At 68.7% G+C, this 56,998-nt stretch carries 53 protein-coding genes and 1 riboswitch (1 of these 54 cut by a window edge); of the genes, 28 read left to right on the forward strand and 25 right to left on the reverse strand.

Going from position 1 to position 56,998, the window contains the following annotated elements:
• Positions 1-145: 145 nt before the first annotated feature.
• On the forward strand, positions 146-655 hold the full coding sequence (locus U5771_RS18405; protein WP_322025292.1) for a DUF1269 domain-containing protein: 510 nt from the start codon (positions 146-148) through the stop codon (positions 653-655).
• 133 nt (positions 656-788) lie between these two features.
• Here U5771_RS18405 and U5771_RS18410 read toward each other — a convergent pair whose 3' ends face one another.
• Positions 789-1,415 (reverse strand): lytic transglycosylase domain-containing protein, encoded by a 627-nt coding sequence (locus tag U5771_RS18410; RefSeq protein WP_322025389.1) that lies wholly within the window; start codon positions 1,413-1,415, stop codon positions 789-791.
• Between the two features lie 113 nt (positions 1,416-1,528).
• Entirely contained in the window at positions 1,529-1,915 is a 387-nt protein-coding gene (locus U5771_RS18415; RefSeq protein ID WP_322025293.1) for a hypothetical protein, read from the reverse strand.
• 32 nt (positions 1,916-1,947) lie between these two features.
• Between U5771_RS18415 and U5771_RS18420 the strand changes: the two genes are divergently transcribed.
• On the forward strand, positions 1,948-2,727 hold the full coding sequence (locus U5771_RS18420; RefSeq protein ID WP_322025294.1) for a response regulator transcription factor: 780 nt from the start codon (positions 1,948-1,950) through the stop codon (positions 2,725-2,727).
• 14 nt (positions 2,728-2,741) lie between these two features.
• On the opposite strand, the gene U5771_RS18425 is transcribed toward U5771_RS18420, so the two are convergent.
• A complete protein-coding gene (locus tag U5771_RS18425) occupies positions 2,742-3,980 on the reverse strand; it encodes a histidine kinase (protein ID WP_322025295.1) in 1,239 nt (412 codons plus the stop codon).
• A 626-nt stretch (positions 3,981-4,606) separates the two neighbouring features.
• Between U5771_RS18425 and U5771_RS18430 the strand changes: the two genes are divergently transcribed.
• From U5771_RS18430 to U5771_RS18490, 13 genes are all read left to right on the forward strand, one after another.
• On the forward strand, positions 4,607-5,164 hold the full coding sequence (locus U5771_RS18430) for an SCO family protein (RefSeq protein ID WP_415859416.1): 558 nt from the start codon (positions 4,607-4,609) through the stop codon (positions 5,162-5,164).
• A gap of 29 nt (positions 5,165-5,193) precedes the next feature.
• Positions 5,194-5,877, forward strand: a complete 684-nt coding sequence (locus U5771_RS18435) for a response regulator transcription factor (RefSeq protein ID WP_322025296.1) — start codon at positions 5,194-5,196, stop codon at positions 5,875-5,877.
• 216 nt (positions 5,878-6,093) lie between these two features.
• The gene (gene gspG, locus U5771_RS18440) at positions 6,094-6,510 is read left to right on the forward strand and encodes a type II secretion system major pseudopilin GspG (protein ID WP_322025391.1); all 417 of its coding nucleotides are present in this window, start codon (positions 6,094-6,096) and stop codon (positions 6,508-6,510) included.
• Positions 6,511-6,567: 57 nt separating this feature from the next.
• Positions 6,568-7,770 carry a type II secretion system F family protein gene (locus U5771_RS18445; RefSeq protein WP_322025297.1) on the forward strand — a complete coding sequence of 401 codons (1,203 nt, stop codon included), beginning with the start codon at positions 6,568-6,570 and terminating at the stop codon, positions 7,768-7,770.
• A gap of 18 nt (positions 7,771-7,788) precedes the next feature.
• Complete coding sequence (locus U5771_RS18450; RefSeq protein WP_322025298.1) at positions 7,789-9,507, forward strand: GspE/PulE family protein; 1,719 nt, start codon at positions 7,789-7,791, stop codon at positions 9,505-9,507.
• Positions 9,488-10,354: a hypothetical protein gene (locus U5771_RS18455; RefSeq protein ID WP_322025299.1), complete on the forward strand. Its 867-nt coding sequence runs from the start codon at positions 9,488-9,490 to the stop codon at positions 10,352-10,354. The genes U5771_RS18450 and U5771_RS18455 overlap by 20 nt, the downstream gene beginning before the upstream one ends.
• The gene (locus tag U5771_RS18460; RefSeq protein WP_322025300.1) at positions 10,351-10,881 is read left to right on the forward strand and encodes a hypothetical protein; all 531 of its coding nucleotides are present in this window, start codon (positions 10,351-10,353) and stop codon (positions 10,879-10,881) included. Before U5771_RS18455 ends, U5771_RS18460 begins: the two co-directional genes overlap by 4 nt.
• Positions 10,878-11,444, forward strand: coding sequence for a hypothetical protein (locus U5771_RS18465; RefSeq protein WP_322025301.1), 567 nt, complete (start codon positions 10,878-10,880; stop codon positions 11,442-11,444). Before U5771_RS18460 ends, U5771_RS18465 begins: the two co-directional genes overlap by 4 nt.
• A complete protein-coding gene (locus tag U5771_RS18470) occupies positions 11,441-12,040 on the forward strand; it encodes a hypothetical protein (RefSeq protein WP_322025302.1) in 600 nt (199 codons plus the stop codon). The genes U5771_RS18465 and U5771_RS18470 overlap by 4 nt, the downstream gene beginning before the upstream one ends.
• Positions 12,041-14,362 carry a type IV pilus secretin PilQ gene (locus tag U5771_RS18475; protein ID WP_322025303.1) on the forward strand — a complete coding sequence of 774 codons (2,322 nt, stop codon included), beginning with the start codon at positions 12,041-12,043 and terminating at the stop codon, positions 14,360-14,362.
• Positions 14,363-14,365: 3 nt separating this feature from the next.
• Positions 14,366-14,899: a type II secretion system protein gene (locus U5771_RS18480; RefSeq protein ID WP_322025304.1), complete on the forward strand. Its 534-nt coding sequence runs from the start codon at positions 14,366-14,368 to the stop codon at positions 14,897-14,899.
• Between the two features lie 9 nt (positions 14,900-14,908).
• Positions 14,909-15,298, forward strand: a complete 390-nt coding sequence (locus U5771_RS18485; RefSeq protein WP_322025305.1) for a type II secretion system protein — start codon at positions 14,909-14,911, stop codon at positions 15,296-15,298.
• A 5-nt stretch (positions 15,299-15,303) separates the two neighbouring features.
• Entirely contained in the window at positions 15,304-15,930 is a 627-nt protein-coding gene (locus tag U5771_RS18490; RefSeq protein WP_322025392.1) for a type II secretion system protein, read from the forward strand.
• Between the two features lie 172 nt (positions 15,931-16,102).
• Here U5771_RS18490 and U5771_RS18495 read toward each other — a convergent pair whose 3' ends face one another.
• From U5771_RS18495 to U5771_RS18505, 3 genes are all read right to left on the reverse strand, one after another.
• On the reverse strand, positions 16,103-18,061 hold the full coding sequence (locus U5771_RS18495) for a PhoX family protein (protein WP_322025306.1): 1,959 nt from the start codon (positions 18,059-18,061) through the stop codon (positions 16,103-16,105).
• Positions 18,062-18,252: 191 nt separating this feature from the next.
• On the reverse strand, positions 18,253-19,446 hold the full coding sequence (locus U5771_RS18500; RefSeq protein ID WP_322025307.1) for an ammonium transporter: 1,194 nt from the start codon (positions 19,444-19,446) through the stop codon (positions 18,253-18,255).
• A gap of 253 nt (positions 19,447-19,699) precedes the next feature.
• Positions 19,700-20,035, reverse strand: a complete 336-nt coding sequence (locus U5771_RS18505; protein ID WP_322025308.1) for a hypothetical protein — start codon at positions 20,033-20,035, stop codon at positions 19,700-19,702.
• A gap of 193 nt (positions 20,036-20,228) precedes the next feature.
• Between U5771_RS18505 and U5771_RS18510 the strand changes: the two genes are divergently transcribed.
• The 4 genes from U5771_RS18510 to U5771_RS18525 all read left to right on the forward strand — a co-directional run bounded on the left by U5771_RS18510 (position 20,229) and on the right by U5771_RS18525 (position 22,750).
• Positions 20,229-20,657, forward strand: a complete 429-nt coding sequence (locus U5771_RS18510) for a hypothetical protein (protein WP_322025309.1) — start codon at positions 20,229-20,231, stop codon at positions 20,655-20,657.
• Positions 20,658-20,756: 99 nt separating this feature from the next.
• Positions 20,757-21,212 (forward strand): Rrf2 family transcriptional regulator, encoded by a 456-nt coding sequence (locus U5771_RS18515; protein ID WP_059603397.1) that lies wholly within the window; start codon positions 20,757-20,759, stop codon positions 21,210-21,212.
• A gap of 137 nt (positions 21,213-21,349) precedes the next feature.
• A complete protein-coding gene (locus U5771_RS18520; RefSeq protein ID WP_322025310.1) occupies positions 21,350-21,991 on the forward strand; it encodes an NAD(P)-dependent oxidoreductase in 642 nt (213 codons plus the stop codon).
• 288 nt (positions 21,992-22,279) lie between these two features.
• Complete coding sequence (locus U5771_RS18525) at positions 22,280-22,750, forward strand: Lrp/AsnC family transcriptional regulator (RefSeq protein ID WP_006754321.1); 471 nt, start codon at positions 22,280-22,282, stop codon at positions 22,748-22,750.
• A gap of 93 nt (positions 22,751-22,843) precedes the next feature.
• Here the strand turns inward: U5771_RS18525 and U5771_RS18530 are convergent, their stop codons facing one another.
• From U5771_RS18530 to U5771_RS18540, 3 genes are read right to left on the reverse strand one after another with little or no spacing between them, the layout of a single operon-like run.
• Positions 22,844-23,617, reverse strand: coding sequence for an ABC transporter ATP-binding protein (locus U5771_RS18530; RefSeq protein ID WP_322025311.1), 774 nt, complete (start codon positions 23,615-23,617; stop codon positions 22,844-22,846).
• A 4-nt stretch (positions 23,618-23,621) separates the two neighbouring features.
• Entirely contained in the window at positions 23,622-25,298 is a 1,677-nt protein-coding gene (locus U5771_RS18535; protein WP_322025312.1) for an iron ABC transporter permease, read from the reverse strand.
• Positions 25,288-26,331 (reverse strand): Fe(3+) ABC transporter substrate-binding protein, encoded by a 1,044-nt coding sequence (locus tag U5771_RS18540; RefSeq protein WP_322025313.1) that lies wholly within the window; start codon positions 26,329-26,331, stop codon positions 25,288-25,290. The genes U5771_RS18535 and U5771_RS18540 overlap by 11 nt, the downstream gene beginning before the upstream one ends.
• Positions 26,332-26,598: 267 nt before the next feature.
• Between U5771_RS18540 and U5771_RS18545 the strand changes: the two genes are divergently transcribed.
• Complete coding sequence (locus tag U5771_RS18545; protein WP_006476417.1) at positions 26,599-26,760, forward strand: hypothetical protein; 162 nt, start codon at positions 26,599-26,601, stop codon at positions 26,758-26,760.
• 170 nt (positions 26,761-26,930) lie between these two features.
• Here the strand turns inward: U5771_RS18545 and U5771_RS18550 are convergent, their stop codons facing one another.
• Both U5771_RS18550 and U5771_RS18555 read right to left on the reverse strand, forming a co-directional pair.
• Entirely contained in the window at positions 26,931-28,298 is a 1,368-nt protein-coding gene (locus tag U5771_RS18550; RefSeq protein WP_322025314.1) for an amino acid permease, read from the reverse strand.
• Positions 28,299-28,592: 294 nt separating this feature from the next.
• Complete coding sequence (locus U5771_RS18555) at positions 28,593-30,884, reverse strand: FUSC family protein (protein WP_322025315.1); 2,292 nt, start codon at positions 30,882-30,884, stop codon at positions 28,593-28,595.
• A gap of 181 nt (positions 30,885-31,065) precedes the next feature.
• Here U5771_RS18555 and recC point away from each other — a divergent pair, with 181 nt between their 5' ends.
• Genes recC through arfB form a run of 4 tightly spaced genes read left to right on the forward strand, consistent with a single transcriptional unit; the run spans position 31,066 to position 40,815 of the window.
• The gene (recC, locus tag U5771_RS18560) at positions 31,066-34,404 is read left to right on the forward strand and encodes an exodeoxyribonuclease V subunit gamma (RefSeq protein ID WP_322025316.1); all 3,339 of its coding nucleotides are present in this window, start codon (positions 31,066-31,068) and stop codon (positions 34,402-34,404) included.
• Positions 34,401-38,105 (forward strand): exodeoxyribonuclease V subunit beta, encoded by a 3,705-nt coding sequence (gene recB / locus U5771_RS18565; protein ID WP_322025317.1) that lies wholly within the window; start codon positions 34,401-34,403, stop codon positions 38,103-38,105. Before recC ends, recB begins: the two co-directional genes overlap by 4 nt.
• Positions 38,102-40,414, forward strand: coding sequence for an AAA family ATPase (locus U5771_RS18570; RefSeq protein WP_322025318.1), 2,313 nt, complete (start codon positions 38,102-38,104; stop codon positions 40,412-40,414). Before recB ends, U5771_RS18570 begins: the two co-directional genes overlap by 4 nt.
• Positions 40,411-40,815, forward strand: a complete 405-nt coding sequence (arfB, locus tag U5771_RS18575; protein ID WP_322025319.1) for an alternative ribosome rescue aminoacyl-tRNA hydrolase ArfB — start codon at positions 40,411-40,413, stop codon at positions 40,813-40,815. The genes U5771_RS18570 and arfB overlap by 4 nt, the downstream gene beginning before the upstream one ends.
• Positions 40,816-40,866: 51 nt before the next feature.
• Here arfB and U5771_RS18580 read toward each other — a convergent pair whose 3' ends face one another.
• The 5 genes from U5771_RS18580 to thiC all read right to left on the reverse strand — a co-directional run bounded on the left by U5771_RS18580 (position 40,867) and on the right by thiC (position 46,596).
• Positions 40,867-42,147, reverse strand: coding sequence for an EAL domain-containing protein (locus U5771_RS18580; RefSeq protein WP_322025320.1), 1,281 nt, complete (start codon positions 42,145-42,147; stop codon positions 40,867-40,869).
• Between the two features lie 468 nt (positions 42,148-42,615).
• Positions 42,616-43,542 (reverse strand): DMT family transporter, encoded by a 927-nt coding sequence (locus tag U5771_RS18585; protein WP_322025321.1) that lies wholly within the window; start codon positions 43,540-43,542, stop codon positions 42,616-42,618.
• A gap of 181 nt (positions 43,543-43,723) precedes the next feature.
• The gene (locus tag U5771_RS18590) at positions 43,724-43,978 is read right to left on the reverse strand and encodes a hypothetical protein (protein WP_322025322.1); all 255 of its coding nucleotides are present in this window, start codon (positions 43,976-43,978) and stop codon (positions 43,724-43,726) included.
• Positions 43,979-44,196: 218 nt separating this feature from the next.
• Positions 44,197-44,412, reverse strand: a complete 216-nt coding sequence (locus U5771_RS18595) for a glycine zipper 2TM domain-containing protein (protein WP_322025323.1) — start codon at positions 44,410-44,412, stop codon at positions 44,197-44,199.
• Between the two features lie 252 nt (positions 44,413-44,664).
• On the reverse strand, positions 44,665-46,596 hold the full coding sequence (gene thiC, locus U5771_RS18600) for a phosphomethylpyrimidine synthase ThiC (protein ID WP_322025324.1): 1,932 nt from the start codon (positions 46,594-46,596) through the stop codon (positions 44,665-44,667).
• 124 nt (positions 46,597-46,720) lie between these two features.
• Positions 46,721-46,837: riboswitch (TPP riboswitch) on the reverse strand.
• 281 nt (positions 46,838-47,118) lie between these two features.
• On the opposite strand from thiC, the gene U5771_RS18605 reads away from it, so the two are divergent.
• From U5771_RS18605 to U5771_RS18615, 3 genes are all read left to right on the forward strand, one after another.
• Entirely contained in the window at positions 47,119-47,397 is a 279-nt protein-coding gene (locus U5771_RS18605; protein ID WP_322025325.1) for a pentapeptide MXKDX repeat protein, read from the forward strand.
• Positions 47,398-47,510: 113 nt separating this feature from the next.
• Entirely contained in the window at positions 47,511-48,143 is a 633-nt protein-coding gene (locus tag U5771_RS18610; protein ID WP_322025326.1) for a cytochrome b/b6 domain-containing protein, read from the forward strand.
• 29 nt (positions 48,144-48,172) lie between these two features.
• Positions 48,173-48,961, forward strand: a complete 789-nt coding sequence (locus tag U5771_RS18615) for a molybdopterin-dependent oxidoreductase (protein ID WP_322025327.1) — start codon at positions 48,173-48,175, stop codon at positions 48,959-48,961.
• 43 nt (positions 48,962-49,004) lie between these two features.
• Here the strand turns inward: U5771_RS18615 and U5771_RS18620 are convergent, their stop codons facing one another.
• The 3 genes from U5771_RS18620 to U5771_RS18630 form a co-directional block, all read right to left on the reverse strand.
• The gene (locus U5771_RS18620) at positions 49,005-49,286 is read right to left on the reverse strand and encodes a helix-turn-helix domain-containing protein (protein WP_322025328.1); all 282 of its coding nucleotides are present in this window, start codon (positions 49,284-49,286) and stop codon (positions 49,005-49,007) included.
• Positions 49,283-49,636: a type II toxin-antitoxin system RelE/ParE family toxin gene (locus U5771_RS18625; protein ID WP_322025393.1), complete on the reverse strand. Its 354-nt coding sequence runs from the start codon at positions 49,634-49,636 to the stop codon at positions 49,283-49,285. Before U5771_RS18625 ends, U5771_RS18620 begins: the two co-directional genes overlap by 4 nt.
• Before the next feature lie 110 nt (positions 49,637-49,746).
• Positions 49,747-50,034 carry a hypothetical protein gene (locus tag U5771_RS18630; RefSeq protein ID WP_322025329.1) on the reverse strand — a complete coding sequence of 96 codons (288 nt, stop codon included), beginning with the start codon at positions 50,032-50,034 and terminating at the stop codon, positions 49,747-49,749.
• A gap of 97 nt (positions 50,035-50,131) precedes the next feature.
• Here U5771_RS18630 and U5771_RS18635 point away from each other — a divergent pair, with 97 nt between their 5' ends.
• Positions 50,132-51,313 (forward strand): EamA family transporter, encoded by a 1,182-nt coding sequence (locus U5771_RS18635; RefSeq protein ID WP_322025330.1) that lies wholly within the window; start codon positions 50,132-50,134, stop codon positions 51,311-51,313.
• Between the two features lie 21 nt (positions 51,314-51,334).
• Here the strand turns inward: U5771_RS18635 and U5771_RS18640 are convergent, their stop codons facing one another.
• The 6 genes from U5771_RS18640 to U5771_RS18665 form a co-directional block, all read right to left on the reverse strand.
• Positions 51,335-52,534: an MFS transporter gene (locus tag U5771_RS18640; protein ID WP_322025331.1), complete on the reverse strand. Its 1,200-nt coding sequence runs from the start codon at positions 52,532-52,534 to the stop codon at positions 51,335-51,337.
• A gap of 248 nt (positions 52,535-52,782) precedes the next feature.
• Positions 52,783-53,607 (reverse strand): phosphodiesterase, encoded by an 825-nt coding sequence (locus U5771_RS18645; RefSeq protein WP_322025332.1) that lies wholly within the window; start codon positions 53,605-53,607, stop codon positions 52,783-52,785.
• A gap of 62 nt (positions 53,608-53,669) precedes the next feature.
• On the reverse strand, positions 53,670-54,701 hold the full coding sequence (locus U5771_RS18650; protein WP_322025333.1) for an ABC transporter ATP-binding protein: 1,032 nt from the start codon (positions 54,699-54,701) through the stop codon (positions 53,670-53,672).
• 35 nt (positions 54,702-54,736) lie between these two features.
• On the reverse strand, positions 54,737-55,633 hold the full coding sequence (locus U5771_RS18655; RefSeq protein ID WP_322025334.1) for an ABC transporter permease: 897 nt from the start codon (positions 55,631-55,633) through the stop codon (positions 54,737-54,739).
• 10 nt (positions 55,634-55,643) lie between these two features.
• Positions 55,644-56,468, reverse strand: coding sequence for an ABC transporter permease (locus U5771_RS18660; protein WP_322025335.1), 825 nt, complete (start codon positions 56,466-56,468; stop codon positions 55,644-55,646).
• A 16-nt stretch (positions 56,469-56,484) separates the two neighbouring features.
• Positions 56,485-56,998, reverse strand: the final stretch of a protein-coding gene (locus U5771_RS18665) for an ABC transporter substrate-binding protein (RefSeq protein ID WP_124487543.1). The gene runs 515 nt beyond the window's last position; the window shows 514 of its 1,029 coding nt (coding positions 516-1,029); its start codon lies off the right edge, out of view — the gene reads right to left on this strand; the stop codon is at positions 56,485-56,487.

The following is a 56,998-nucleotide window of genomic DNA, read 5'->3' on the forward strand; positions in this document are numbered from 1 at the left end:
GCAACTCTGAAGCCCGCGCGGCGTTTCCTACCGTGTTCTACCCATGCGCTTCGGCGGGCATTACTACTATAAGCCGGGCGCGTGCGGGACCAGAATGTCCGAAGGAGCATCGCCGCATTCCGGATGTGACGTAGGAGGAACTGCCATGAGACGCGTCTACTTTCTGTTGCCGACCGCGCAATGCGCGCAGTCGATCATCGGTGAACTGCTGTCGCTGCGCATCGAGTGGCGACATATCCATTGCCTCGCGAATCACGATGTCATGCGCGACGGCTTGCCGGAAGCCACGCTGGTGCAACGCAGCGACCTGCTGCCGTCGCTCGCGCGCGGCACCGCGGTCGGCTTCGGGACCGGGATGCTGCTGGGGCTGCTCGTCCTGGCGTTCCCGCCCGCGGGTTTGCAGATCGGCGGCGGCGTCGTCGTGGCGATCACGCTGTTCGGCGCGGCCTTCGGTGCATGGGTGGCGACGATGATCGGCGTCGACGTGCCGAGCACGCGCCTGAAGCGTTTCGAGGACGGCATCGAGCATGGCGAACTGCTGATGATGATCGACGTGCCGACCGACCGCGTTCACGAGATCGAAGACGCGATCAAGCGTCACCATACGGATGCCCATCTCCAGGGAGAAGATCCGACCATCCCGGCATTTCCGTGAGCCGCCGGCGGGCCGAAAGCCGCCGGATACGCGTTGCCGGACGTCATCGCTTCATGACGCCGGGCGACGCAGCGTGCGCGCGATGCCGGCGGCGTCGGCGCGTGCAGGCCGCCGCGTGTCGTCGTGTGTCGTCTCAACCCGAGGCGCGAAGCCGCTTGTAGCGCGCGAGCACACGCGGCACGTATTCGCGCGTCTGCGGCAGCGACGGGATGCGATAGCCGGCCCGGATCACCGCGTTCTCTCCCGCATTGTAGGCAGCAAGCGTGAGCTCGACGTTCTCCTTGAACAGGTCGAGCAGGAAGCGCAGATACCGTGCGCCGGTCAGCACGTTGTCACGCGGATCGAACATGTCGCCGCCCGAGAAGCGCCGCGCCGTTTCCGGCATCAACTGCATGAGCCCGAGCGCGCCTTTGCCCGATACCGCCTTCGGGTTGTATCCCGATTCGACGTCGATGACCGCGCGAAGGAGTTCGGGCGGAACATTGAACGCGTGACTCGCCTCGGCAATCACGTCGGCGAACGACGACGGCGCGACAGCCGGTCTCGGCGCGGCATGCTTCGTCGCGGGTTGGGCCGGCCCGGCGGCCGCGACGATCACTTTCAGATTGGCGGTGCCGGGCTCGTTGGTCAGGACGATGACGCCATTGCTCGCCACCGTGCCGAATATCTGCGCGTGGGCGGCGCACGACCATGCCGAGCCGATTCCCACGCATGCGGCAACGATGACTTTTGCAAATCCGGATGAAGGGTGGCGGTGCATCTTTCTGGCCTCCTGCATTTGCATTGTCGTGGCCGGGCCGTCGCATCGACAATGGGGCACCCTCCTACACTTCGACGCCTGAAACGGCGCCCGCCGGCAACGCTGCAAGTCTGTTACACAAGTATTCGGCAGTAACGGTCGGTAATCGGTCGAAGTTGACGATCCTTACGCCGGGCAGTTGTTTTCTGCTCAAGGCGATCGTTGCGGTAGAAGAAGTGTTTTCGCGCGTTGCAAAAGCGATCGGAATCTCCGCCATCCGTAGTCGCACGGATGCCGCGCACGACCTCCAGACGATTCAACCCTGAAACACATCTCGCTGCCGCGCGACGTTTCCGCAGCGGGATGCGTGGCGCGGGTGCCGAGCGCGGTGCGGTGGCGCGATTCTTGCCTTGACGACGAGCGTGGCCAATCACTCGCGGGATAGCGGCCACGAGACCGGACAAGGGGAAGCATTGGCGAATGCGTCCGGCGCCGTGCAACGACACGTCGATGTCCAGCACGGTACAAGCGCGGGATTACCTGGGGGAAAGTCGTGAATGCCAAATATCGTGTGATCGTTGCAGAGGATCACGATCTGCTGAGAAACGGGCTCCGGTCGATGCTTTGTGCACAGGGCGATTACGAGGTCGTCGGCGAAGCGCGGGACGGCAAGGAGGCGTGCCATCAGGCAATGACGCTCGCGCCGGATCTGATCCTGATGGATCTGTCGATGCGCGGGATGAACGGCATCGATGCGAGCGCAACGATCAAGCGCAGGACGCCAACCATCCGGATCGTCGTGCTGACGGTGCACCAAAGCGAAGAATACGTGCGCGAGGCACTGCGCGCGGGCGTCGACGGCTACGTGCTCAAGGACGTTTCGTTTGACGAATTGCTGCTCGCGATGCGCATGGTCATGCAGGGAAAGAAGCACCTGAGTGCCGACGTGTACGGCTACATGGTCGACTCGTTCGTGAGCGGCCGCGAAATGCCCGCGCCGAAGAAGGCCTGGGACATCCTGACCGCGCGCGAACGCAGCGTGCTGAAGCTGATCGCGGAAGGTCGCACCAACCGGCAGGTCGGTCAGTACCTGAACCTGAGCCCGAAGACGATCGAGAAGTATCGGGCGAGCATGATGCACAAGCTCCATCTCGCGAATCTGACGGAACTGGTGCTCGTCGCGATGAACATGGGTCTGTTGACCACGCTCGCGGCGAAATGCGCGGAGCCGAACGCGGACGACGTGCCGACGCACCCGATCGTCGACGGCGGGCTGGCGGCGGACGTCGTCGCGCGGCTCGACGACTATCCGGCGGGCAGCGCGAAGCGCTGAACGGCGGCTGCACGTCAAAGCGGCCAGGTTGCCGAGACGCACGTACCTGTCGTGGCGGACGAGCGGATCGCAAACGTGCCGCCGTGCGACTCGATGCGGTGCTGCATGCCGATCAGCCCGAGCCCTGCCGCGCGCGCGTCGTCCGTCGCAAGCGGGTGACGCTCGTAGCCGACGCCGTTGTCGTCGATCGTCAGCAGCAGACCGCCCGCATCGTGTCGCAGGCCGAGCACGATCCCGGTGGCCTGCGCATGCTTGACGATGTTGTGGAGCGCCTCCTGAGCGACCCGGAACATGTCCGCCTTCAGATGATCGGGTATGTCGTCGTCGTCGACGTCGCAATTGAACTCGACCGACAGCTGGTGCGCGTCGCGCTCGATGCGCCGGCACAGCGAGGCGAGTGCGGCGGGCAGTCCGAGCTTGTCGAGCATCGGCGGCCTCAGTTCGCCGCAGATCTGGCGGACTTCGCCGATCGTCTCGCGAATCCGCAACACGGCCTCGTCGAGCAGATTCGTCGCGTCGGCGATATCGCCGCGGCGAATGCGCATGAGCGCGTCCTCATTCATCAGCTTGATGAGCGTCAGCGCCTGGCCGAGCCCGTCGTGCAGTTCCGCGGCAAGCCGATGTCGTTCCTTCTGCTGACCGATCAGCAGATACGTGTCGCGGGCATGCATGCCTGCATCGTTTGCCGCCGTGCCGCGCCGTTCGGGTTCGGGAGCCGGCGGTTCTTCGAACAACGTCAGCGACAGACGTGTGCCGGGAAGTGCCTGCTGATGTACGACGAATTGCACGGGATGGCCGCTGCGCCCGCTGAGCAGCGCGGCAAACGAATGTTGCTGAAGGGCGATGCTCTTCGACAGTTCGTCCGCCAGCTCGGCGTGAACTTCGTCGGGCGCCAGGTCGAACAGGTGCCGGCGGACGAGTTCGGCGGTGGTGTACCCGAACAGCGCCGCGGCGCTGCGATTGGCCGATACGAAGGTTCCGTCGTCGGCGAGAATGGCAAGCGCCGCGCCACGTGCATCGGTGACGATACCGGTGCGGCGATCGTCCGGACGCACCGCGCTGCGCAGCTTGCGCATCGCATCGATCAGATCGAGCAGCCTGATCCGCGGTCCTTCGGGCTGGCGTTCAATCATGGTAGCTCCCGACGCACGATTTTCAGGAAAACGTAAGGTTTGGATCATTCTAGGACGTGACCTTGCCCGGCTGCAACATGGGGATTGCGCGTGTCCGGCATAGGGAGATACCTGCCACATGCAGCGGGGCATTCCCGCCAAGCGGGCATGTCCTACCGGCCTTTGGGGGGCGTCATCCCATGACGCTCGCGATCAAATTCATGACACTGCATTGACAGGGCACGGAATCGTCCGCTGCCTGGGCTCGTGTCACGGAGGCCGGTATGAACAGGATCGCCAGATCGACGATGGGCGCATTCGTGGTCGCGGGCGTCGCATTTGTCGCGACGCCTGCATGGTGTGCGCCCGATGGCAGCATGCTCGAGAACGCCGGCGGTGCAGCCGCCGAAAACGCCGCCGCGAACCCGAGCGTCACGGAGAACGCCGCGCCGGATGGCACCGGGAGCGTGATGGGAAACGACATGCAACACGGTGTCGGCAATCCCGTCAAGAACGCTGCCGACGACGCTGACGGGCATGCCGCCGATAGCGCCGCGATGCACGCCGCCGAGCCCGCGATGCAGCCCGCCGTGGAGCAGGCGATGGAGCCTGCCGCCGAGCCCGCGATGCAGCCCGCCGCGGAGCAGGCGGCGGAGCCCGCTGCCGAGCCCGCGACGGAGCCCGCCGCGCAGCCCGCCACGGGAAGCCCCGCAGCGCCCGTGCCGGCCGCACCTGCCGGCAAGCCGGCGGACAAGGCCGAATCACAGATGACCGAGGGCGCGACCGGCGCCGCCGGCATGCACATGCACATGCACCACGCCGTCATGCCGGGCACCGTGCACACGATGGTCCGGTACGTGGTGCCGCCGGTCCAGCTCGTGCGCGACGACGGTCAGGCCGTCTCGCTGGCCAAGGAACTCGACGACGGCCGGCCGGTGATCCTGACGTTCATCTATACCAGTTGCACGACCATCTGCCCGATGATCAGCCAGACGCTCGAGCAGCTGCAGGGCGAACTCGGCGCCGACCGCGACAAGGTGCACATCATGTCGATCTCGATCGATCCGGAGGCGGACACGCCCGAGCGGCTCAGGACCTATGCGGCACGCTTCGGCGCCGGCCCCGAATGGCAGCACTACACCGGCACGGTCGATGCGAGCGTCGCGGCGCAGCACGCCTTCAACGTGTTTCGCGGCGACAAGATGAACCACACGCCGGTGACGTTCGTGCGGGCCGCGCCGGGCCAGCCGTGGTTGCGTATCGACGGCTTCGCGACGCCGACCGAGCTGCTCGCCGCCTATCGCGACGTCGTTGCGTCCAACTAGGTGCCACGTCTCTGAAAGGAGCGTCGAAATTGGACACCAAGCACCGTGTGCTGATCGTCGAGGACCAGCATCTGTTGCGAGTCGGCCTGAGTCACCTGGTTTCCGAGTTGGCCGACTACTGCATCGTCGGCGCTGCGAGCGGCGGGTTCGAGGCCTGCCGTCTCGCCGAGAAGACGCGGCCCGACCTGATCCTGATGGATCTGTCCATGCCGGGCGGCAGCGGCTTCGACGCGATCGCGACGATCAAGCGCGACGTGCCGCAGACGCGGATCATCGTCCTCACGGTTCATCGCAGCGAAGACAACGTCAGGGAAGCGTTTGCCGCCGGCGCGGACGGGTACGTGGTCAAGGATTCGCCGTTCGCCGACCTGGTGCGCGAGATGCGCTTCGTGATGCAGGGCAAGTGCGTGGTCAGCCTCGATGCGTATCGGGCCCGCGCCAACCTGCACGGGCTCCACGGGTTGCACGACGCGAACGCGCACAAGGCGCGCTTGTGGAGCGCGCTGACGAATCGCGAGCGCACGGTGTTGCGGCTGGTCGTCGAGGGGCACACGAGCCGGCAGGTCGGCGAGTGCCTGCAGGTCAGTCCGAAAACGGTGGACAAGCACCGTGCCAATCTCATGCGCAAGCTCGGCGTCGCGAATCTGACCGGCCTCGTTCACTTCGCGATCGACGTCGGCGTGCTCACGCTGAACGACGACGACTGTGTGTGAACACCCTCCATTGGGGCATGGCCCAACAGGGGGGGATTTACCCATGGGGATGGACGGCACTCCCTACTTCTTCCCCCTACCGACGTGAACAAGAATGCAATCAACGGCATCGGCAGTGCCGACGCCGCGGGTCGATACAGGGAGGGCGCCGTGAGCCACGAATCGTTCTCGATCCCGGCCGGTGGGCCGGGCCAGCGGCAGCGTGACGAACGGCATGTGTGCCGGGCGTGCGCGAGTCGCGGCTTCACGCTGCTCGAACTGCTGGTCGTGATGGTCATCATCGGGTTGCTGGCAGGGCTCGTGGCACCACGGTATTTCGATCAGGTCGGCAAGTCCAACGTGAAGATCGCGCGTGCGCAGATCGTGTCGCTCGGCCAGGCGCTGGATCAATACCGGCTCGACGTCGGTGTCTATCCGACCACCGAGGAGGGGCTGGATGCGCTCGTGAACAAGCCGCAAAGCGCATCGCGGTGGAGTGGTCCCTATCTGCAGAAAGCCGTTCCGGTGGATCCGTGGGATCGGCCCTATCAGTATCGTTCACCGGGCGAGCACGGCGACTACGACCTGTTTTCGCTCGGCAAGGACGGACGCGGCAGCGGTACGGGCGAGAACGTGACGATCTCGTCGTGGTAGGGGCGCGCGGCCGCGCGCCGCCGCGCGTTTGGTGAGCAGTCCGCAAGGAGAGTCGACGTGAAATTCGTGCTGCGTGTATTCGATACGAGTGGCTCGGTGCAGACGCTTCGCATCGACAGCGATTCGCCGGCGAGCGCGGCATCGCTCGCGCGCGCACGGGGCCTTCGCGTCGTATCGGTCAGCTCGGACGCCGGGCGGCAGCGGCGCGGCGCGAAACGACTCGGGATGCCGGGCGCGCGGTTCGACGTCGACATGTTCGCGCGCGAGCTGGCGGCGCTGCTCGATGCGGGTGTCGGCCTCGTCGATGCCTTGCGCACGCTCGGCGGCAGCGCGCGGCGCGAAGCGTCCGCACAGGTGTGTCACGACCTGCTGCGGCACCTCGAGGAAGGGCAGTCGCTGTCTGCGGCGCTCGAACTCGCGAGCCCGATCTTTCCGCCGGTGCTGGTGGCGTGCGTGAAGGCGAGCGAGCAGACCGGCGGCCTGGCCGACAGCCTGACGCGCTATTCGCTCAACAGCGCGACGCTGCGCGAGTTGCGCGCGCGGGTCGTGTCGGCGGCGATCTACCCGACGGTGCTGCTGTTCGTCGGCGCGGCCGTCGTGCTGTTCCTGCTCGGCTTCGTGGTGCCGCGCTTCGCGACGCTGCTCGAACACAGCGGGCGCGAACTGCCGCTGATGTCGCGGCTGCTGATGGCGTGGGGCGGCATGGTGCATGCGCACGGCGCCGAGCTGGCCGGGTGCCTCGCGGTGCTGGCGGTGGCCACCGGTGTCGCGCTGCGGCGTCCGGCGCTGCGGATCTGGCTCGCCGATCGTCTGCTGGCGCTGCCCGGCATCGGGCAACACTTCCGCGTGTTTCGCCAGTCGCAGTTCTATCGCACGACCGCGATGCTGGTCGACGGCGGAATTCCCGCCATCCGCGCGTTCGACCTCGCGCGCGGCCTGGTCGGCCGCGCGGACCAGGCCGCGCTCGCGGGCGCGCTGCAGCAGGTCCGCAACGGCGCGAAGATGTCCGATGCGTTCCAGCAGGCCGGGCTTGCGAACGCGATCGGCTACCGCCTGTTGACGGTGGCCGAGAAGACCGGCGGGCTCGGGTCCGTCCTCGACCGGATCGCCGCGTTTCAGGAAGCACAGGTGTCGCGCACGATCGACCTGATTTCGCGATTGATCGAGCCCGCGATGATGATCGTGATCGGTGTCGTGATCGGCGGAATCGTCGTGTTGATGTACATGCCGATCTTCGAGATCGCGTCGAGCATTCAGTAGACCGTCCTGGAGACGCGCGTGGACACCGTCACCTCCTCCCCCGACCTCCATCCCGACCCGGATGCCGACCTGCGTGACCTCCTGCGTACGCTCGGCGAGCGGCACGGTTCCGGCATTCGCGCACTCGAGGCGTTGACGGCGCAGACGGCGCTGGGCGCGGACGAGATGCGCGAGCGGCTCGCCGCGCAGTTCCGGATGAAGCCGATCGGCATACGCGAGCTGAATCGCCTGGAGCCGGATTTCGAGCTGGTGCCGTTCGTCGAGGCGTCGTCGCGCCTCTGCGTGTGCCTGCGCGATCCCGAGCGCGGCACGGTGCTGTTCGCGATCGCCGATCCGCTCGATGCCCGCACGCGCGGCTGGGTCGAGCACCGGATGCGTGCGCACCCGGCGCTGCCGTACGGCTGGGCGCTCGCGAGCGCGGGCGACCTGGGCGCCTATCTCGCCGTGCGCGAGAAGGACATCCGCGCGATGGATTCGCTCGCGTTCGACGATCCGATCCAGAGTGCGCCCGATCCGGCGTCGCTCGCATTGACGCTGCAGGGCATCAGCAGCGACGACAGCCCGGTGGTGCGCCTGCTCAATTCGACGATCTACGACGCGCTCAAGATGCTGGCGAGCGACATCCACCTCGAATGCCGGGCGAACGGATTGATGATCAAGTGCCGGGTCGACGGCGTGCTGACGGTGGTGGGGCGCGTGGAGGGCCGCGACGTCGCGGATCAGGTGCTGTCGCGCGTGAAGGTGATTTCCGAGCTCGATATCGCGGAGCGCCGCATTCCGCAGGACGGGCGCTTCAAGGCGATGTACGCCGGACGCGAGATCGACTTTCGCGTATCGATCATGCCGAACCAGTTCGGCGAGGACGCGGTGTTGCGGATTCTCGACCGCTACCAGCTGTCCCAGGCGTCGGGCGGCCTGACGCTCGAGGCGCTGGGGTTCCAGCCCGCCGACACGCGCTTCATGCGGTCGGTCGCATCGATGCCGTACGGCATGCTGCTCGTCACGGGCCCGACCGGCAGCGGCAAGACCACGACGCTTTACGCAATCCTCACTGAAATCAACAACGGGCTCGAGAAGATCGTGACGATCGAGGATCCGGTCGAATACCAGCTGGGCGAGATCCTGCAGATTCCGGTCAACGAGGCGAAGGGCCTGACGTTCGCGCGCGGATTGCGGTCGATCCTGCGGCACGACCCGGACAAGATCATGGTCGGCGAAATCCGCGATCCCGAAACCGCGCAGATCGCCGTGCAGGCCGCGCTGACCGGCCATCAGGTGTTCACCACCGTGCACGCGAACAACGTGTTCGACGTGATCGGCCGCTTCACGAACATGGAGGTCGATCCGTACAGCTTCGTGTCGGCGCTCAACGGCGTGATCGCGCAGCGGCTGTTGCGCCAGTGCTGTCCGGACTGCCTGGACGAGGACACGGTCGACGCGGATGCGCTCGCCCGCTCGGGCATCGACCCGAATACGGCCGGCAGCTACCTGTTTCGCCGCGGTACCGGGTGTGCGATGTGCCGCGGCAGCGGCTATCGCGGACGGCGTGCGATCGCGGAGGCGCTGCGCATGAACGACGAACTGCGGCAACTGCTATCGGAGCGCGCGCCGCTCGGGCACATCAAGGCGGCGGCGCTGCGCTACGGCATGACGACGTTGCGGGCGTCGGCGATCGAGCTGGTGAGGCGCGGCGAAACGACGCTCGAGGAGATCAATCGTGTCACCATGGTCGAATAATCGGCTGGCGATCGGCGTCGGAACGCGCGAGATCGTCGTCGGCATCCGCCCGCCCGCACTGTGGCGGCCGGGCCGGCGTGGATTCGTCGCCGATCCGCTCAGCGTCGTCATTCCCGACGAATGCTTCGGCATCGAGACGGGCGTGCTCGATGCGCTGCGTGCCGCGCTTGCCGCGACGCCCGGGATCGACGGCGGCGCGAAGCGGCCGCAAGCGCGCGGCGCGAGCATCGTGCTCGACGATTTCTGGTGTTGTCACGCGATCTTGCGCGGCGACTTCCGCGCGCTGCACGCACGCGAACTCGAGGAAATCGCACTCGCGCATTTCTCGGACACGTATGGGGTCGCCACCGAGTCGCTGGTCACGCGCTTCCACGTGCGGCATGGCGGTCGCGCGCTTTTTGCAAGCGCGTTGCCGCGCACGCTGTACGACGGGATTCACGAGACGGGCGCATCCGGCGATGTCCGCATCCGCTGCCTTCGCGCGGGGCTTCCGGAGACGCTGAATCGCGTCGCGGCGAAGATCGACGGCGATGCGATGCTGCTCGTCGTCGGCGAGGCGTTGATGCAGGCGGTCATGATCGAGCGTGGCGAGTGGGCCGCGTACGATGCGCAGCGCCTCTTTCCGGGCGAGTCCGGCGATGCGTCGCGGCTCGCCGAGCTCGCCGAGCAACTGTTCGAGCGCTCGGCGACGCGCGCGGGCCTGAAGCGCGATGACTGCAACGTCTATCTGTCCGGCGTCGACACCGACACAGCGCCGTTCGAGGCACGCTTTGCCGCGGCCGTCCTGCCGGAGCGCGCGGCGCTCGACGGCTCGCCGGCGCGCCGGTTGCTGGAGTACGCGTCATGATCCGCACGCTCGACATCGATTTTTGCCGGCGCCGCGCCCGCATCGGCACGAGCGGGGCGGTCCTGCTCGGCATCGCCGTGCTGGTGTGGGGCGTGTGCGCCGTCCGGCTCTGGCATGCGTATGCGGAAAACGATCGCGTCAGGGAGCGTCTGGCGGTCGTCCAGCATCGCATGCTCGCGCAGCAACACGTCGCGAAGCCGCCGCCGACCGCGGCTGCCCGGCTGGCGGAAAAGCAGAGCCAGGCCGTGCTGCGCGAATTGACCGTGCCATGGCAGACGCTGTTCTCGATCGTCGAGGACTATCCGGGCCATGACGTCGCACTGATCGGCATCGACCAGAACCCCGCACAGGGCCAGATTCGCATCACGGCCGAAGCGAAGGACCCGGACGCGATGATCGCGTACCTGAAGTACTTGCAGACGAGCGTCGTGCTGCGCGAGGCGACGCTCAACGGTCATCTCGTCGAGGACAACGTGGCGGGCAAGCCGGTGCGTTTCCAGATCACGGCCGTCTGGAGGACATCATGAAAGCCGATGGTTTGGCGGACCGCCTGCTCACGCTTCGCTTCGCGTGGCGACGCGCATTCGGTCTGCCGGGGCTCGCCGGGATACTGATGCTCGGCGCCGCCGGCATCACGTACGCGGCGCTCGCCGGCGTGGAGTCCGACACGCGCGCGATGCAGGCGCCGGCCGGCGCGGTGCGGGCCGCACGCGGCCATCGTCCGGCCGACGCACACGGCGCGGCGGTGGACGCGACGACGCTCGACACGTTGCCGACGCTCTTTCCGCGTTTTTCGCAAAGCGCGGACGACATCGCGTCGATCTTCGAGCAGGCCCGCGACAGCCATCTGACACTCGGGTCCGCCGAATATCAGGTGACGACCGAGTCGGGTGCGCGCTTCGCGCGCTATCAGGTGTTGTTGCCCGTGAAGGATCAGTACGGCGCGATCCGGCATTTTCTCGCATCGGTGCTGAATAACGTGCCGAACGCGGCGCTGCAGGAAATCCACGTCGAGCGTCCGGCGGTGGGCAGCAGCATTCTCGATGCGCGGGTGCGTTTCGAACTCGTCTATCGGAGCGCCCAGCCATGATCTCCGCCGCCTTGAAGCCCGCTTCGCGCCATCGACTCGCACTCGCGCTGGGTTGCCTCGTCGTCGCCGGCGCCGGATATCGCGTGATGGTGGCGGCGATGCAGCAGCCGGCACCGGCTGCTGCAAGCGTCGTCGCCCATCGCGACGGCGCGCGTGTGGCGCCCGCGCCGGCGCGCGCGCGTGTCGCACCGGCCTCGCATGCCGCGGCGCCCGTGCCCGCGTCGCATGAAGCGGCGGCGACCCCACGGGAAAAGCTCGCCGCATTGCGTGCGCCCGTGTCCGTCGAAGCCGCACACGATCCGTTCACGGCGTCGTCGTGGCTGCCGCCGCCTCCCGTCGTGCCGCCACCGCCCGAAACGCGTCCGGCGCCGCCGACCGCGCCGCCGGTGCCGTTCGTCTATCTCGGCCAGCAGGATGCCAAGTCGGCGAAGCCGCACGTGTTTCTCGGCAACGGAGATCAGTTGCTGATCGTTTCGCCGGGCGATGTGATCGATAGCCAGTATCGGGTCGAGTCGGTGTCCGAGTCGAACGTGGTGCTCACCTATCTGCCGCTGAACCAGATCCAGACGGTGCTCATTCCAGTGGAAGGAAAGTAAATGGAAACCATACTTACACGGGATGCGCGCCGCAATGGGGATGGCGGCCGGTCGACACGCCTTTGCTCCGTCACCCCGGCCGATGCGCGACCGGCACCGGCGACCCGGTGCGCGACGAAACGCGCGCTGGCGATCGCCGTGGCGCTGCTCGCATGCGGCGGCTGCGCGCATGTGCCGAACCTTCACGACGATCCGACCAACGCGCAGGTGAAGATCGACGCATTGCACGAGCGCAACGACGCGGTCGACCAGTTGCTCGACAACGCCGACACGTTTCGCCAGCAGAATGCGTTCGACGACGCGGCGCGCTCCGTCTACATGGCGAAGCAGCTCGATCCGACCAGCGAGCGCGCGCGCCGGATCGGCACGATGATCGACCAGGACCGCAAGCATCTCGCGATCCTGCAGGAAGCGGACCGCATGATGAAGCGCGGGTCGTATGCGCAGGCGGCCGAACGCGTGCATCGCGTGCTGGTCGAGGATCCGGCCAATACGATGGCGATGCGGATGCAGGCGGAACTCGACGAAAAGCGCCGCCAGCAACACGCGGAGCGCGACGACAAGCTCGCGGCGTCGTCGATCATGCGCACGCCGGTGTCGCTGCAGTTCCGCGACGCGAACGTGCGGATGGTGTTCGAGGCCTTGTCGCGGACGTCCGGGCTGAACGTCATCTTCGATCGCGACGTGCGCGCCGACCTGAAGACGACGATCTTCGTGCAGAACGCGTCGCTGCAGGACACGGTCGACATGATCCTGTTGCAGAACCAGCTCGACAAGAAGCAGATGAACGCGAACACGCTGTTCATCTACCCGGCGACACCGGCCAAGGAGCTCGAATACCAGGAGCTCAAGGTGCGCACCTTCCAGTTGTCGAACGTCGACGCGAAGCAGATCCAGTCGCTGCTGAAGAGCCTGTTGAAGGTGAAGGAGGCCGTGATCGACGAGCGCGCGAACACGGTGACGATCCGCGGCACGCCGGACATGATCAAGGTCGCCGAGGAGATGATTGCGGCCCAGGACTTGCCGGAGCCGGAGGTGATGCTCGAGGTCGAGGTGCTGGAGGTATCGCATGACCGGATGTCGCAGCTGGGCATCAACTGGCCCAACTCGTTTACGGTCTCGACGCCGAACTCGGCCGATACCTGGGGCGTGCTGCATCATCTGCCGGTCAATGCGCTGAACGTCAGCGGCCTGTCGGCCACCGCGGACTTCAAGCTGACCGACACCGACGCGAATCTGCTCGCGAGCCCGCGCATTCGCGCGCGCAACAAGGAGAAGGCGCGCATCATGATCGGCGACAAGGTGCCGGTGATTTCGAGTTCGAGCACGCCGAGCACCAGCGGCCCGTCGTTTACGCAGATGATCCAGTACCTCGACGTGGGCATCAAGCTCGAGGTCGAGCCGCAGGTCTATCGCGACGGCGACGTCGGCATCAAGCTGAATCTTGAAGTCAGCAACATCACCAACACGATCTCGAGCGGCAACTCGCAGGGGCTGAGCTCGCTCGCGTATCAGATCGGCACGCGCAGCGCGTCGACCAGCCTGCGGCTTCGGGACGGCGAAACGCAGATCATGGGCGGCCTGATTTCGGACGAGGACCGCCGCAATGCGAACAAGGTCCCGGGTCTCGGCCAGTTGCCGGTGCTCGGCCGCCTGTTCTCGGATCACGGCGGCGATCACAAGAAGACCGAGATCGTGCTGCAGATCACGCCGCATGTCGTCCGGCCGCAGGTTGCGGCGGACGCGGACACGCAGGAAGTGTGGTCGGGCACCGACGTCAACGTGCACGCCGACCAGCTGCGGCTCGATCCGGTTGCTCTGAACGCGGAGGGGCCAGCGGCGCCCGCGGCCGCGGAGGCGCCCGCGGCGCCGGAGGCGAAGGCCGTTCCGGGCAGTGTGGGCGGCGGGACGTCGGGCGGTGCGGCGTCGCCGCCATTGGAGGCCGCGGCGAACCGCGCACAGCCGTCGCCGGCCAGCGGCGCGTTCGGACGGATGCCGGCCGCACCGCGCACGACGCCGCCGCCCGAACCGTACGGCGGGCGGTTCTCGAGGCCGCAGCCGGCATTGCCCGCGCCGGCCGCCGGGTCCGCGGCGGCGGAGCAGCCGGCTGGCGGCGCCGGGCAGGCGGCCGCGCCGGCGGGCAATGAAGTGGCGCCCGCGCCGGGCACCACCGTGACGCCGGTTGCGTCGCCGGCGCCGGCCGAGCAGGCTGCCGCGACGGCCAATGCGCCGGCCGCCGCGCCGGCGGCGCCAGCCCCGACGCTGCAGATGCCGGCGGGCGACATTCCGAGCGAAAACCCGCTTCGCCCGGTCGGGAAGTGAGCCGTGGCGGCCCGCAACGCAGCGACGCGCGCCGGCCGCATCGGCCGGCGCGGCTTCACGTTGATCGAGATGGTCATCACGCTCGCACTCGTGTCGATCCTCGCGCTGGCGATCATGCCGTTCTCCGAACTGATCGTGCAGCGTCAGAAGGAGCAGGAGTTGAGCGCCGCGTTGCGTGAGATTCGCATGGCGCTCGATGCGTACAAGGACGCGAGCGATGCGGGGCAGATCGAAAAGGAGGCGGAAGCGTCTGGCTATCCGCCGTCGCTGGCCGTGCTCGTGACGGGCGTGAAGAACGTCCGCGATCCGAAGGGCAGCATGGTGATGTTCCTGCGCCGGGTGCCACGCGATCCGTTCTTCACCGGCGATCCCGATACGCCGGCCGAGGACACCTGGGATGCGCGCGCGTACGGCACGCCGCCGGACCCGGCGGCCGACGCGGCGCCTGCCGGCATGGAGCCGGGCAAGGACGTGTTCGACGTGACCTCGAAATCCGCTCGCGTCGGCATCAACGGCATTCCGTACAAACAATGGTGACGGTTCATCATGAAACCCGCTCGCATGCGCAGGATCCGCGGCTTTACGCTGATCGAAATCGTGGTCGTGATGGCCATCATCGGACTGCTTCTGACGTTGGCCGTGCCGCGCTACATGCACAGCATCGAGCGCGGGAAGGAACAGGTGCGGCGCCAGAACCTCGCGGTGATGCGCAATGCGATCGACCAGTATTACGGTGACAACGGGCAATACCCCGAGACGCTCGACGAACTGGTCGCGAAGCACTATTTGCGTGCGGTTCCGGTCGATCCGGTGAACGGCGACGACAAATGGGCGACGATCGCATCGCCGGACGAGACCAAGCAGGGTGTCTACGACGTGGGGCCCGCGAGCAGTGCGCAAGGCGTGCCGCCGGTCGCGGGCGGAGCGGCGAAATGAGCCAAATGAGCCGGACCGGCCGGGCCGCGCGCGGGATCGCACGCACACGGGCGAGGCATTCCCGCCCGCGCGGCGGGCGGCAGCGCGGGCTCGTGCTGCTCGCGCTGCTGATCGCGCTGATGCTGATGTCGATCGCGCTGGCCGGCGCGCTGGATGTCTGGTCGCTGCAGCGGCGCCGCGAACAGGAGCGGCAACTGCTGTTCGTCGGCGATCAGTACCGCAGGGCCATTGTCGCGTACTACCGTGTCGGGCGCGCGTACCCGCAAACGGTCGACGACCTGCTGGACGATACGCGCTTTGCAACACCCATGCACCATCTGCGCCGCGCGTATCCGGATCCGGTCAGCGGAAAGAACGACTGGTCGTTTCTGTGGCGGGCCGACCGCTTCTACGGCGTATCCAGCAGCTCGGACGGCGCGACGATCAAACGCGCCGGATTCCCGCAGCGATACATGGACTTCGAGGGCGTCGAAACCTATCGGCAATGGAAGTTTCTTTACCTCGCACCGGGGCTGGCCGCGCCGGCTGACGAAGCGTCGCCGGCGGCGCCGGCGCGGCCGGCCAGTGCGCCGAGCCTGTCCGGGTTTCCGGGCGGCTCGCTGCCCGGAAAGGCGCCGGGCGGCCTGCATTGACGCGTGGCCGGCAACGCGCGACGCAAACCCCGCGCAAAAAAAGCGCGACGCCCGCAACGGGCATCGCGCGTAAAAACGGCGTGGAGCGCCGACGAATGAAACGTGAAGAAGAAAGGGACGCCCGGTCAGGGGCAGGGCGTCGCGCCGGCGGCGCTCGCCCCCGCGCGTCCGGTCAGGCCTTCGCGAGCTTGATGCTGGTCGGCTCGGCCGTCAGGTAGCCGACGCTGGCACCGAAGCGGTCCTTGTAGTTCGCGCGCACGAGCGGATCGAGCGTGGTCTTGACCTTGTCGTGCAGCGGCGACTCCCAGTCGCCCACGTGCTGGAAGTTGCTCATGATGTAGGTCCAGCCGTTGATCTCGTCGACCGCGTGCAGGCCGGTCGATTCAGCGCCGGCCGGGCACGACAGCACGCGTACCAGCGACTTCGTGTCGACGTTGTACGCCCACAGGAAGTTGTTCACGTGCATGCCCGAGTCTTCGCCGATGAAGAGCGTGCGCAACTTCTCGGAGAACTTCAGGTTGTCGGGGTTCGCGATCTTGTCCGGGTTCGCGAGGTTGCCGAGCGCATCGGCCGCGGCGAGGTCCTCGCCGACGAGCGCGGCCGGCGCGCCCATGTCGACCGGCACCCACTCGCTGTCGATCGCGCCGCCCGACGTGTCGCGCTGGCCGGCCTTCAGGTTCAGCGCGTAGACGGCGCCCGCGGCGATCTTCTTGTCCACCGCGACGTCGCGCGACACCGCATTGCCCTGGACCATCGACGTCTCGATCCGCGACATCGCCGTGTAGACGATCTTGTCCTTCGCGTTGACCGTCGTGCCTTCGAGCTTCGTGAACGCCATGCTGCCGCCGAGCAGCGCCGCGTAGCGGTGCGTCTCGAGGAACGCGGCCGCCTTTTCCATCCCGGGCTTCACGCGCATCCAGTTGAACTTGCCGCCGAAGTGGATCTTCGTGTAGCTCGCGTCGCTCGGGTCGGTCGTCGTCAGGTCCATGATGTCCGACGCCTTCAGCGTGTTCGCGAGCGTCTCGATCTCGCTGCTCGTCGCGTGGCCGATCCTGATCCACGTGAGCGTCGCGCTGCCCGCGCCGGCGGACGACGTCTGCGTCCACTTCGCGACGTACAGCGTGCCGGCCGACAGATCGGCCGCCTTGTCGGCGACGAACATGAACAGGCCGCCGTTGGTGGCGTCGTCACCCATCATCACGGTGCGCTGGTCCGGCATCACCTGGATCAGCTCGTGCGAGATGCGGCCGAGGCAGTAGTGCTTCTTCACCGTGCCGGTGCCGTCCGGGTTCACCGTGATCTCGGGCAGGTGGCCGTAGTGGTAGGGGTTCGCCTTCGTCTCGTCGCCGAACGTGTTCCTGCTGAATGCCTTGAACTGCGCGTCGGTCGCGGCCTTCGTCGCGTCCGGCTCGTATTCCTCGCTCGACAGGTGCGTGCCCCACGGCGACAGGCTCGCGCCGCAGGTGATCCACAGGCCGTGCGCCTTCGACGTGTCGACGTTGTGATACTTGACGACCTTCAGCGCGCCGTTGGACGGATCCTGGTCGAGCGTGATCACCGCGATCGGCGACGGCAGCTGGCCGTACTGCGACGCGCTCGCCTGGTCGCGCGTCGTGTATTCGAACTGCACGACCGCGAAGACCGTGTTGCCCTTCACGCCGGCGACGCTGGCGTTCTTCAGCGTCAGCAGCGAGCTGCCGTCCGGGCAGTCCGAATAGAACTGGCGCTCCTTGCCCGCCACCGAGCGGTCGATGATCGGCTGGTTGTTGATGTCGTAGTAGCCGCCCGCGAGCGTCGTGCCGCCCTTGCCGTCCGGCACCATGTCGCCCGTCACGAAGAACGGCCGGTACGCGAGCTTGAAGTTGCGCGACGAGCCGTCCGAGAACGACACCGACAGCGTCGAGCCGACCGTCGTCGTGGCCATCGCGGCCGCGTTGTCGAGCGTGGGCGCGGCCATCGCCGAGAACGCCGCCGACGTGTACGCGGCGGCGGCTGGCGTCGTCGCCGGATTGTCGTCGCCGCCGCAGCCCGTCAGCAGGGCCGGCAGCGCGAGGCCGGAGAGGGGCAGCATGGGCGCGCCGGCGAGGATCTTCAGGGCCTGACGACGGGAAGCATTGGGCAACGCGGGCATGTGGAGTCCAGTTTCAGGTATTGGAAGAATGGCGTTTCGCGAAGCAGGCGATCAGCAAGCAATGCGAAGGCAAGTTGAAAACTGGACCGAAGTGTAGGGATGCTCGATGAAAGTTTTTTGAATTGAAAACGTAATGATGTGTCGGGCGTCCGTCAGGCGGGCTGCCGGACGCCGGTCGCAAGCGTTTGCGCTCAGTCGCGCTCGGGCGTCGCCGAGATGCGGTGGATCGACAGGTCGGCACCGTCGAATTCGGCTTCGCGATCGAGGCGCAGGCCGACGGTCGCCTTCAGCGCGCCGTACACGAGCGTGCCGCCGGCGGTGGCGAGCGCGATGCCGCCGAGCGTGCCGATCAGCTGCGACACGAACGACACGCCGCCGAGGCCGCCGAGCGCGGGTTGCCCGAACACGCCGGCCGCGAGGCCGCCGAGCGCGCCGCACATCCCGTGCAGCGGCCACACGCCGAGCACGTCGTCGATGCGCCACTTGTTCTGCACGCAGGTGAACATCGCGACGAACAATGCGCCGGCCGCCGCGCCGGTGACGAGCGCACCGATCGGGTGCATCACGTCGGAACCCGCACAGACCGCGACGAGACCCGCGAGCGGGCCGTTGTACGTGAAGCCCGGATCGTTGCGGCCGGCCATCCACGCGGCGAGCGTGCCGCCGACCATCGCCATCAGCGAGTTCACGGCGACGAGGCCGCTGATCTTGTCGAGCGTCTGCGCGCTCATCACGTTGAAGCCGAACCAGCCGACCGCGAGCACCCACGCGCCGAGCGCGAGGAACGGAATGTTCGACGGCGGATGCGCGGCGATCCGGCCGTCCTTCGCATAGCGGCCGTGGCGTGCGCCGAGCAGCAGCACGGCCGGCAGCGCGACCCAGCCGCCGAACGCGTGCACGACGACCGAGCCCGCGAAATCGTGGAACGGCGCGCCGAACGCATGCGTGAGCCAGGCTTGCACGCCGAAGCGCTCGTTCCACGCGATCCCTTCGAAGAACGGATAGATGAAGCCGACGATGATCAGCGTCGCGACGAGTTGCGGATTGAATTTCGCGCGTTCGGCGATGCCGCCGGACACGATCGCCGGGATGGCCGCCGCGAACGTCAGCAGGAAGAAGAAGCGTACGAGCGCGTAGCCGCTGTGCTGCGACAGCGTGCCGATGTCGTCGAAGAACTCGACGCCGTACGCGATCGTGTAGCCGATGAAGAAGTACGCGAGCGTCGACACCGAGAAGTCGACCAGGATCTTCACGAGCGCGTTGACCTGGTTCTTCCTGCGGACCGTGCCGAGTTCGAGAAATGCGAAGCCCGCGTGCATCGCGAGCACCATGACGGCGCCGATCAACAGGAACAGTGTGTCGACGCCGGATTTCAGACCATCCATGCCGTGGCTTCCTTGCGCAAAAATCGGGCAAGGAACGCAAGTATCGAGCCAACTTGGTGAACGGCTGCGTGCAATTGGTGCGGAAGGCCGGGCGGCGCGGCATTCCGGTGACGCATGCACGGTGGCGGGGCAGGCCGCATGCGGTTCGGCGGCCGCGACGGGCGCACGGGCGTGGTGCGACGTGTGCGCAACTGGTGCGCGTGACGCGCGGCGCGGTGCGTCGTGGTGCGCCGCGATGCACCGGACTGGCGCGTCAGCGGCGCGCGAACAGCGCGCGTGGCCGCCGTAGCCGCGCCGCGCATACGGACCAGTAGGCGGCGACGGTCGAGAGCCCGAGCGCGGCGAACGCGAGCGCCGCGACGCCCGCGTGCGACTGGCCGTCGCCGTCGGGGCCGAGGATGCCTTGCGCGACGATCAGCGCGGCCGTCCAGAAGCCGATCACCGCTTGCACGAGCAGGCGTGCGCACGCCACGCGGCGCGGGCGCCCGGCAGCACGCAGGCGCGTCGCGGACGGGGAGCGAAGGCACAGGAACAGGGTGGCGGCGAGCACGGCGGCCAGCGCGATGAACCAGTCGATGAGGAAAGCCATGAAGAAGCGGGAAGCGGACCGAGCAGATTGAAGCCTGCCTACTTTAGTGCCGGCGCGCCCTCGATTGAATCAGACGAATCCGAAATTGAAAGGCATTTTTAATCGGGAGTCGTCATTGGCCTGGTTCCACAGGCGGTATCATCGACATCGGTCCAACCATTCAGGCCGCGCGGTGCACGGCCGGAGATTGCTGATGAAGATGAAGACTTGGCGGGCGCGACGCGTGCCCGGGTCCGTGCTGGCGGCCACGGCCGTCGGTGCGGTGCTGTTGCTCGCAGGCTGCGAGAAGTCCGGTACGCCGGTCACGCAACCCGATACGGCCGCGAGCGCGGCCGCCGATGCCGCGAACAACGCGGCCAAGGCGCTCGACCAGGTGGCGAGCTCCGTCAACCAGCAGATCAATGCCGCGAAGGCCGGCATCGCGAGCGCGGCATCGGCCGTGCCGCCGCTGTCCGCGAGCGGCCTCGCGTCCGCCGCGCAGGCGCAGATCGATGCGGCCGCTTCGGCGGTCGTCGCGCACGCGGCCTCCGAAGCCGGCGCGAAGATCGCGGAGGCTGGCAAGAAGCTCCAGCAGTGGAGCCAGCAGAACGCGTCGGGTGCGAAGCCGGCCAGCGGTGAGTAGCCGGCCCGCCGGCCCTTGCACAATCCGCAAAATGTAATTATAGTGGTTACACATTGTCGCCGGCTGCAGTTCGGGCCGGCGTCGTCGAGTGAGTGAGGAATGAATACCAGCAGCCGGTTCGCGTTTGCCGTTCACGTGCTCGCCTTGCTGTCGATGCAGGAGGGCGCGCCGTTGTCGTCCGACATCATCGCGGGCAGCGTGAACACGAATCCGGCGCTGATTCGCCGTCTGCTGTCGATGCTGGCGGCCGCGGGGCTGACCACGTCGCAGCTCGGCGCGGGCGGCGGGGCGCTGCTGGCGCGCGAGCCGGGCGAGATCACGCTGCTCGACGTGTATCGCGCGGTCGACGATGCGCAGCTGTTCGCGCTGCACCGCGAGGCGCCGAATCCCGCGTGTCTCGTCGGGCGGCACATCCAGGGTGTGCTGATCGACTATATCGGCGACGCGCAGCGCGCGATGGAAGCATCGCTTGCCACGCGCACGCTCGCCGATGTCACGGCCGACGTGCTCGAATCGGAGCAGCGCAGCCGGCCGGCGGGCAGTGCCGGCGGGTGAGCGCAGGCAACGGATGAGGCAGGGCAGGAGGCCGGGCGGCGCGCACACGCGGCGACCGGCACGACGGAGTGTTGCTCCGTTTTTTTTCGGTCCAATATGTAATCGTTATAGTTACCTTTTATTTCTGGAGAATCGACATGACGCAACGTTCGTTGAACATCGCACTGTTTGGCGCCACCGGGATGATCGGCTCGCGCATTGCGGCGGAAGCCGTGCGCCGCGGCCATCGCGTGACCGCGCTGTCGCGCCATCCGGGCGCGGCCGCCGACGGTATCACCGCGAAGGCGGCCGACCTGTTCGATGCGGCCAGCATCGCGGCCGCGCTGCCGGGGCATGACGTCGTCGCGAGTGCGTACAGCCCGAAACAGGACGATCCCGCGAAGATCGTCGCCGCGGCGAAGGCGCTGGTGGAAAGCACGCGCCAGGCGGGCCTGAAGCGGCTCGTGGTGGTGGGCGGCGCCGGTTCGCTCGAAGTCGCGCCGGGCAAGCAGCTGGTCGACACCGAAGGTTTCCCGGACGCGTACAAGGCGGTCGCGCTCGCGCACCGCGACGCGCTCGACTATCTGGAGACGGTCGGCGATCTCGACTGGACGTTCTTCGCGCCGGCCGCCCTGATCGCGCCGGGCGAGCGCACGGGCACGTTCCGCACGGGCGTCGGCAAGCTGATCGTGGACGCACAGGGCAACAGCAAGATCTCGGCGGAAGACTACGCGGTCGCGTTCGTCGATGCGCTCGAGCAAGACAGCTTCGTGCGCGAGATCGCGACCGTCGCGTATTGAGCGGCACCGCGGCGAGGCGGCGCGCCAGTGCCGTATTCGCCGTGAGCGGCCCGCGGCAGGCAGCGCAGTCGCAGTGACTTCAGGCGATTCCACCTCGACGGGTGGCGTCGCCTGTTTCGTCTGGTGTGCCGATGATCGATGGGCGGGTGTGCACGGGATCGTGCGCGTTGCGGCGCCTTTCCTGCCTGATTGGTATTTATCCCGGTCGACGCCGCGCAGCGGTTTCCATATTGTTCCCCGTCATGCAGGATGCATAGAAAAAATTTCTATCTACGAGGGAATGGGTAAATGGATGCCATCGATCGCAAGCTGCTGGAGCTGTTGCAGGCAGATGCCACATTGCCGATCGCGGAACTCGCGCAGCGCGTGAACCTGTCGCAGACGCCCTGCTGGAAGCGCGTCCAGCGGCTCAAGGAAACCGGCGCGATCCGCGCGCAGGTCGCGCTGTGCGATCCGCGCAAGCTCGGTGTCGGCACGACCGTGTTCGTCGCGATCCGCACGAACCAGCACACCGAGGAGTGGGCGCAGCGCTTCACGCAGGCCGTGCGCGACATGCCGGAAGTCGTCGAGGTGTACCGGATGAGCGGCGAGACCGACTATCTGCTGCGGGTCGTGGTGGCTGGCATCGACGATTACGATCGCGTGTACAAGCAACTGATCCGCGCGGTGCCGCTGTTCGACGTGAGCTCGTCGTTCGCGATGGAGCAGATCAAGTATTCGACCGCGCTGCCGGTGCGCGACCTGTCCGAGCCGGCGTAGCGCGCGGGACGGCGATGCATCGCGGCGGTGCGCGTGCGTGTTGCGTGTTGTGTGTACCCGCCGACGATGCGCGCCGTTGTCGTTATGGTCCGCTCAGCGACCGCGCGCGAGCGCGCGTGCGCGTTCGTCCGCCAGTGCGTCGCGGCGCACGAACTCCGCGACGAACGGGCTGGCCGGATGATGGTGCAGCGCGTACGGCGTGTCCCATTGCGCGAGCCGGCCATCCTTCATCACGCCGATCCGGTCGGCGATCGCGAACGCTTCCGCCTGATTGTGCGTGACGAGGATCGCGGTGTGACCCGTGCGCTTCAGGATATCGCGCAGCTCGAACGCGAGCCGCTCGCGCGTATCGACGTCGAGATTCGAGAACGGCTCGTCGAGCAGCAGCAGCTCCGGCGACGGCGCGAGCGCGCGGGCGAGGGCGACACGCTGCTGCTGGCCACCCGACAATTCGTGCGGATACGCGCTGCCCGAAGCGGCGAGGCCGACGAGTTCGAGCATGTCCGCGACGCGGGTGTGCCGTTCGGCCTTCGGCATCCGCCGCAGGCCGAACGCGACGTTGTCGGCCGCGCTCAGGTGCGGGAACAGCGCGTAGTCCTGGAACATCATGCCGATGCGCCGCCGCTCGGGCGGCACGTCGAGCGACGGCGCCGCGACGGGCGTGCCGTCCAGCACGATGCGCCCCATGCGCACGGGCTCGAAGCCCGCGATCGCGCGCAGCACGGTGGTCTTGCCGCAGCCCGAGGCGCCGAGCAGGCAGCCGATGTCGCCGCGCGGCAGCGCGAGGCTCAGGCCGTCGACCACCGTGCGGCGGCCGTGCGGCGTGTCGTAGGCGACGCAGAGGTCGTCGAGTTCGAGCAGGTTCACGGTGTCAGGCTCCGATCTTGTGACGGGTGCGCGCGAGCAGGATCACGGGCACGAGCCCGGCCAGCACGATCGCGAGCGCGGCGACCGCGCCTTCCTCATAGGTGCCGCGCGCGGCTTCCGCATACAGCCAGGTCGCGAGCGTGTCGAAATTCAGCGGGCGCAGCAGCAGCGTCGCCGGCAACTCCTTCATCGCGTCGACGAAGACGAGCAGGGCGCTCGTCGTGAGCGCGGGCCGCAGCAGCGGCAGGTGCACGCGGCGCAGCGTGCCGCCGGCCGTCTCGCCGAGCGAGCGTGCGGCCTGTTCGAGCGACGGCGGAATGCGCGCGAGGCCGGCTTCGATGCTGCCGGCCGAAATCGCGAGAAAGCGCACGGTGTACGCGATCACGAGCGCGGCGGCCGACCCCATCAGCAGCAGCCCGTCGCGGCCGAGCGCCGCACCCAGCAGCCGGTCGGCCGTCGCGAACGGGATCAACAGGCCGATCGCGAGCACGGTGCCCGGCACCGCGTAGCCGAGGCTCGCGATGCGCGCGCACACGCGGGCGGGGCCCGCGCGCGCGCTGTCGCGCTGCGCACGTGCCGCCCACGCGACGACCAGCCCGCATGCGAGCGTCGCGACGGTAGCGGCGGCGGCGATCGTCAGCGTGTTCGCGAGCCCGGTCAGCAACTGCGCGGAGACGCCGCCGACGAGATGCAGCCGCTTGCCGGTCTCGACCGCGAGGTAGGCGGCCGGCGCGCCGAAACCGAGCAGCACCGGCAGCCAGCCGAACGCGGCGGCGCTCCACGCGGCCGCGCCCGTCAGCTTGCGCGGTGCGACCGGACGCATGCGCCGGCCGTGCGCGTAGCGCTGGCGGCGGCGCCCGTAGCGTTCGAGCACGATCATGCCGACGACGATCGCGAGCATGGCGAGCGCGATCTGCGCGGCGCCGGCGAGATCGGAACGTGTGATCCACGTGGTGTAGACCGATACGGTCAGCGTCTGCACGCCGAGGAATTCCGACGCGCCGATGTCGTTCAGCGTTTCGAGCAGCGCGAGGCTCACGCCGACCGCGATCGCGGGCCGCGCGAGCGGCACGACGACGCGCCAGAACGTCGCGATGCGTCCGGCGCCGAGCGTGCGCGCGGCTTCGAGCAGGCTCGCGGACTGCGTGACGAACATCGCGCGCGTGCTCAGGTACACATACGGATACAGCACGAAGCCGAGCACGAAGATCGCGCCGGGAAGCGAGCGCAGGTCGGGCAGGCGGAACTGGCGCGGGCTGTCGAAGCCGAGCAGCCAGCGGATCGCCCCCTGCACGGGGCCGATCGGGTGGAGCAGGTCGAGATACGCGAATGCGACGATATAGGTGGGCACTGCGAGCGGCAGCAGCAGCGCCCAGGTCAGCATCCGGCGGCCGGGAAAATCGTACGCGGTGACGAGCCACGCACAGCCGGTGCCGACTACCGTGACGATCGCACCGACGCCCGCGAGCAGCAGCAGCGTATTGACGAGCGCCTGCGGCAGCACGAATTCGGCGAGGTGCTTCCAGTGCGCGAGATCGGCGCCGAACGCGGCCGCGACCAGCACCGCGAGCGGCGCCGCGACCGCCGCGGCGATCGCGACGGCCGCGCCCAGCCAGAGGCTGCCCGCGCGCGAACGAAGCGGCCGGCGGCGCGCGCGGACGAACGCTGCATCAGTTGTCAAAGCCGACCTTGTCGACGAGCTGGCTGGCCGCCTTGCGGTGCTTCGCGATCTCGGTCAGCGGCAGCGGGTCGACCTTCAGCGTGCCGAAGCTCGCGATCACCGGATCGAGCTTCACGTTCGCGCGCACCGGGTATTCGTAGTTCGCCTGCGCATACAGCGCCTGCGCGTCCGGCGACACGAGGTACTCGAGCAGCTTCACAGCGTTGGCCTTGTGCGGCGCGTGCTTCGCGACCGTCGCGCCGCTGACGTTCACGTGCGTGCCGCCGCTCTTCGCGTTCGCGAACGTCGGCCGCACGACCTTGATCGCGTCGCCCCACTTGCGTGCATCGGTGCCGGCTTCCGCGTTCTTCATGTGACCGACGTAGTACGCGTTGGCGAGACCGACGTCGCAGATGCCGCCGAGAATGTCGCGCGCGACGTCGCGGTCGCCGCCCGTCGCCTTGCGCGCGAGGTTCGCCTTCACGCCGCGCAGCCACTTTTCGGTCGCGGCTTCGCCGTCGTGCGCGATCATCGCCGCGACGAGTGCCGTGTTGTACGGATGCTGCCCCGAGCGGATGCAGACCTTGCCCTTCCATTTCGGATCGGCGAGATCTTCGTAGCGGAACGCGTCGACCTTCAGGTCCTTCTCCACATACAGCACGCGATCGCGCAGCGACAGCGCGTACCAGTCGCCCTGCGCGCCGCGCAGGTTCGCGGGAATCGCGTCGTCGAGCACCTTCGAGCGCACCGGCTGCGCGAGCCCGCCGTCGACGAGGTCGAGCAGGTTGCCGATGTCGACCGTCATCAGCACGTCGGCCGGCGATTGCGCGCCTTCCGCCTTCACGCGCTCGAGCAGGCCGTCCTTCACGAACACCGTGTTGACCTTGACGCCGCTCTGTTTCGTGAACGCGTCGATCAGCGGCTGGATCAGCTTCGGTTCGCGGGTGGTGTACAGGCTCACTTCCTCGGCAGCGTGGGCCAGCGGCGCGAACGCGGCGGCGGCAAGGGCGAGGGCGCCGGCGAGCGGCAGCAGGCGGGTGCGCGGATTCGACATGGAGACTCCGATGAGGCAGGCGGACGAGGAAGCGTTCCGGGGCGTGCCTGCCGCCCGAGCGACCCGAAACATTACAAAGCGAAAGATTCAGGATTCTAGATCGGAATGGGAATGATTATCAAATGAAAGCTGACGGAAAGCAGGAAGGAAGGCGGGAGGAGGGCGTGCAACGGGGCGCACAACGGGGCGCACAACGGGGGGCGTCGCAGCGCGGGCGCAAGCGCGTAGAATGCCCGCTTCAACGAATTCGACGGAGCCGCACCGACCATGAACGATCAGCGCAAGAAGAACCCTGTCCGCAACGTGAGCATCCTGATCGTCGTGGCCGTGCTGCTCGTGATCGGCACGATCCTGTACAACGCGATCTCGCAGAAGCATGCGTATGACGAGGCCCATCCGGCCGAAGCCGCGAGCGCCGCGTCGCACTGACGTTGACGCTGACGCGCGTCATCGCCGTGCGGCCCGGTCGGGCAGCCGGCGATGCGCGGAAACGGCGGGAAGGGTAGAGGCGGCGGCGGGCGACGCGTGAGGCGTCGCGTCGCGCCGGGAGAGACGCGGGCGCCGAAGCCGGCGCGCCGCATGGAAGGGTCAGTCGTGCGTCATCGTGACGCAGGCGCAAACTTCGGGCGGATTCGTGCGTAGAACACGGCCGCGAGCAGGGCGAGCCATGCCGCGCCGACGTAGAGTGCGACGCGCGTATCTTCGAACCAGCCGAGCATCACGATCACGAAGCCCATGAACGCGATCGTCAGCGCGGGCGCGACGGGCCACAGCGGCACCTTGAACTTCAGCGCCGCGACTTCCGCGCTCGACAGGCGACGGCGCATCGCGACCTGCGACAGCAGGATCATCAGCCACACCCACACGGTCGCGAACGTCGCGATCGCCGCGACCACCAGGAAGACGTCCTTCGGCATCAGGTAGTTGAGCAGCACGCCGATCAGCAGCGCGCCGGCCATCACGAGCACCGTGACCCACGGCACGCCGTGCCGCGACGTCGTCATCAGCACGCGCGGCGCCTGGCCCTGGCGCGCCATCCCGAACATCATCCGGCCCGCGCCGAAGATGTCGCTGTTGATCGCCGAGATCGCCGCGCTGATCACCACGAGGTTGAGGATCGTCGCGGCCGACTTCACGCCGAGCGCCGAGAAGATCTGCACGAACGGGCTGCCGTCGCCGCCGACGCCGGTCCACGGGCTGATCGACATCAGCACGACCATCGTCAGCACGTAGAACAGCAGGATGCGCGCGGGCACCGCGTTGATCGCGCGCGGAATCACGCGCTCCGGGTCCTTCGCCTCGCCGGCGCTCATCCCGATCACCTCGATGCCGCCGTACGCGAAGATCACGACCGACAACGACGCGATCAGCCCGCCGATCCCGTTCGGGAAGAAGCCGCCATGGTTCCACAGGTTCGCGAACGTCGGCACGTCGGCCGAATGGCCGAAATGCATGCCGGTCAGCAGGATCGCGACGCCGCCGCCGATCATCGCGACGATCGCGCCGACCTTGATGATCGACAGCCAGAACTCGAGCTCGCCGAACACCTTCACGTGGCACAGGTTCAGCCCGCAGATGACCGCGACGACGCCGAGCACCCAGATCCATTGCGGGACGTCCGGAAACCAGAAGCCCATGTAGATGCCGAACGCGGTGATGTCGGCGATCGCGACGATCACCATTTCGAGCGTGTAGGTCCAGCCGGTGACGAAGCCCGCGAACGGGCCGAGGTTTTCGGTCGCGTAGTGGCCGAACGAGCCGGCGACGGGCTCGCGCACGGCCATCTCGCCGAGCGCGCGCATCACCATGTAGACGGCCGCGCCGCCCAGGATATAGGCCAGGATCACCGCCGGGCCCGCGAGCTGGATCGCGGACGCCGAGCCGTAGAACAGGCCGGTGCCGATCGCCGAGCCCAGCGCGAGAAAGCGGATGTGCCGCGCGCTCAGGTGGCGCTGCAAGTTCTTCATCAAGTCTCCGATATCGTTATGCGACGAACCGGGCGAGCGGAGTCGGCCCGGTTGGGTCAAGTTGTATAGACAACTTAAATGTGAACGAATGATAACAAGCCGGGCCATGTGACCGGAATCGGGTATTCCCTGACTGGCGCAACCGGCGGAATCGGGCTGGGGCCATCGCGCGGCGTGGGCACGGGCCGTGTGGTGGGCGGGGCATGCTTCGGAAAGGTGCTGCGGGAGCGGGGCGCGCCGCCGGCCGGCCCGCGTGCATGCGCGGGCGGCCGGCGGCGGGACAACTTCAAGCCGTCATGCGGGCAGGCGGATGACGCTCGCGTCCTTGCGGATCAGCAGCGACGACGCGAGCATCTGCTTGCACTGGTGCGCGAGTACCTTCAGGTCGTGCGTGAGCTCGGCGCCGACCGCGTCGGATTTTTCCGCGGACACGACCATCGCATCGAGGTCGCGCGTGATCTGCTTCGTCGCGTCGAGCTGGTCGGCCGGCGGCGGCTCGCCGGCTTCCGCCCGCTCGAGATTCTCGAGCACGGCGGACAGGCCGCGGCGCAGCGCATCGTCGTGGCCGAGGTTCTCGTCGGCCGCGCACGCGCTGCGGATCAGCGGCGCGGCGGCGGTGATCTGCGCGCCGAGCACGTGCGTCTGCACGAGCAGGTCGTTCAGCTCCGGCACGAAGCGCTGGTGCGCCTTCGGCTCGATCATCATCCGCTGGAACGCCTGGCCGAGGTTCGCGAACGCGATGTGCACGTCCTTGCGCGCGAGGCGGTAGCGGTAGTCGTCGTCGAGGGCGGCGGCCGGCGTCTCGATCGCCGCGGCGACGACCGGCACGACCGCCGCGCCGTCCGCGGCCGGCACGGGCGGCGGCGACGCGCCGCGCCCGGCGCGCCAGACGGCTTCGAAATACTTGCGGGTCGACGTCAGCATGTCGGTGACGAGCTTGCCCATCAGCCGGTATTCCCAATACGGGAACAGGCGGCTCGCGGCGATCGCGATCATGCAGCCGACCACCGTGTCGATCGCCCGCTCGCCGATGATCCGCATGCTGCCCGGCGCGAGCAGGTGGAACATCAGCAGCACGTAGGACGACGTGAACACGACGCTCGCCGCGTAGTTGAACAGCAGCAGGCTGTAGCTCATCACCATCGACCCGAACATGATCGCGATCAGCAGGTGCGGCTCCTTGACCGTGTAGATCAGCGCAATGCTCGCCGCGCAGCCGATCAGCGTGCCGACGATACGCTGCGCGTTGCGCTGCTTGGTGAGCGAGTAGCCGGGCTTCAGGATGATGATGGTCGTCATCACGATCCAGTATGCGTTCGTGAGCGGCAGCAGCCGGCCGAGCCAGAAGCCGACCGCGACCGCGATCGTCACGCGCAGCGCGTGGCGGAAGCTCGGCGAGCGCATGTTCAGGTTCGAGAAGATCAGGAGCGGCGACATCCGGCGCCGCTGCAGGAAGCGCGTGAGCGCCTTGTCGATCTTCAGTTCGGTCTGCTGCGGGTCGGCATGGCCCGACAGGTTGCGGCGCATCCGGTCGATCAGGCGCGTCGCGCTCCAGATGCGCCGGAACGTCGCGAGCACGGCCGCGTAGGCTTCCGCGTTGGTGGCCGGGAAGTTCTTCTTGCGCATCAGCTCGATCTCGTACTCGATCGCGCGTAGTTCGGCCTTCACGCTGATGCGCGAATGCGGCGCGCGGTTCTCGAGCACCGCGAGGCCGATCTCCTCGAGATCGGCGGCCGCCTTGCGGATCAGGTCGCGATAGAAAATGATCAGGTCGGAGCCGCCGAACGTGTTGCGCACGAGCGGGTAGTCGGTGTGTGCGCCGACGAACAGTTCGTGCAGGTCGACGCTGTTGATGAACAGGTTGTACATCGTCGTGCGGCCGGGATCGAGCTTGCCGCGGCGCAGCTTCGGCAGGTTGCGCAACACGATGTCGCGTGCGGTTTCCTGCGTCTCGACCGCGGTGATCTGCTTCGCGACGAGATTGCGGTAGCACTCGTCGAGATCGGCGTCGAGATCGTAGAACTGCGCGCGCGCGAGCAGGTAGTCGGCGCACGCGAACAGGCTTTCGGCGAGCGCCTGCTGCTCGATCCGGCGCGCCTGCCATTGCGACACGAGCGTCGCCCAGTACGTGTACCAGAGGCCGCCCGCGAGAATCCAGCCGGCATTGATGAACGCCTGCAGCGGCGTGAAATTCTCCTCGAGCGTCATCACCATCATGAACAGCGTCGCGAAGCTGATCTGCGGCCAGCGGTTGCCGTAGACGACGATCAGCGACAGCACGAACGTGAGCGGCACGATCGTCAGCCAGAGCGCGAAGATGTTCGGTGTGGCGAGGCCGGTCGCGAGCGCGGCCAGGAAGCCGATCACGCTGCACGCGAGCATTTCGTTGTGCTTGTACTTCAGCGGGCCCGGCATGTCGACGACGCACGCGCCGAGCGCGCCGGTCGAGATCGTGAAGCCGAGTTCCCGGTTGTGAAACACGATCAGGCACAGCACGGCCGGCAGCGAGACGCCGACCGCGATCCGCAGGCCGCCGAAAAAGTACTGGCTGTAGAAAAACTTTCTGATTTCGACCGAATAGCGCATCGATGGGCTGAATGACAGACGAAGACGCCCGGGGCGGCGTATTGACTGGCGACGAGTCTATCGTATTTCGCGGTCCGCAAAACCTGGCCGGTCGGACGAGGTTCATCGCGACGGTCCTTTTGCTATCCTTGGTGCTCCCGTTCGCCCGACCCGTTCGGCGCGAGGCTTCGACACCCGCTTCATGCTCCATCTCTTCTATTCGAACCGTCACGAAACGCTGGCCGACGCGCTGCTCGACGACCTGGCCGCGTTCCCGGCCCGCAACGGCCCGTGGGCGCCGCATCAGGTCATCGTGCCGAGCGCGGCGCTGCGCCGCCGTCTTGAACTCGACATCGCCGCGCGCCACGGCGTGTGCGCGAACGTCGAGTTCACGTATCTCGCGCAATGGCTGTGGGCGCAGATCGGCCGCGTGCTGACGGTGCCCGCGCGCTCGCCGTTCGCACCCGATCGCCTCGTGTGGCGCTGCTACCGGCTGTTCGCGCAGGGCGCGAGCGGCGCGCCGTGGCTCGCGTCGCCGCGGCTGGCCGCGTATCTGTCCGCGTCCGACGACGCGATGCGCTACGAGCTCGCGCAGCGCGTCGCGGCCGTGCTCGATCATTACCTGACGTATCGACCCGAATGGCTGGCCGCGTGGCAGGCCGGCGAGTCGGTGCTCGCGGGCCACGCCGCGCCGCGCGGTGTCAGCGATGCCGCGCGCGACGACGAGCACTGGCAGGCCGCGTTGTGGCGCGCGCTGCTCGCGGAGCTGAGCGACAGCGGCACGCCGCCCGCGCATCGCTTCCTCGTGGAGGCGCGCAACCTCGATCCCGACACCGTCACGCGGGCCGACTGGCCGGAATCGGTCAGCGTGTTCGCGCTGCCGACGATGCCGCCGCTGCACGTCGCGCTGCTGCGCGAGCTGTCGCGCTGGATCGACGTGCGCGTCTATGCGCTCAACCCGTGCCGCGAATTCTGGTTCGACATCGTCACCGCCGCGCATGCGGAGGCGCTCGACGCGGCCGGCCGGCTCGACTACCAGGAAGTTGGCCATCCGCTGCTCGCCGAGTGGGGGCGGCAGACGCAGGCGCAGCTGCACATGCTGCACGAGCTGACCGAAAGCGCCGCGTCAGGCGATGCATCGCGTTTCGTCGGGAATCCCGCGCCGACCTGGCTCGCGCGCGTGCAGAACGCGATCCTCGACCTGCAGCCGGAGGCCGAACTCGGCGAAGCGCCGGCCGAGCGCGGGATCGAGGTGCACGTGTGTCACAGCCTCGCGCGCCAGCTCGAGGTGCTGCATGACCGCCTGCTCGCATGGTTCGATGCGGACGCGACGCTGCAGCCGTCCGATGTGCTGGTGGCGGTCGCCGATCTCGCGGCGGCCGGGCCGCTGATCGATGCCGTGTTCGGCACGGCGGGCGCCGGCGGCGCGCGCGTGCCTTACCGGATCACCGGCCTGCCGCCGTCGCAGGCGAACCCGGTCGCGCGCGTGCTGCTCGAATGGCTCGCATTGCCGGAGCGGCAGGTCGGGGCGCCGGAACTGGTCGAATGGCTGCGCGTCGACGCGGTGGCGTCCCGTTACGGCATCGATGCAGCCGCGCTCGAGACGGTGCAGACCTGGCTCGCGGCCGCCGGCGCGCGGCGCGGGCTGTCGCCGACGGCAAGCGACGACGCGGCGGTGCCTGCGCCGCGCCACACGTTTTCCGACGCGCTCGCGCGGCTCTTCCTCGGCTATGCGATGCCCGAAGGCGCGGCACCGGTCGGCGCGTGGCTGCCGATCGAGGCGGCCACCGGCAGCGAGGCCGAACTGCTCGGCCGGCTCGCGCGCTTCACGGACGATCTCGACGGCTTCTCGCGGCGGCTCGCCGACGCGCACACGCCGCGCGCATGGAGCGAGCTGTTCGCCGACACGCTCGCGCGGTTCTTCGACTCCGGCGCCGCGTATGCCGATGCGCTCGCGGGCGTGCGCGACGCGCTCGACGCGATGCTCGCCGCGATGACGGAAGGCGCGCCCGACGACGCGTTGCCCGCGGCCGTCGTGCGTGCGGGGCTGGCCGCCGCGCTCGACGATCCGGCGCGCGGCGGGGTGCCGTGGGGCGGCGTCACGTTCTCGTCGCTGACGAGCTTGCGCGGGCTGCCGTACCGCGTCGTGTGCCTGCTCGGGATGGACGACGGCGTGCTGCCGAGCCTCGCGCGCGCCGACGAATTCGACCTGATGGCGGTCCTGCCGAAGCTCGGCGACCGGCAGCGCCGCGACGACGAGCGCAACCTGTTCCTCGACCTGCTGCTCGCCGCGCGCGACCGGCTGCTGATCGCCTATACGGGGCGCAGCATTCGCGACAACGCGCCGTTGCCGCCCGCGGCGCTCGTCGACGAACTGCTCGACCATCTCGCGCTCGTCACGGCCGGCGCGGACGCCGCGCCGGACGCGGTCGACGCGGCGCGGCGCGCGTTCATCGTCGAGCATCCGCTGCAACCGTTCGCGGCCGAGTATTTCCGGCCCGGCAGCGAACTGGCTTCGTACGACGCCGAGCGCGCGACACTCGCGTCGCTGCTGGCGGCCGAAGCCGCGCGCGACGCGACACGGGAGCCGCCGTTCTTCGCGCAGCCGCTGCCGGCCGAGCCGGTCGAGCCCGTCGCGTTCAGCGAGTTCGAACGTTTCTGGCGGCATCCGGCCCGTGCGCTGCTGCGCGCGCGGCTCGGCATCGTGCTGTCCGACGCGCAGGCCGAACTGCTCGACACGGAGCCGTTCGCACTCGACTTCGCGGGCAGCGACGCGCTCGCCGAGCGCGTGCTGCCGCTCCTGATCGAATCGGATGAAGGGGGCGTGCACGATCATGCGCTGCGCATCGCGGACGCCAGCCCGGAACTGCCGGGCGGCGCGACGGGTGCCGTCTGGCGCGACCAGGCGCTCGGCTCGATGACGCAGCTTGCGTCGAACGTGCGGCGCGCGCTGGCCGACGGCATGGAGCGGCGGCCGTTCACGCTCGCGATCGCGCCCGCATGGCCCGACACCGATCAGGCGCTGTTCGGCGCCGATGACGCGATGCTGTCGGGCGACGCAGTGAGTGCGCCGCTCGAGCTGCACGGTACGCTGAACCGGCTGACGCCGGCGGGCCAGGTCATCTATCGTTATGCACGGCCGAGCGCACGCGACTACCTGTCCGCGTGGCTCGCGCACCTCGTCTACTGCGCGGTGGAGCCCGACGGTCCGCGCCGCACGCTGTGGTTCGGCAGCGGCGGCGCCTTCGAACTCACGCCGGTCGCGGCGCCGCTCGAGCACCTGGCGCCGCTCGCCGCGCTGTTTCGCGCGGGGCGGCGCATGCCGCTGCGGTTCTTCCCGCGCAGCGCATGGGCGCGCATGTCCGACGGCGAGGCGAAGGCCGCGAGCGTCTGGATCAACGAGCGCGTGGTGAGCGAAGCCGACGATCCGGCCATCGCGATCGCGTGGCGCGGCGCACACCCGTCGCTCGACGAGCCGTTCGGCACACTCGCGCGGCTCGTCTTCGAGCCGATGCTGGAACACCTGAAGGAGGTCGCATGAGCGCCGCATCCCAGCCGCAGGCGGCGCTCGAACTCGACGTGTTCGCGTGCCCGCTCGACGGCGTCAACCAGATCGAGGCGTCGGCCGGCACCGGCAAGACGTGGAACATTTGCGCGCTTTACGTCCGCCTGTTGCTGGAGAAGGATCTCGGCGCGGACGAAATCCTCGTCGTGACCTTCACGAAGGCGGCGACGGCCGAACTGCACGAGCGGATCCGCGGGCGGCTGGCGCAGCTCGCCCATGTGCTCGATACCGGTGACGACGGCGGCGATCCGTTCGTCGCGCGCCTGCTCGAGACGACGCTCGGCGAAGCCGGCGCGCTCGACCCCGAGACCGCCGCGAAGCGGATCCGGCGGGCGCTGCGCGCATTCGACCAGGCGGCGATCCACACGATTCACGCATTCTGCCAGCGTGCGCTGCAGGAAGCGCCGTTCGCGGCCGCGATGCCGTTCGCGTTCGACATGCAGGCCGACGATGCGGCGCTGCGCTTCGAGCTCGCGGCGGACTTCTGGCGCACGCGCGTCGAACCGATGGCCGCGCGCTGGCCGGGCTTCGCGACGTGGCTCGTCGATTCGGGCGCGGGCCCGGCCGCGCTCGACGCGCAGCTCGCGCGGCGGTTGAAGAAGCCGCTCGCCGCGCTGCGCTGGGACGGCGTCGTCGAACCGGACGAAGCGGCGGAGGCCGCTGCCGCCGAATGTTTTGCGGAGGCCGCGCGGATGTGGGCCGACGAGCGCGACGCGATCGACGCGTTGCTGCGCACCGCGCAGCCCGTGCTGAACCAGCGCTCGCACAAGCCCGACGCGGTCGCCGATGCGCTCGGCGCGTGGTCCGCGCATTTCGCGCAGGGCAATGCCGCGGCCGCGCTCCCGAATGCAGCGCTCAAGCTCACGCGCACCGCGCTCGCGAAGGCGACGAAAAAGGGCGGCGCGACCCCCGAACACCCGTTCTTCGACTTAGCCGACGCGCTCGAAGCGGCGGTGGCCGCGGCCGAGGCCGCGCAGCGCGCGCGCTGGCTCGCGCTGATCGCCGACTGGCTCGACACGGCGCCGGGCGAGCTGGCCGAACGCAAGCGTACGCGCCGCGTCGTGTCGTTCGACGACCTGCTCGCGAACCTGTATCGCGCGCTTCACGCGCATCCGTGGCTCGCCGAGACGCTGCGCGCGCGCTATCCGGCCGCGCTGATCGACGAATTCCAGGATACCGACCCGCTGCAGTTCGCGATCTTCGACCGGATCTTCGCGCCGGGCGGGCCGCTCTTTCTGGTCGGCGATCCGAAGCAGGCGATCTACAGCTTCCGCGCGGCGGACCTGCACACGTATCTCGCCGCGCGGGCAAGCGCGAGCGCGTGCTACACGCTCGCGGTCAACCAGCGCTCGACGCCGGCGATCGTCGATGCGTGCAACCGCTTCTTCATGTCGAACCCGCGCGCGTTCGTGCTCGACGGGCTCGACTATTACGCGGTGCGGGCCGGCACGCGCGTGCGGGCACCGTTCGTCGACGGGACCGATCCGGGCCCGGCCGGCGATTTCCGGATCTGGGCGCTGCCGGGCGGCGACGGCACGCTGCTCAAGCGCGACGCGCAGGCACAGGCCGCCCAGGCGTGCGCGGCCGAAATTGCCCGGCTGATGCGCGGCGCGCGCGAAGGCCAGGTGCGGCTCGGCGATACGCCGCTGTCGCCGGGCGATATCGCGGTGCTGGTGCAGACGCACCGGCAGGGCAGCCTCGTGAAGCGCGTGCTCGCCACGTGGGGCATCGGCAGCGTCGAGCTCGCGCAGGCGTCGGTGTTTTCGACCGGAGATGCGGAGCAGCTCGAGCGCGTGCTGGCGGCGATCGATGCGCCGGGCGATCTGCGGCGCCTGCGCGCGGCGCTGGCGGCCGACTGGTTCGGCCTCGATGCGGGTGCGCTGTGGCGGATGGAGCAGGGCGACGGCGACGCGTCGCGCGAAGCGGCCGACGGCGCGGACGCGATGAGCTGGGTCGAGCGCTTCTCGCGCTATCGGTTGCTGTGGCGCGAACGCGGCTTCGCGGTGATGTGGCGCACGTTCATGCGCGAACTCCGGATCGCCGAGCGGCTGATGGCCGGCGCGGACGGCGAACGCCGCGTGACCGACATCAACCATCTGGCCGAGCTGACGCAGGCGCGCGCGTCCGCGCAGCCGGGCATCGCGCCGACGCTGCGCTGGCTCGCCGCGCAACGGCTCGACGGCGGCGGCGAGGAAGCGCAGCTGCGTCTCGAATCCGATCGCAATCTCGTGCAGATCGTGACCGTGCACAAGTCGAAGGGCCTCGAATACGCGGTCGTGTTCTGTCCGTTCCTGAACGACGGCGGGCTGCGCGAGCCGCCCGCGTCGGCGCTGCCCGACGCACGCGAGTATCACGACGATGCGGGCGACGCCGTGCTGCATTACGGGTGCGACGACGAAGCCGCCGAGCATGCCGCGCGCCAGGCGCTGCGCGAACAGGCGGCGGAACGCGCGCGGCTCGTCTACGTGGCGCTCACGCGCGCGGTCTATCGGTGCTATCTCGTCGCCGGGCCCTATCTGTCGTCACGCTCGACCCGCGAGGCGCGGCGCAGCGTGCTGAACTGGCTCGTCGCCGGCGCCGGCCAGTCGTTCGACGCGTGGCTCGACGAGCCGCCCGACGAAACGGCGCTCGACGCGGCGTGGCAAGCGCTCGCGGGCGGGCCCGTGAGCGTTGCACCGTTGCCGGTGCCGGCGCGCCGTGAGCGGCTCGCGGCCGGGCACGATGCATCGCAGACGCTTGCGGCGCGTCATGCGACGCGGGTGCTGCGCGACGCGTGGCGGATGGCGAGCTTCAGTTCGCTGACCGCGTCGATGGCACGCGAGGAGGCAGGCGTCGCCGTCGTGACGGACGACGAGCTGCGGCCCGATCACGATGCGCTTGCGGCCGTGGCGCCGGACGGCGCGTTTGCCGTGGCCGACCCGGTCGCGGTCGAGCCGCCGGACGACGACATCCTCGTGTTTCCGCGCGGTGCGGCAGCGGGCGAGTGCCTCCATCGCCTGTTCGAACTCAGCCGGTTCACCGAGCCCGATTCGTGGCGCCAGGCGGCGCTCGGCGCGCTGCATGACCGGCCGGTCGAGGCCGAGCCCGAACTCGCGACGCGTCTGCCGGCGATGATGGCGCGGCTCGTCGACGACGTCGTCCGCACGGAGCTCGTGCCGGGCATGCGGCTTGCGGATCTCGATCCCGCCAGGCGGCTCGACGAAATGGGTTTCCTGTTCCCGGCGCCGTCGCTTGAGCTGGGCGCGCTGCGCCGGCTGCTGGTCGCGCACGGCTATCCGGACGTTGCGCTGGACGCGGGCATGCTCGCCGGTTTCATCAAGGGTTTCATCGACATGATCGTCGAACACGACGGCCGCTTCTGGATCGTCGACTGGAAGTCGAACCATCTCGGCAATACGCCGGATTCCTACGGCCCGCGCGCGCTCGACGTCGCGATGGCCGATCACGCGTATCACCTGCAGGCGCTACTCTACACGGTCGCGCTGCATCGCTATCTGCGCGGGCGGTTGCCCGACTACGACTACGACACGCATATGGCGGGCTACCTGTACTTGTTCGTGCGCGGCGTGCGGCCCGGCTGGCGCAGCGGCGGCGAACCGGCCGGCGTGCATGCGCGGCGGCCCGCGCGCGAACTCGTCGACGCGCTCGACCGGATGATGGAAGGGGGCCGCGCATGAACGAGTCGGACGATACGCTCGAATTCACCGGCGGCCTCGTCGCGCGCCTGCCCGAGCCGGCTGATTTCGGCATCGCACTTGCGGAAGGATTCGCGCGGCGCATCGGCGACCTGTCGCGCCGCGCGGGTGCGCCGGCCGCAGCCGCGCGCTGGGCGGCGCGTGCCGCGTTCGCAACCAGCCGGGCGACCGCGGGCGGTCACGTGTGCGTGTCGCTCGGCGCGCTCGCGCAGCGCTACGAGGAACCGGTCGACGACGTGCGCGCGGCGCTTGCCGCGAGCGGCGTGGTGGCGTTCGGCACGCTCGCGCGCGGCGACGAGCGGCCGCTGATCGTCGACCGGCACGACCATCTGTACCTGTCGCGCTATTTCGACTACGAACGACGGCTCGCCGATGCGCTCGTCGCGCAGGCCGGCGTCGCCGCTCCGGGCGACGCGCTGGCGCCCGGCCGGTTGCGCGACAGTCTCGCGCGTTACTTCGGGCCCGCGACCGGTGACGTCGACTGGCAGCGCGTCGCGGCGATCGTTGCGCTGACCGGGCGCGTGACGATCGTCAGCGGCGGCCCCGGCACCGGCAAGACGACGACCGTCGTCGGCGTGCTGGCTTGTCTGCTCGACGCGCATCCGGGCTTGCGCATCGCGCTGGCGGCCCCGACCGGCAAGGCCGCGCAGCGGATGCAGGAAGCGTTGCACGCGCGGGCGGGCGACCTGCCGCCGGAACTTGCCGCGCGCCTGCCCGACACGTCGTACACGCTGCATCGCCTGCTGGGCGGCGGCGGCGCGGCGGGCTTCCGCCATCATCGCGACAATCCGTTGCCGTACGATCTGATCGTGGTCGACGAGGCGTCGATGATCGACGTCGCGCTCGCCGCGCATCTGCTCGATGCGCTCGCGCCGGGCGCACGGCTCGTGCTGCTCGGCGACAAGGATCAGCTTGCCGCGGTCGAGGCCGGCGCCGTGTTCGCCGAACTCAGCGCACGGCCGACGTTCACCGCCGCGGCGCGCACGCGCATCGCGGATGCGCTCGGGATCGACGAAGCGGCTTTCGTCGCGGCGTTGCCGGTGCCGGAAGGCGAGGCGGCCGGGGCGGTTGCCGCGCCAGTTCCAGCCCAGGCTTCGGCGCCGGCGCCAGTATCCGCTCCGAGATCGGCGACCGCTGCGCGCAAGGCGGCGGCGCGGCGAAACGTGGATACGCGCCAGGCGTCGCTGTTCGATGACGACCCGCAGGACGCAGCGGGTTCCGCGGCGGGTGCCGCGCCGCCGGCCGCTGCGTTGTCGCCTGCGGCGCTGGCACCGATCGACACCGATAGCGCCTCCGCGTCCGCCGATCCTGCATGGATCGAGGCCGACGAACTTGCGTGGCTCGACGCGGTCGAGCTCGCGCCGTTCGATCCGGCCCATGCGGGAGCGTCGGCATGGGCGTCCACCGGTGCGCCACGGGCCGACGCCATTGCCGACGCGTCCCCCGCACCCGCACCGCTTGCAGACTGCGTCGTGTGGCTCGAACGCAATTACCGTTTCGGTCTCGATTCGCCGATCGGCCGCCTGTCGCTCGCGATCCGCCGCGGCGACGTGCAGGGTGCGCTCGATGCGTTGCCGATGGACGATGCCGCCGCGGCGTCGTTTCACGACGATGCGGGCGATACGCTTGCGGCGTCGACGGTCGAGCGGCTCGCGCGCCGGTTCGGCGCGTATCTCGATGCGCTGCGCACCGCGTTGTCCGAGCCGGCGCCCGATCCACTGCCGTTGTTCGATGCGCTCAACCGCTTCCGGATCCTGTGCGCGACGCGCACCGGCTCGCGCGGCGCCGAACACGTCAATGCGCTGGTGGCCACGCACGTGCGGCATGCCGCGCGCGTGCCGCTCGCGGTCGGCGCACACTGGTTCACCGGACGGCCGATCATGGTGACGCGCAACGACTATGCGCTCGGGCTGTTCAACGGCGACATCGGCATCGCGTTGCCGGATGCGCACGGTGTGTTGCGCGTGTGGTTCCGCCGCGCGGACGGCACCGCGCGTGCCGTGTCGCCCGCGGCGCTGCCGCCGCACGAAACGGCGTTCGCGCTGACCGTCCACAAATCGCAGGGCTCCGAATTCGACGAGGCCGCGCTCGTGCTGCCGGCGTCGTTCAGCCGCGTGCTGACGCGCGAACTCGTCTATACGGCCGTCACGCGCGCACGCACGCGCGTGCAGGTGATCGGCCCGCGGCGCGTGCTGGCGCAGGCGGTCGCGACGCGCACACAACGCGATTCGGGCCTGGCGGCCCGCGTCGACGAGGCGCTCGCGCGGCGCCGTGAGGAGGCGTCGCGATGATGATCCGCTACACGCTCGATCCGGCCGAAGTCGAATGGACCGCCGTGCGCGCGCAGGGCGCCGGCGGCCAGAACGTCAACAAGGTGTCGAGTGCGATTCACCTGCGTTTCGACATCCGCGCGTCGTCGCTGCCGCCCGTCATCAAGGAGCGGCTCCTCGCGCTGTCCGACCAGCGCATCACGCGCGACGGCATCGTCGTGATCAAGTCGCAGGAATACCGCACCCAGGAGAAAAACCGCGACGCAGCGCTCGCGCGGCTCGATGCGTTGATCGGCAGCGTCGCGTACACGCCGCGTGCGCGGGTCGCGACACGGCCGACGCGCGCATCCAGGGAGCGGCGGCTCGAACACAAGTCGCGCCGCAGCGTGGTGAAGTCCGGAAGAGGGAAGGTGACCGACTGACGGCGGGTCGAACCGGCCGGCATGGCGGGCGGAGCCGGGCCGCCGCGCCTGCTACCGCATCACGGTGCCGGCGCTGTCGAGCACGAAGTCGACGCAGAACACGACGAGGCGGCTTTGCGCGCGAATCGCGACGGCCGCCGTATAGCAGTCGCGGCCTTCGGTCAGCGAGAAGTGCGGGCCCATCAGCGCGACGCGCCCCGGTGCCGCGATCGCGCGCTGGAAGTACGGGCGCCGCGACCAGTTGCTATGCGTTTCCGGGAACAGCGGCGCGAGCCGCGTGGCGCTCGCCTGGCCGTCCTCGGGGCGCGCGCCGATCGACGGCAGGAACTGTTCGCCGATCTCGTCCGTGACGAACACGCGGCGCGCGGCCGGTACCGTGAAGACGCGCTGCGCGGCGTCCTGCAGGTTGCCGCTCGCGGAAAACGCGGCCGCGCCGGCGAGCACGAGCCGCTCGATCGCATCGAAGCCCGGCTGCTCGGCGATCGCCGGCGTATGCCGGTGGGCGATGAAGCGTCGCCACGCGGCGTCGAGCATCGCGGGCGCCGCGGCGCTCGCGTGCGCGATCGATGCATCGGGTTGGCCGAACTGGAAGCCCTGGACGAAATCGATATCGGCCTCCATCAGCGCCTGCAGCGCGTCGTCGCTTTCGACACCCTCGGCGAGCACCATCGCGCCGGCCTGGTGGAGCATCGATACCAGGTGGTGCATGATCCGGCGATCCTCGGCCGACCAGGTCGCGCGCTCGACGAGCGATCGATCGAGCTTGACGATATCGGGCCGTGCACGCCACACGCGGTCGAAATTCGAGAACCCGGTGCCGAAATCGTCGATCGCGATCAGGAAGTCGCGATGCTGGATCATGTCGATCGTGCGGGCGAGCGCGGCTTCGTCGCGCGACGGCTGTTCGACGACTTCCAGCACGATGCGGTTTGGCGGCAGCGCGAAATGACGGCACAGCGCCTCGACGAACTCGCGCTGCACGAGGCCGGAATCGAGCACGCGCGGCGTCACGTTCAGGAACAGCCAGCCGTCGCCGATGCCTTGCGTGACGAAGTTGGCCGTATGCAGGCAGCGGGCGAGCCGGTCGAGCAGCAACGCATCGGCAGCGGCGCGCGTCTTGTCGAACAGCGCGACCGGCGAAACCAGCGTGCCGTTCTCTTCCACGACGCGCAGCAGCGCTTCATAGCCGACCACGCGCTTGTGCGTGATCGACAGCACGGGTTGAAACACGCTGCGCAGCGTCGTGTCGCGATACGTGGCGATCCAGCCGCTGGGCGTCGGCGTGAGGCGTTCGAGCAGGGAATCGAGCGAGAGGTCGCGGGAGGGCTTCATGTCAACGGTGCCCTGGGGCGATCGGGGGGGCGGTATCGTGCGCGCCACGCAGAAGCCGTCGCACGCACAAGTGGACGCGAACGAACGTGGCGCATCGTAACCGCCTTCTGCGGATGAGTGCTACGAGTGTAACGGGAATGGCGTGGCGCGCGTATCAGGGTAACTCCAGACGCAAACGCTACACCGACGTCCGGACGGGGCTGTCCGCCCGGACGCGCGCGACACGCAAGGGCGCCGGTCGTGCATGCGGCGACAGCGCCGCGTGTGCCGCGTGCATTGCGTGCGAACAATGCGGGAGAGCAGGAAAACGGGGGAAAGCCGGGCGGCTGCGCTATCGCGCGGGGCCATCGGCATCAGGTGAAAAACGGCATGCGCCGTCGCGCACCGGTCGATGGGCGACGCGCGCGGATCGGCGGCCGGCGCGTCGCGGGCAACCCGCATGGGCGGGGTGCCGGCGGTGCCCGCCGCTCAGGCCGCTTCGCCGCCGCGCGGGCGAAGCCCGGGAATCCGCTTGATCACGCCGGTCGCAAGCGCGGTGCCGACGAGCACGATCGCGCAGCCTTCGATCATCACGACCGACACATGTTCGCCGAGGAACAGCGCGCCCCACAGCAGGCCGAACACCGGAATCACGAACGTCACGGTAATCGCGCGGGCCGGGCCGACATGCGCGATCAGGTAGAAGAAGATGAAATACGCGATGCCCGTGCAGGCGATGCCGAGCGCGAGCACGGCGCCCCACGCATGCGAGCTGATGGCTGCGGCCGGCCAGGTCGCGATCGCGAACGGCAGCAGCAGCACGGTCGAGCCGATCATGCTGCCGGTCGCGTTGACGAGCGGATCGACGCCGCTGAGCTTGCGCTTCGTATAGTTGGCCGCGATGCCGTACAGCAGCGTCGCGCCGAGCGCGGCGACGGCGGCCAGCGCGGTCGCGCTGGCGCCGGTGCTGCCGTGTGCGTTGGCGATCTGATCCCATACGAGCGTGAGCACGCCGGCAAAGCCGATCACGAGGCCGAGCGCGCGCGGCAGCGACAGCTTGTCCTTCAGCCACAGGTAGGCGACCAGCGCACCCCACAGCGGCGTCGTCGCGTTGATCACCGACGTCACGCCGGCCGACAGCGTCAGTTCGGCAAAGGCGAACAGGCAGAACGGTGCGCCCGAGTTCAGTACGCCGACGACGAACAATGGCCACGCGTGCTGGCGCAGCCGCGCACGGAGGTCGGCCGGCTTGAAGCGCGTGAGCGCGAGGCCTGTCAGGAACAGTGCGCCGATACCGACTCGCAGCGCCATCAGCGGTGCGACGCCGAAGTCGGCGACGCCGATCCGGATGAACAGGAACGACGCGCCCCACAGGGCGGCGAGGACGGTCAGCAGAAGGGCGTTCTTGGGCGACATCGGGCGTGGCGGGCGAGGGGACGGGATGTGATGAATCTTACACCCCGTTTCCGCGCCGTCGTTTCACGATCGGATGAAACGGCAAGAAACGGAAAGACGCGCAAGAAACGGAAAGAAGCGGCAAGAAACGGGAAATCCGTTCGCCGCGGGGGCGAACCGGCCGGGCGGCCGGTGCTTCCGTTCAGTGATGGTGCCAGCCGCCGCGTCCGCGTCCGCCGAAGCCGAAGTTCAGCGACAGCGCGGGGCCCCAGTAACCTCCCCATGCCGGGGCATAGGCGGGGGCCGGATAGTAGTACGCGGGGCCGGGGTCGACATACACGGGCGCGGGCTGCACCGGCGCCGCCGCGTAATAGCCGGACGGATAGTAGCCGTAAGGGTAGTAACAGCCGGCGAGTGTCGCGCACGCGAGCGCCGCGGCGACGAGGGTCCTGTTCATGATGATTCTCCGGCGGCGCCGGCAATCGGCAGATGCTTAAGCTTAGGCCGCGCGGCGATGACAAGGTGCGCAAAACGGTAACGGATCATTTCCGCAGATGGATCCGGCACGCCCGGCGAACGCCGCCGCCGGATGCGAAAACGGCGCTTCCGCACCGCGGAAACGCCGTCTGGTCGAAACGTGCCGCGCGTCGCGCGGCAGGCGGGCACCGGGCCGGCTTACTTGCCGACCTGGTTGCCGATGATGCCGCCGGCTGCCGCGCCGCCCAGCGTCGACAGCGCGTTGCCGCCGATCGCCGCGCCGGCGACGCCGCCGACACCCGCACCGATTGCCGTATCGCGCTGGCGTCGAGTCATCGAATCGCAGGCCGAGAGGCTGGCCACCGTCGCGACGAGCAGCGCGCATACCCCAAAACGCCGAATCGAAGCATTCATGATCGTTGTCCTTGTGGTAGTGAACGGAGGTCGCACGGCCGCATGGCGGCCGTGCATGAACCCAATCTACCTGCCGTCCTGCGGGGCTGCTGTAAGGACTTGTTAAGGCTCGGACGGTTTCGTAATCAATTGTTTCCCTTGCGCCGGCAGGCACAAGGCATGCGCGGGCACGCAAAAAAGCCCGCTCGAAAGCGGGCCTGGTGCGGTGCGCCACGATGCGGTCCGTGCGGACCGCCGCGTTCGCTTGGCGACTTACTGACGGTGATAGATCTCGGCGCCGGTCTTCACGAACTCGACCGCCTTGACTTCCATCCCCTTCTTCAGCGCTTCGCTTTCCGACACGCCCTGCTGCGCCGCGAACTCGCGCACGTCCTGCGTGATCTTCATCGAGCAGAAGTGCGGGCCGCACATCGAGCAGAAGTGCGCGACCTTCGCCGAATCCTTCGGCAGCGTCTCGTCGTGGAATTCGCGTGCCTTGTCCGGATCGAGGCCGATGTTGAACTGGTCTTCCCAGCGGAACTCGAAACGTGCCTTCGACAGTGCGTTGTCGCGCACCTGCGCGCCGGGGTGGCCCTTGGCGAGGTCGGCCGCGTGCGCGGCGAGCTTGTACGTGATGATCCCTTCCTTCACGTCGTCCTTGTTCGGCAGCCCGAGGTGTTCCTTCGGCGTCACGTAGCACAGCATCGCGGTGCCGAACCAGCCGATCATCGCGGCGCCGATGCCGGACGTGATGTGGTCGTAGCCCGGTGCGATGTCGGTGGTCAGCGGCCCGAGCGTGTAGAACGGCGCTTCCTTGCACCAGTCGAGCTGGAGATCCATGTTCTCCTTGATCAACTGCATCGGCACGTGGCCGGGGCCTTCGATCATCACCTGCACGTCGTGCTTCCACGCGATCTGCGTGAGCTCGCCGAGCGTCTTCAGCTCGCCGAGCTGCGCTTCGTCGTTCGCGTCGTAGATCGAGCCGGGACGCAGGCCGTCGCCGAGCGAGAAGCTCACGTCGTACGCCTTCATGATCTCGCAGATCTCTTCGAAGTGTTCGTACAGGAAGCTTTCCTTGTGATGCGCGAGGCACCACTTCGCCATGATCGAGCCGCCGCGCGACACGATGCCCGTCATCCGGTTCGCGGTGAGCGGCACGTACTGCAGGCGTACGCCCGCGTGGATCGTGAAGTAGTCGACGCCTTGCTCGGCCTGTTCGATCAGCGTGTCGCGGAAGATTTCCCAGGTCAGGTCCTCGGCCTTGCCGTTGACCTTTTCGAGCGCCTGGTAGATCGGCACCGTGCCGATCGGCACCGGGCTGTTGCGGATGATCCACTCGCGCGTTTCATGGATGTGCTTGCCGGTCGACAGGTCCATCACCGTGTCGCCGCCCCAGCGGATCGCCCACGTCATCTTGTCGACTTCCTCGCCGATCGACGACGTGACGGCCGAGTTGCCGATGTTCGCGTTGATCTTCACGAGGAAGTTGCGGCCGATGATCATCGGCTCGGATTCCGGGTGGTTGATGTTCGCGGGGATGATCGCGCGGCCGCGCGCGATTTCGTCGCGCACGAACTCGGGGGTGATCTCGGCGAGCGCGTTCGCGCCGAAGGCCGCGGCGCCGAACGCCTGGCCCGGGTGCTGGCGGCCCATCATCGCGGCGAGCTTCGCGCCGTTCGGGCCGCTCGACTTCAGGCTCTCGATGTACTCGGCGCGGCGCTGGTTCTCGCGGATCGCGATGTATTCCATCTCCGGCGTGATGATGCCCTGGCGCGCGTAGTGCATCTGCGTGACGTTCTTGCCGGACTGTGCGCGGCGCGGGTTGCGGTGCAGGCCCGGGAACCGCAGGTCGGCGGTGGCCGGGTCGGCCGCGCGCTCGAGGCCGTACCGGCTCGACAGGCCGTCGAGCACTTCGGTGTCGCCGCGCGCTTCGATCCAGCGCTGGCGCAGCGCGGGCAGGCCCGCGCGGATGTCGATCTTCGCGTCCGGATCGGTGTAGGGGCCCGACGTGTCGTACACGTAGATCGGCGGATTCTTTTCGCCGCCGAAGCCGGTCGGGGTGTCGGCCTGCGTGATTTCACGCATCGGCACCCGGATGTCGGGCTGCGAGCCGGTTACATAAACCTTTCGCGAATTGGGCAGCGGCGCGACGGCGGCGGCATCGACGTGGGCGTCGGCAGACAGAAACTTCGGATTGGCGTTCATGCAATCTCCTGTGTGAGCGCCGGACAGGCGCTGCGGCGCTTGCCCGGAGCCCTTGACGAATGTGGGGCTCGAGCTAAGCAGGAGACGAGGCTTGGTGAGGCGGCGGATTTCGTCAGAAGGATGGCGGCGAAATCCGTACGCTTCCCTGCGCTGGCATTATCCAGATCAGGTTCAAAGGGTATTTCTCACCCGCAATGCCGGTTGTTTGACCGAGCGCATTGCAGGACCCCCGCGTTAGCAGCGCACACGATACACTGGCTTGGCGGCGGTTTCAACCGGGAGAGGATCGGCTGCCCCGGTGCGGCCGCAGCATGGCGGGCGGTACGATGGCCCGTCGAAATGGCAGCGCGCGTCGCCGCCGCACGGCCCCATGGCTCGGCCGACAGCGGCGAGGCGGGGCAAACGCGGTGCAACATGGCGCGCCTTCGCGCGACCTCAAAAAAATAATTCCGCAGCGGCTGTCATTTCCCGCGACGTCGTCCGTCTATTCGGCTCCTTAAAACCATGTTTTGGAGAGATGTCATGAAAAACGTACTGATCGCCGCCTGCGTCGCTGCTTTCGCCACGCTCGCAACGGGTGCGTATGCGCAGAACGATGCGATGTCGCAAAACGGTTCGTCGATGTCGAAGGACGCGATGGGCCACGACGCGATGGCGAAGGATGCAATGGGCCACGATGCGATGGCGAAGGATGGCGCGATGAAGAAGGGCGCCATGAAGAAGCATGCGATGAAGAAGGACGCGATGTCGCACGACGAGATGGGCAAGCCGTCGGGCGACAAGATGGCGCCGTCGAACTGACGGAGCCGGGCAGGGCGCGCGGCCGGCGCGTGTGCTGGACGACGGCCGCCCGCCCGCGTCTCGTTTTGTCTCATCTCGTCTCGTCTCGTCGACGCGTTCCGGGAGTCTTCATCATGCAAACCGTTCCCGCCACCGGGCGCGCGGCCGCCACGCCGCCCGCGCGCCCGATCCATCCGCTGTGGGTGCGCATGAGCCACTGGCTCAACGCGCTCGCGGCCATCCTGATGGTGCTGTCCGGCTGGCGCATCTACGATGCGTCGCCGATCTATCCGCCGTTCGTGTTTCCGCACGGCATCACGCTCGGCGGCTGGCTCGGCGGCGCGCTGCAATGGCATTTCGCGGCGATGTGGCTGCTCGTCGGCAACGGGCTGTTCTACCTGACGATGTCGATCGCGACCGGGCGCCTCGCGCGCAAGATGCTGCCCGTCACGCCGGCGTCCGTGTGGCGCGACGTGCGCGCCGCGTTGCGCGGCCGGCTCGCGCACGACGATTTGAGCGTCTACAACGCGGTGCAACGTGCCGCGTACCTGGTCGCGATCGTCGATCTGATCGTGCTGGTGCTGTCCGGGCTCACGATCTGGAAGTCGGTGCAGTTTCCGCTGCTGCGCGAACTGTTCGGCGGTTACGACAACGCGCGCGTCGTGCATTTCTGGGCGATGTCGCTGCTCGTCGCGTTCTTCTTCATGCATGTCGCGATGGCGCTGCTGGTGCCGCGCTCGCTGCTCGCGATGCTGCGCGGGCGCTGACCGGTCAACTCCGGGTGAAGGAAATCATCATGTCGGAATCCGAATACAAGCGCGACGTTTCGCGCTGGACGCTCGATCGCAAGTCGCTCGAGCTCGACGTGCGCCGCGAGTTGGAGATGCCGTCGCGGCGGCTGTTCAACCGGCGCATCCTGACGCTCGGCGGGCTGACGATGCTGACCGGCTGCACGCTGCAGGACGACGCGTCGGTCAATACGTTCCTCGAGAAGGTGTCGCGCATGAACGATCGCGTTCAGGCATGGCTCTTCAGCGGCGAGCGGCTCGCGCCGACCTATACCGAAGCCGACATCACGCGGCCGTTCCCGTTCAATGCGTACTACGGCATCGACGAGGTGCCGCACGTCGACGCATCGACGTACCGGCTCGTGCTGTCGGGCCGCGTGACGGGCAAGCGCGTGTGGACGCTCGACGAGCTGTACGCGCTGCCGCACGCGGAGCAGATCACGCGGCATATCTGCGTGGAAGGGTGGAGTGCGATCGGCCGGTGGGGCGGCACGCCGTTCGGCGCGTTCCTGGCACGTGCCGGCGCCGATACGCACGCGAAATTCGTCGGTTTCAAATGCGCGGACGACTACTACGAAAGCATCGACATGCCGACCGCGCTGCATCCGCAGACGCTGCTCGCGTTCGACTACGACGGCCATAGACTGCCGCCGGAATTCGGTTTCCCGATGAAGCTGCGGATGCCGACCAAGCTCGGCTACAAGAATCCAAAGCACATCATGGAAATCTTCGTGACCGATACCTACCCGGGCGGCTACTGGGTCGATCAGGGGTACAACTGGTTCGGCGGATCGTGAGCGGCGGGGTGCGCCCGCGCGCGCTGCCATGCTTCACGGTGCTTCACGCGGATTCGCGCACCAGCAGGTCGACGCGCAGGCCGACCGCCGCCGCCATGTTCACGAGCGCGTCGAGCCCGAACAGGTTGATCTTGCCGCGCAGCAGGTCGGACACGCGCGGCTGCGTGACGCCCAGCCGTTGCGCGGCCTGGGCCTGGCTGAGTTCGAGCTGCGCGATGCGCTGCTTGAGCGCGATCATCAGCTCGGAGCGCAGCTTCATGTTCTCGGCCTCGGCCGGCTGGCCCTCGATGGCGTCCCAGACATTCGTATAGCGTTCGTTGCTCATCGTTTCCTCTCCGTCGCCAGCACCCGATAGCGCCGGGCGGCCAGTTCGATATCGGCCTTGCAGGTGCGGGCCGATTGTTTGCGGAAGCAGTGCAGCACGTAGATCGCGTCCGCGAAGGTCGCGACGTAGACGATCCGGAACGCGCCGCTTGCATCGCGCAGGCGAATTTCCCGCACGCCGGGGCCGATGGTGCGCATCGGCTTCCAGTCGTCGGGCGCCAGGCCGCGCTGCACCTGGTCGATCTGGTGGCCGGCTTCGCGGCGCGCCGGTAGCGGAAAGCCGCGAAGCGCGTCCAGCGCGCTGCCGACGAAGACAACCGGCTTCGGCGGAAGGATGGTGGAATTATACAAAATTTTGTATGGGAGGTGTGCGGGTTGAACGAGCGGAATGTCGGCGGCCGGACCGGCAGGCCGACCGTCACGATAGGCGCGAAGCGACACCCGCGGCGCATGACTGGCCGTCAGGCCGATGAATCGATCGCGCTGGGCGGGAAGGGGTGTCGGGCGGTGTCCGCGACGCTCGCGCGGCGCGTATCCGGCCCCGGATTCCGTTCGTCCGGATGCCGAAAAATGTCGCGCCGAAACGTCAGTCGATATCCTTTCAGACGGGTCTGACGATGCTTTCGAATCCTTGATGCCATAATGCCGAGCGTGCGCAGCCGAAGTGGTTTGCGCACGTTTTTTTGACCCTTTGCCGCCGCTTGCCGGTTCTCATTCGTCGCCGTTCGCACTGCCATGTCGTTCCGCACGTTCGTCTCCGCCTTCCCGGTCCCGTCAGGGCCGTTTGCCGGCATCGCCGGCGTCTTTCAGCGGAGCACGCGACACGTCGTGCGGGCGGGCTGAACGATGACACCGCTCGACCGCCTCCTCGATTTCCTCGCCCGCCTGCCGATCCGGATCCGCCTGCCGCAAAGCCGCGGCGGCCGTGTCGCACTGGCCCTGGTATTCATCTATTTCGTCTGGGGTTCGACCTACAGCGGCCTGCATTTCGCGCTGCAGTCGTTCCCGCCGCTGCTGCTGTCGGGGCTGCGCAACCTGCTCGGCGGGATCGGCCTGTTCATCTTCGCGCTGCGGCGCAAGCCCGAATGGCCGACGCTGCTCGAAATCCGCAACTCGGCGATCGTCGGCACGATGCTGGTCGCGCTGTCGTCGGGCACGATCGCGCTCGGGATGCGCACGGTCAGCAGCGGCTCGGCCGCGGTGATGGTCGCGACGGTGCCGCTGTTCGCGACCGTGATCGCGGCGGTCGCCGGGCGCCCGGTGACGAAGGGCGAGTGGGCGGCCGTCGCGCTCGGGATGGTCGGCATCGTCGTGCTGAATTCGGGCGGCGCGGCCGCCGGGAACTCGGCGCTCGGCACGATCTGCGTGCTGGCCGGCGCGCTGTTCTGGGCGGGCGGCGCGCACCTCGCGACGCGGCTCAAGCTGCCGTCCGACCTGTTCCTGTCGACGTCGCTGCAGATCGGCCTCGGCGGGTTGATGTCCTCGATCGCCGCGTGGCTGATGGGCGAGCGCATCGAGCAGGTCGCGGTCGTGTCGGTGTTCGCGTTCGTGTACCTGATGGTGTTCTGCACGATGGCCGCGTACGTCGCGTACGGCTACCTGATTCGCCACACGAGCCCGATCATCGCGAGCAGCTGCATGTACGTGAACCCGATCGTCGCGGTCGCGCTCGGCGCGCTGATGCTCGGCGAGCCCGTGACGACGGCGACCGTGATCGCGACGGTCGCGATCCTCGGCAGCGTCGGGCTGTCGTTCCTGTTCGATCCCGCGCGCCGGCCCGCGGCGCGCGCGGCGGCCGACGCTTCGCCGGCCGCGGCGACCATGACCGCCGAATCGGCAGCGGGTGCGGCATCCATAGCGGATCAGGCCGCGATGCCGTCGCCGGCGCCGATCCTTGCGCCGTCCGCGGTACCGCTTGCCGTGCCGGCACCGGCCGCCGTCGTGGATCCGACCGCGGTCATCGATCCCCCGCCGGCATTCACGCCGCCGCCTGCCGGCGAACCGGCCGCGTCGCGCGCCGACGCATGACGCCGGCGCGCGCGGCGGCGGTCAGCCGCGCCGTGCGCCGCGATGATGGAACCAGCCGGCGAGCGCGGAAAACAGCAGGCCGGCCGTGCACATGCCGGTCCAGCCGAACGCGCGCCACGCGGCGACGCCGACCGACGAGCCGAGCGCGCCGCCGATGAAGTAGCACACCATGTACACGGTGTTCACGCGGCTGCGCGCCTCGGGCTTCAGTGCGTAGATGCGCGACTGGTTCGAGATCTGCGCGGCCTGCACGCCGACATCCAGCACGATCACGCCGATCACGAGCCCGACGAGGCTCGTCCCCGACAGCGCGAAAATCACGAACGACGCCGCGAGCAGTGCGATCGCGAGCGAGATGATCGCGCGCGGGCCGCGCTTGTCCGCGAACCGGCCCGCGTACGGTGCGGCGAGCGCACCGGCCGCGCCGACGATCCCGAACAGGCCCGCGGCCTGCGGGCCGAGATGAAATGGCGCGCCGGCGAGCAGCAGCGTGAGCACCGGCCAGAACGCGCTGAACGCGGCGAACAGCGCGGCGCCCGTCAGCGACGCCTCGCGCAGCCCGCGCAGTTCGACCGCCAGGTGCCACATCGAACCGAGCAGCTTGCCGTACGACAGCGTCGACGTCGGCGAACTGCGCGGCAGCCGCAGCACGATCACCGCGGCCAGCGCGACGAGCGCCGCGACCGACACGCCGAACACCGCCCGCCAGCCGAAATATTCGGCGACGAAGCCGGCTGCCGTGCGCGCCAGCAGGATGCCGAGCAGCAGGCCGCTCATCACGGTGCCGACCGCATGCCCGCGCTCGGCGGCCGGCGCGATCTCGGCCGCGAACGGCACGGCTTGCTGCGCGATCGTCGCGAGCACGCCGATCGCGAGGCTCGCGCCGGCGAGCACCGCCAGCGACGGCGCGGCCGCGGCCACGATCAGCGCGATCGACAGGCCCGCGATCTGCATCAGGATCAGCCCGCGGCGATCGAAACGGTCGCCGAGCGGCGCGAGCAGGAACATGCCGGCCGCATAGCCGAGCTGCGTCGCGGTCGGCACCGCGCCGATCCACGACGCACCGTCGGGAAAGGCCGAGCGGAAGCTGTCGAGCAGCGGCTGGTTGTAGTAGATGTTCGCGACCGACACGCCCGCGATCGTCGCGAGCAGCAACAGCAGGCTGCGCGAGTAGTGGGGCGAGGCGGCGTCGGTCGGACGGTCGGTGGAGGCGGCGGGCATGGCGGCAACGGAACGGAGTTGGGCGGCGTGGGCGCGCGGCGCGGCGTCGGTTGCGCAGGGGGCCGGGCGCCCATCGAGGGTGCCGATCATACCGGAGCACCGTGAATCCTGCCGGCCGAAGGGCGGGGCAGACGACCAGGCGGCGCCACCGGTGCGTGACGCACCGTGATCGGCCGCGGTCAGCCCCGGTCAGCCCCAACGGGCCGTGACCGCCCGCGGCCGCGCGTCATCGCATGCGATGCCCGCCGTCAGTCGACCAGCTCCCCGCTCGGTTCATAGAACGGATAAGGCCCGTCGCCTTCGTCCACGTAGACGTGATGGGATGTCATCCCCGTTTCCGGCGTATGGACGTGCACCGCGAACGCGGGCGGCTCGAGCCGGAACGCGGACGGTGCGTCCGCGCGCAGGTCGAACGCGACCTGGTGCGCGGGCGCCGGCACGGCCGATGCGAGCGTGCCGCCGAAGCGCGTGAACATCGTCCGGTGCACGTGGCCGCACAGCACGCGTTCGACGTTCGGATAGCCGCGCAGCAGCGCATCGAGCTTCGCGGCGGCGGCGGGCGCGAGGCGCAGCGCGTCCATGTGCCCGATCCCGGACACGAACGGCGGGTGATGCAGCGCGACGATCACCGGCCGGTCGCGCGCGGCGTCGAGCTGCGCGGCGAGCCACGCCAGCCGCGCATCGCACAGGTCGCCGTGGCTCGTGCCGGGCACCTGCGAGTCGAGCGCGAGCACGCGTACGGCGCCGACGTCGAGCGCGTACTGCACGAACTCGCCGTCCTGCAACTCGGGGCGATCGGCGAACGCGCGGCGCAGCCCCGCCCGATCGTCGTGATTGCCGACCATCAGGTAGTACGGAATCTCGAGCGGTGCGAGCAGGTCGCGCAGATGGCGGTATTCGTCGTCGTGGCCGAAGTCGGTCAGGTCGCCCGTGACGAGCACCGCGTCGGGACGCGGCACCAGCGCGTTCAGCTTCGCGATGCAGCGCGCGAGCGCGGCGGCGGTGTCGACGCGCCGGTATGCGAGCTGGCCCGGACGCTTGATGTGGAGATCGCTGATTTGAGCAAGCAGCATCGTCGTTCCTCGGAATGTCTGATTATTGTGGGGCGGTATTGCGGTATTACGGTGGGGCGGTGTTACGCGGCGAGTGCGATCAGGCCTTCGGAAGCGATCGTGAGGCCGACCGCCGTGCCGCGCGCGAGCTCGATGCGGCCCGGCACGTCGATCACGAGCGCGTCGGGCGCCGCCTGCTCGATCGTGAGCCGCGTGCGTTCGCCGAGGAACGCGCACGCGCCGATCGCGCCGCGCAGCGGCGCATGCGCGGGATCGGCGAGTTGCGCGTCCTCCGGGCGGAAGAACCACTCGTCGGCGGCATGCGGCGTGACGATCGAGCCCCCCGTCGTCACGAGCGCACCGTCTCGCCATTGTCCCGCAAGCCGGTTCAGCGTGCCGATGAACTGTGCGACCGTGCGGTTCGCCGGCCGGTAGTAGATGTCGCGCGGCGTGCCGATCTGCTCGATGCGGCCCGCGCCCATCACGACGATCCGGTCGCCGAGTTCCATCGCCTCGGCCTGGTCGTGCGTCACGTAAACGGTCGTCACGCCGAGTTCGCGCAACAGCGCGTTCATCTCGCGGCGCAGCACGTCGCGCAGCTTCGCGTCGAGCGCGGTCAGCGGCTCGTCGAGCAGCAGCACGCGCGGGCGCACCGCGAGCGCGCGCGCCAGCGCGACACGCTGGCGCTGGCCGCCCGACAGCTGATCGACCGGCTTGTCCGCATGCGCGTCGAGCCGCATCATCGCGAGCAGCTCGTCGACGCGTTCGCGCAGCGCGCGCGGCTCGGTCTTGCGGATCTTCAGTCCGTAGCCGACGTTGCCGCGCACCGTCAGGTTCGGGAACAGCGCGTAGTTCTGGAACACCATGCCGACCTGGCGGCGCTCGATCGGCAGCGCCGTCACGTCGTCGCCGCCGAACAGGATCGTACCGCCGGCGTCCGGCGTGTCGAGGCCGGCGATCAGGCGCAGCGTCGTCGTCTTGCCGCAGCCCGACGGGCCGAGCAGCACGAGCGTCTCGCCCGCGCCGATCGACAGGTCGAGCGGTTCGAGCACGCGCGTGCCGCGGAACGTCTTCGCGCAGCGGGTCAGGGTGATGGGGGTGGAATCGAGTTTCATGAGAGCGGGGAAGTCAGCGCAGGGTCAGCGCAGGGTCAGCGCGGGCGACGCTTCAGCGCGCGCGTGCCGGACGGATCGACGCCGAGCCACTGCATCGCGACGAGGAGCGGCAGCGTCATCAGCAGGAACACGATGGTGTATGCGCTGCCGACTTCGAGACGCAGCGACGCATAGGTATCGGCGAGCCCGACGGGCAGCGTCTTCGTGTCGGGCGTATGCAGCATCCAGGTCAGGTTGAATTCGCCGATCGACAGCGTGAGCACCGCGAGCGCGCCCGCGACGATGCCGGGGCGCAGGTTCGGCAGCACGATCGTGACGAAGCGCGTGACGAACGACGCGCCGAGGCTCGCCGCGCCTTCCTCGAGCGTGCGCAGGTCGGCACCGGCCGCGACGGCCGCGACCGCGCGCACCATGAACGGCAGCGTGAACACGACGTGGCCGACGACGATGAACCACAGGCTCATCCGGAACGCGGTGAAGCCGCCGTACACGACCAGCAGCGCGAGCGCGGATGCGAGGCCCGGCAGCGCGACCGGCAGCACGAGCGCCTCCTCGATCACGCGGGCGACGCGGCTCTTGCTGCGCGCGAGCGCATAGCCGGCCGGCACGCCGACGACGAGCACGATCGCGAGCGTCGCGAACGCGACGCCGAGCGACAGCGCGACCGAGCCCTGGTACTGCTGCCACACCTGTTCGAGCCAGCGCAGCGTGAGGCCGCTCGACAGCCCGCGGAAATAGTTGACGGTGAGGCCCGCGAGCACCGACATCACGACGGGCACGATCAGGAACGCGCACAGCAGCAGCGTGACGCCCCATTGCAGCGCGGCGATCGCGCGCGCGCCCGACACGCGCGGCGCGCGTCGGGCGGCGCCGTCCGCATGCGACGGAGCGGGCGCCGGCGACGGCGCGGACGAACCGGAAAGCGATTGCATGAAGGAATCCTCAGGCCGCGGCGGCGGCGGTGTGGCCGGTGAACCGGCGCGCGAGCGCGAGCACGGCCCATGTGACGATGCCGAGCACGATCGACAGGCCGGCCGCCGTCGCGATGTTCGCGTTCAGCGTGAACTCGGTATAGATCGTCATCGGCAGCACGTTCAGGTCGGTGGCGAGCGTGAAGGCGGTGCCGAACGCGCCCATCGCGGTCGCGAAGCAGATCGCGCCGGCCGCGATCAGGCCCGGCGCGAGCGCCGGCAGCACGATGTCGATGAAGATGCGCCACGGCGACGCGCCGAGCGAGCGCGCGGCTTCCTCCAGCGACGCGTCGAGCTTCGACGCGGCCGCGATCACGGTGACGATCACGCGCGGGATCGAGAAGTACAGGTAGCCGACGAACAGCCCGGCAACCGAATACGCGAACACCCACTTGTCGCCGGTCAGCTTCGCGGACAGCATCCCGATCAGCCCCTGCCGGCCGGCGAGCATGATCACCATGAAGCCGACCACGACGCCCGGGAACGCGAGCGGAAAGGTGAGCAGCGCGAGCAGCACGCGCTTGCCCGCGAATTCGCGGCGCGCGAGCAGCAGGCCCGAGATCGTCGACAGCGCGAGCGTCGCGAGCGTGACGCCGGCCGACAACGCAACCGTTTCGCCGAGGCTCTTCATGTAGCGCGCGTTGCCGAGCAGCGTCGCGTACTGCGTGAAGAACGCGCCGTCGGCGGACACCTGCACGAGCGCCGCCATCGGCAGCAGCCAGAACGCGGCGAACACCGCGAGTGCCGGCGCGACGAGGGCGACGCGCCAGCGCAGCGGGAAAGTCAGATCGAGCATGGCGTGGGTCCGGCGCTTACTGCATCACCTGCAGGTATTGCTGGCCGAACGCTTGCTGGCCGGCCGCCATCTTGCCGAAGTCGACCGATTTCGCCCGCGCGTATTCGCTCGCCGGCAGGAACTTCGCGGCGACGTCGGCGCCGAGCGTCTGCGCGCGCACCGGACGCAGGTACGCGTTGGCCCACAGCTTCTGGCCTTCGTCGGACAGCACGAAGTCGAGCACCTTCCTGCCGTTCGCATCGTGCGGCGCACCCTTCACGAGGCTCATCACGTACGGCACCGCGATCGTGCCTTCCTTCGGAATCACGAACTCGACGTTCGCGTGATCCTTGTACTTCGCGCGATACGCGTCGAAGTCGTAGTCGAGCAGGATCGGAATCTCGCCGGACAGCACGCGCGCATACGCGGTCTGCTTCGGCACGATCGGCGCGTTCGCCTTCAGCTTGCGGAACCAGTCGAGCCCCGGCTTGAAGTCGTCGAGGCTGCCGCCGAGCGCCTGGTTGACGGCGACCGCGCCCGCATAGCCGACG

It is taken from the genome of Burkholderia sp. BCC1977 (assembly GCF_905339595.1).
Classification (GTDB): domain Bacteria; phylum Pseudomonadota; class Gammaproteobacteria; order Burkholderiales; family Burkholderiaceae; genus Burkholderia.

Coding starts and splice junctions, on each gene's coding strand:
- U5771_RS18505 (WP_322025308.1), bottom strand. CDS start 20,035: ATGGCTTTCCTCATCGACTGGTTCATCGCGCTGGCCGCCGTGCTCGCC.
- U5771_RS18550 (WP_322025314.1), bottom strand. CDS start 28,298: ATGAAGAACTTGCAGCGCCACCTGAGCGCGCGGCACATCCGCTTTCTC.
- U5771_RS18465 (WP_322025301.1), top strand. CDS start 10,878: ATGAAAGCCGATGGTTTGGCGGACCGCCTGCTCACGCTTCGCTTCGCG.
- U5771_RS18620 (WP_322025328.1), bottom strand. CDS start 49,286: ATGAGCAACGAACGCTATACGAATGTCTGGGACGCCATCGAGGGCCAG.
- recC (WP_322025316.1), top strand. CDS start 31,066: ATGCTCCATCTCTTCTATTCGAACCGTCACGAAACGCTGGCCGACGCG.
- U5771_RS18590 (WP_322025322.1), bottom strand. CDS start 43,978: ATGAACAGGACCCTCGTCGCCGCGGCGCTCGCGTGCGCGACACTCGCC.
- U5771_RS18460 (WP_322025300.1), top strand. CDS start 10,351: ATGATCCGCACGCTCGACATCGATTTTTGCCGGCGCCGCGCCCGCATC.
- U5771_RS18525 (WP_006754321.1), top strand. CDS start 22,280: ATGGATGCCATCGATCGCAAGCTGCTGGAGCTGTTGCAGGCAGATGCC.
- U5771_RS18410 (WP_322025389.1), bottom strand. CDS start 1,415: ATGCACCGCCACCCTTCATCCGGATTTGCAAAAGTCATCGTTGCCGCA.
- U5771_RS18645 (WP_322025332.1), bottom strand. CDS start 53,607: ATGCTGCTTGCTCAAATCAGCGATCTCCACATCAAGCGTCCGGGCCAG.
- U5771_RS18545 (WP_006476417.1), top strand. CDS start 26,599: ATGAACGATCAGCGCAAGAAGAACCCTGTCCGCAACGTGAGCATCCTG.
- U5771_RS18595 (WP_322025323.1), bottom strand. CDS start 44,412: ATGAATGCTTCGATTCGGCGTTTTGGGGTATGCGCGCTGCTCGTCGCG.
- U5771_RS18425 (WP_322025295.1), bottom strand. CDS start 3,980: ATGTGGCAGGTATCTCCCTATGCCGGACACGCGCAATCCCCATGTTGC.
- U5771_RS18640 (WP_322025331.1), bottom strand. CDS start 52,534: ATGCCCGCCGCCTCCACCGACCGTCCGACCGACGCCGCCTCGCCCCAC.
- U5771_RS18635 (WP_322025330.1), top strand. CDS start 50,132: ATGACACCGCTCGACCGCCTCCTCGATTTCCTCGCCCGCCTGCCGATC.
- U5771_RS18430 (WP_415859416.1), top strand. CDS start 4,607: ATGACCGAGGGCGCGACCGGCGCCGCCGGCATGCACATGCACATGCAC.
- U5771_RS18500 (WP_322025307.1), bottom strand. CDS start 19,446: ATGGATGGTCTGAAATCCGGCGTCGACACACTGTTCCTGTTGATCGGC.
- U5771_RS18470 (WP_322025302.1), top strand. CDS start 11,441: ATGATCTCCGCCGCCTTGAAGCCCGCTTCGCGCCATCGACTCGCACTC.
- U5771_RS18580 (WP_322025320.1), bottom strand. CDS start 42,147: ATGAAGCCCTCCCGCGACCTCTCGCTCGATTCCCTGCTCGAACGCCTC.
- U5771_RS18490 (WP_322025392.1), top strand. CDS start 15,304: ATGAGCCGGACCGGCCGGGCCGCGCGCGGGATCGCACGCACACGGGCG.
- U5771_RS18555 (WP_322025315.1), bottom strand. CDS start 30,884: ATGCGCTATTCGGTCGAAATCAGAAAGTTTTTCTACAGCCAGTACTTT.
- U5771_RS18570 (WP_322025318.1), top strand. CDS start 38,102: ATGAACGAGTCGGACGATACGCTCGAATTCACCGGCGGCCTCGTCGCG.
- U5771_RS18660 (WP_322025335.1), bottom strand. CDS start 56,468: ATGCTCGATCTGACTTTCCCGCTGCGCTGGCGCGTCGCCCTCGTCGCG.
- thiC (WP_322025324.1), bottom strand. CDS start 46,596: ATGAACGCCAATCCGAAGTTTCTGTCTGCCGACGCCCACGTCGATGCC.
- U5771_RS18610 (WP_322025326.1), top strand. CDS start 47,511: ATGCAAACCGTTCCCGCCACCGGGCGCGCGGCCGCCACGCCGCCCGCG.
- U5771_RS18485 (WP_322025305.1), top strand. CDS start 14,909: ATGAAACCCGCTCGCATGCGCAGGATCCGCGGCTTTACGCTGATCGAA.
- U5771_RS18515 (WP_059603397.1), top strand. CDS start 20,757: ATGAATACCAGCAGCCGGTTCGCGTTTGCCGTTCACGTGCTCGCCTTG.
- recB (WP_322025317.1), top strand. CDS start 34,401: ATGAGCGCCGCATCCCAGCCGCAGGCGGCGCTCGAACTCGACGTGTTC.
- U5771_RS18495 (WP_322025306.1), bottom strand. CDS start 18,061: ATGCCCGCGTTGCCCAATGCTTCCCGTCGTCAGGCCCTGAAGATCCTC.
- U5771_RS18650 (WP_322025333.1), bottom strand. CDS start 54,701: ATGAAACTCGATTCCACCCCCATCACCCTGACCCGCTGCGCGAAGACG.
- U5771_RS18615 (WP_322025327.1), top strand. CDS start 48,173: ATGTCGGAATCCGAATACAAGCGCGACGTTTCGCGCTGGACGCTCGAT.
- U5771_RS18605 (WP_322025325.1), top strand. CDS start 47,119: ATGAAAAACGTACTGATCGCCGCCTGCGTCGCTGCTTTCGCCACGCTC.
- U5771_RS18655 (WP_322025334.1), bottom strand. CDS start 55,633: ATGCAATCGCTTTCCGGTTCGTCCGCGCCGTCGCCGGCGCCCGCTCCG.
- U5771_RS18475 (WP_322025303.1), top strand. CDS start 12,041: ATGGAAACCATACTTACACGGGATGCGCGCCGCAATGGGGATGGCGGC.
- arfB (WP_322025319.1), top strand. CDS start 40,411: ATGATGATCCGCTACACGCTCGATCCGGCCGAAGTCGAATGGACCGCC.
- U5771_RS18585 (WP_322025321.1), bottom strand. CDS start 43,542: ATGTCGCCCAAGAACGCCCTTCTGCTGACCGTCCTCGCCGCCCTGTGG.
- U5771_RS18520 (WP_322025310.1), top strand. CDS start 21,350: ATGACGCAACGTTCGTTGAACATCGCACTGTTTGGCGCCACCGGGATG.
- U5771_RS18540 (WP_322025313.1), bottom strand. CDS start 26,331: ATGTCGAATCCGCGCACCCGCCTGCTGCCGCTCGCCGGCGCCCTCGCC.
- U5771_RS18405 (WP_322025292.1), top strand. CDS start 146: ATGAGACGCGTCTACTTTCTGTTGCCGACCGCGCAATGCGCGCAGTCG.
- U5771_RS18510 (WP_322025309.1), top strand. CDS start 20,229: ATGAAGATGAAGACTTGGCGGGCGCGACGCGTGCCCGGGTCCGTGCTG.